Source organism: Pelosinus baikalensis (assembly GCF_020819555.1).
GTDB lineage: Bacteria > Bacillota > Negativicutes > DSM-13327 > DSM-13327 > Pelosinus > Pelosinus baikalensis.
Map to the genome: position 1 here is coordinate 1 of NZ_JAJHJB010000013.1, position 57671 is coordinate 57671.

General features: G+C 39.4%; 53 protein-coding genes, 1 pseudogene, 1 riboswitch and 1 other annotated feature. Of the genes and pseudogenes, 28 read left to right on the plus strand and 26 right to left on the minus strand.

Annotated elements, in window-relative coordinates:
* Positions 1 to 141: 141 nt before the first annotated feature.
* On the minus strand, positions 142 to 996 hold the full coding sequence (locus LMF89_RS10835) for an SDR family oxidoreductase (RefSeq protein WP_229535085.1): 855 nt from the start codon (positions 994 to 996) through the stop codon (positions 142 to 144).
* 359 nt (positions 997 to 1355) lie between these two features.
* Between LMF89_RS10835 and LMF89_RS10840 the strand changes: the two genes are divergently transcribed.
* Entirely contained in the window at positions 1356 to 1748 is a 393-nt protein-coding gene (locus tag LMF89_RS10840) for a hypothetical protein (protein WP_229535086.1), read from the plus strand.
* A gap of 144 nt (positions 1749 to 1892) precedes the next feature.
* Here the strand turns inward: LMF89_RS10840 and LMF89_RS10845 are convergent, their stop codons facing one another.
* The 3 genes from LMF89_RS10845 to LMF89_RS10855 form a co-directional block, all read right to left on the minus strand.
* Positions 1893 to 2309 (minus strand): EVE domain-containing protein, encoded by a 417-nt coding sequence (locus tag LMF89_RS10845; protein ID WP_007960691.1) that lies wholly within the window; start codon positions 2307 to 2309, stop codon positions 1893 to 1895.
* A 260-nt stretch (positions 2310 to 2569) separates the two neighbouring features.
* Entirely contained in the window at positions 2570 to 2935 is a 366-nt protein-coding gene (locus LMF89_RS10850) for a GIY-YIG nuclease family protein (RefSeq protein ID WP_007960693.1), read from the minus strand.
* A gap of 40 nt (positions 2936 to 2975) precedes the next feature.
* Positions 2976 to 3740 (minus strand): DUF2087 domain-containing protein, encoded by a 765-nt coding sequence (locus LMF89_RS10855; RefSeq protein ID WP_229535087.1) that lies wholly within the window; start codon positions 3738 to 3740, stop codon positions 2976 to 2978.
* Positions 3741 to 4012: 272 nt separating this feature from the next.
* On the opposite strand from LMF89_RS10855, the gene LMF89_RS10860 reads away from it, so the two are divergent.
* Positions 4013 to 4480, plus strand: a complete 468-nt coding sequence (locus LMF89_RS10860) for a DoxX family protein (RefSeq protein ID WP_007960697.1) — start codon at positions 4013 to 4015, stop codon at positions 4478 to 4480.
* 123 nt (positions 4481 to 4603) lie between these two features.
* Positions 4604 to 5749, plus strand: a complete 1146-nt coding sequence (locus LMF89_RS10865; RefSeq protein ID WP_229535088.1) for a metallophosphoesterase — start codon at positions 4604 to 4606, stop codon at positions 5747 to 5749.
* Between the two features lie 109 nt (positions 5750 to 5858).
* Here the strand turns inward: LMF89_RS10865 and LMF89_RS10870 are convergent, their stop codons facing one another.
* The 3 genes from LMF89_RS10870 to LMF89_RS10880 form a co-directional block, all read right to left on the minus strand.
* Positions 5859 to 6494: a flavodoxin family protein gene (locus tag LMF89_RS10870; RefSeq protein WP_229535089.1), complete on the minus strand. Its 636-nt coding sequence runs from the start codon at positions 6492 to 6494 to the stop codon at positions 5859 to 5861.
* Between the two features lie 419 nt (positions 6495 to 6913).
* A complete protein-coding gene (locus tag LMF89_RS10875) occupies positions 6914 to 7537 on the minus strand; it encodes a 3D domain-containing protein (protein WP_229535168.1) in 624 nt (207 codons plus the stop codon).
* A 127-nt stretch (positions 7538 to 7664) separates the two neighbouring features.
* Positions 7665 to 8120, minus strand: coding sequence for an Lrp/AsnC family transcriptional regulator (locus LMF89_RS10880; RefSeq protein WP_007937273.1), 456 nt, complete (start codon positions 8118 to 8120; stop codon positions 7665 to 7667).
* 165 nt (positions 8121 to 8285) lie between these two features.
* Here LMF89_RS10880 and LMF89_RS10885 point away from each other — a divergent pair, with 165 nt between their 5' ends.
* The 3 genes from LMF89_RS10885 to LMF89_RS10895 are packed head-to-tail and all read left to right on the plus strand — an operon-like array spanning position 8286 to position 10008.
* Positions 8286 to 9125: a sulfite exporter TauE/SafE family protein gene (locus tag LMF89_RS10885; RefSeq protein WP_229535090.1), complete on the plus strand. Its 840-nt coding sequence runs from the start codon at positions 8286 to 8288 to the stop codon at positions 9123 to 9125.
* Positions 9126 to 9130: 5 nt separating this feature from the next.
* A complete protein-coding gene (locus LMF89_RS10890) occupies positions 9131 to 9505 on the plus strand; it encodes a DUF1634 domain-containing protein (protein WP_229535169.1) in 375 nt (124 codons plus the stop codon).
* 29 nt (positions 9506 to 9534) lie between these two features.
* On the plus strand, positions 9535 to 10008 hold the full coding sequence (locus LMF89_RS10895; RefSeq protein ID WP_229535091.1) for an HD domain-containing protein: 474 nt from the start codon (positions 9535 to 9537) through the stop codon (positions 10006 to 10008).
* A gap of 223 nt (positions 10009 to 10231) precedes the next feature.
* Here the strand turns inward: LMF89_RS10895 and LMF89_RS10900 are convergent, their stop codons facing one another.
* The 5 genes from LMF89_RS10900 to LMF89_RS10920 all read right to left on the minus strand — a co-directional run bounded on the left by LMF89_RS10900 (position 10232) and on the right by LMF89_RS10920 (position 15217).
* Positions 10232 to 10906, minus strand: a complete 675-nt coding sequence (locus LMF89_RS10900; protein ID WP_007937265.1) for an energy-coupling factor transporter transmembrane component T family protein — start codon at positions 10904 to 10906, stop codon at positions 10232 to 10234.
* A complete protein-coding gene (locus tag LMF89_RS10905) occupies positions 10881 to 11726 on the minus strand; it encodes an energy-coupling factor ABC transporter ATP-binding protein (RefSeq protein ID WP_229535092.1) in 846 nt (281 codons plus the stop codon). Before LMF89_RS10905 ends, LMF89_RS10900 begins: the two co-directional genes overlap by 26 nt.
* On the minus strand, positions 11719 to 12582 hold the full coding sequence (locus LMF89_RS10910; protein WP_229535093.1) for an energy-coupling factor ABC transporter ATP-binding protein: 864 nt from the start codon (positions 12580 to 12582) through the stop codon (positions 11719 to 11721). Before LMF89_RS10910 ends, LMF89_RS10905 begins: the two co-directional genes overlap by 8 nt.
* Positions 12582 to 13151: a tryptophan transporter gene (locus LMF89_RS10915; protein ID WP_090940721.1), complete on the minus strand. Its 570-nt coding sequence runs from the start codon at positions 13149 to 13151 to the stop codon at positions 12582 to 12584. The genes LMF89_RS10910 and LMF89_RS10915 overlap by 1 nt, the downstream gene beginning before the upstream one ends.
* Before the next feature lie 61 nt (positions 13152 to 13212).
* Positions 13213 to 13476: a binding site (T-box leader), on the minus strand.
* 58 nt (positions 13477 to 13534) lie between these two features.
* Positions 13535 to 15217 carry a methyl-accepting chemotaxis protein gene (locus LMF89_RS10920; RefSeq protein ID WP_229535094.1) on the minus strand — a complete coding sequence of 561 codons (1683 nt, stop codon included), beginning with the start codon at positions 15215 to 15217 and terminating at the stop codon, positions 13535 to 13537.
* A gap of 358 nt (positions 15218 to 15575) precedes the next feature.
* On the opposite strand from LMF89_RS10920, the pseudogene uvsE reads away from it, so the two are divergent.
* Positions 15576 to 16528, plus strand: a pseudogene (gene uvsE, locus LMF89_RS10925) (UV DNA damage repair endonuclease UvsE).
* Positions 16529 to 16771: 243 nt separating this feature from the next.
* On the opposite strand, the gene LMF89_RS10930 reads toward uvsE, so the two are convergent.
* Entirely contained in the window at positions 16772 to 17155 is a 384-nt protein-coding gene (locus LMF89_RS10930; RefSeq protein WP_229535095.1) for a winged helix-turn-helix transcriptional regulator, read from the minus strand.
* 160 nt (positions 17156 to 17315) lie between these two features.
* Here LMF89_RS10930 and LMF89_RS10935 point away from each other — a divergent pair, with 160 nt between their 5' ends.
* The gene (locus LMF89_RS10935; RefSeq protein ID WP_229535096.1) at positions 17316 to 17900 is read left to right on the plus strand and encodes a flavin reductase family protein; all 585 of its coding nucleotides are present in this window, start codon (positions 17316 to 17318) and stop codon (positions 17898 to 17900) included.
* An 88-nt stretch (positions 17901 to 17988) separates the two neighbouring features.
* Here LMF89_RS10935 and LMF89_RS10940 read toward each other — a convergent pair whose 3' ends face one another.
* The 6 genes from LMF89_RS10940 to LMF89_RS10965 form a co-directional block, all read right to left on the minus strand.
* Positions 17989 to 18933, minus strand: a complete 945-nt coding sequence (locus tag LMF89_RS10940; RefSeq protein WP_229535097.1) for a Bug family tripartite tricarboxylate transporter substrate binding protein — start codon at positions 18931 to 18933, stop codon at positions 17989 to 17991.
* Between the two features lie 126 nt (positions 18934 to 19059).
* Positions 19060 to 20004: a tripartite tricarboxylate transporter substrate binding protein gene (locus tag LMF89_RS10945; RefSeq protein WP_229535098.1), complete on the minus strand. Its 945-nt coding sequence runs from the start codon at positions 20002 to 20004 to the stop codon at positions 19060 to 19062.
* A gap of 100 nt (positions 20005 to 20104) precedes the next feature.
* The gene (locus LMF89_RS10950) at positions 20105 to 21622 is read right to left on the minus strand and encodes a tripartite tricarboxylate transporter permease (RefSeq protein WP_229535099.1); all 1518 of its coding nucleotides are present in this window, start codon (positions 21620 to 21622) and stop codon (positions 20105 to 20107) included.
* A gap of 16 nt (positions 21623 to 21638) precedes the next feature.
* Positions 21639 to 22058, minus strand: a complete 420-nt coding sequence (locus LMF89_RS10955) for a tripartite tricarboxylate transporter TctB family protein (RefSeq protein ID WP_229535100.1) — start codon at positions 22056 to 22058, stop codon at positions 21639 to 21641.
* Positions 22059 to 22069: 11 nt separating this feature from the next.
* Complete coding sequence (locus tag LMF89_RS10960) at positions 22070 to 23548, minus strand: ATP-binding protein (protein WP_229535101.1); 1479 nt, start codon at positions 23546 to 23548, stop codon at positions 22070 to 22072.
* A gap of 524 nt (positions 23549 to 24072) precedes the next feature.
* Complete coding sequence (locus tag LMF89_RS10965) at positions 24073 to 25416, minus strand: amino acid permease (RefSeq protein ID WP_229535102.1); 1344 nt, start codon at positions 25414 to 25416, stop codon at positions 24073 to 24075.
* Between the two features lie 314 nt (positions 25417 to 25730).
* On the opposite strand from LMF89_RS10965, the gene LMF89_RS10970 reads away from it, so the two are divergent.
* Positions 25731 to 26324: a DNA-3-methyladenine glycosylase gene (locus LMF89_RS10970; RefSeq protein ID WP_229535103.1), complete on the plus strand. Its 594-nt coding sequence runs from the start codon at positions 25731 to 25733 to the stop codon at positions 26322 to 26324.
* A gap of 66 nt (positions 26325 to 26390) precedes the next feature.
* Here LMF89_RS10970 and LMF89_RS10975 read toward each other — a convergent pair whose 3' ends face one another.
* The gene (locus tag LMF89_RS10975) at positions 26391 to 27179 is read right to left on the minus strand and encodes a TIGR03943 family putative permease subunit (RefSeq protein ID WP_229535104.1); all 789 of its coding nucleotides are present in this window, start codon (positions 27177 to 27179) and stop codon (positions 26391 to 26393) included.
* A gap of 16 nt (positions 27180 to 27195) precedes the next feature.
* Positions 27196 to 28155, minus strand: a complete 960-nt coding sequence (locus LMF89_RS10980; protein WP_229535105.1) for a permease — start codon at positions 28153 to 28155, stop codon at positions 27196 to 27198.
* Between the two features lie 335 nt (positions 28156 to 28490).
* Between LMF89_RS10980 and LMF89_RS10985 the strand changes: the two genes are divergently transcribed.
* The 5 genes from LMF89_RS10985 (at position 28491) to LMF89_RS11005 (ending at position 35018) form a co-directional block, all read left to right on the plus strand.
* Positions 28491 to 29156 carry an amino acid ABC transporter permease gene (locus LMF89_RS10985; protein ID WP_229535106.1) on the plus strand — a complete coding sequence of 222 codons (666 nt, stop codon included), beginning with the start codon at positions 28491 to 28493 and terminating at the stop codon, positions 29154 to 29156.
* A complete protein-coding gene (locus tag LMF89_RS10990; protein WP_229535107.1) occupies positions 29137 to 29814 on the plus strand; it encodes an amino acid ABC transporter permease in 678 nt (225 codons plus the stop codon). Before LMF89_RS10985 ends, LMF89_RS10990 begins: the two co-directional genes overlap by 20 nt.
* Positions 29815 to 29827: 13 nt before the next feature.
* Positions 29828 to 30577, plus strand: a complete 750-nt coding sequence (locus LMF89_RS10995; RefSeq protein ID WP_229535108.1) for an amino acid ABC transporter ATP-binding protein — start codon at positions 29828 to 29830, stop codon at positions 30575 to 30577.
* A 25-nt stretch (positions 30578 to 30602) separates the two neighbouring features.
* Positions 30603 to 31475, plus strand: coding sequence for a cysteine ABC transporter substrate-binding protein (locus LMF89_RS11000; RefSeq protein ID WP_229535109.1), 873 nt, complete (start codon positions 30603 to 30605; stop codon positions 31473 to 31475).
* 291 nt (positions 31476 to 31766) lie between these two features.
* Entirely contained in the window at positions 31767 to 35018 is a 3252-nt protein-coding gene (locus LMF89_RS11005) for an SNF2 helicase associated domain-containing protein (protein ID WP_229535110.1), read from the plus strand.
* A gap of 63 nt (positions 35019 to 35081) precedes the next feature.
* On the opposite strand, the gene LMF89_RS11010 is transcribed toward LMF89_RS11005, so the two are convergent.
* Together LMF89_RS11010 and rpsD are read right to left on the minus strand one after the other, a co-directional pair.
* A complete protein-coding gene (locus LMF89_RS11010) occupies positions 35082 to 35732 on the minus strand; it encodes a hypothetical protein (protein WP_229535111.1) in 651 nt (216 codons plus the stop codon).
* A 65-nt stretch (positions 35733 to 35797) separates the two neighbouring features.
* Positions 35798 to 36391 carry a 30S ribosomal protein S4 gene (gene rpsD / locus LMF89_RS11015; RefSeq protein ID WP_229535112.1) on the minus strand — a complete coding sequence of 198 codons (594 nt, stop codon included), beginning with the start codon at positions 36389 to 36391 and terminating at the stop codon, positions 35798 to 35800.
* A gap of 311 nt (positions 36392 to 36702) precedes the next feature.
* Here rpsD and LMF89_RS11020 point away from each other — a divergent pair, with 311 nt between their 5' ends.
* The 8 genes from LMF89_RS11020 to LMF89_RS11055 all read left to right on the plus strand — a co-directional run bounded on the left by LMF89_RS11020 (position 36703) and on the right by LMF89_RS11055 (position 46904).
* On the plus strand, positions 36703 to 36972 hold the full coding sequence (locus tag LMF89_RS11020; protein WP_229535113.1) for a metal-sensitive transcriptional regulator: 270 nt from the start codon (positions 36703 to 36705) through the stop codon (positions 36970 to 36972).
* Positions 36973 to 37093: 121 nt separating this feature from the next.
* Entirely contained in the window at positions 37094 to 37234 is a 141-nt protein-coding gene (locus LMF89_RS11025; protein ID WP_007960758.1) for a hypothetical protein, read from the plus strand.
* A 112-nt stretch (positions 37235 to 37346) separates the two neighbouring features.
* The gene (locus LMF89_RS11030; protein ID WP_229535114.1) at positions 37347 to 38042 is read left to right on the plus strand and encodes a response regulator transcription factor; all 696 of its coding nucleotides are present in this window, start codon (positions 37347 to 37349) and stop codon (positions 38040 to 38042) included.
* Positions 38035 to 39180 (plus strand): sensor histidine kinase, encoded by a 1146-nt coding sequence (locus LMF89_RS11035; protein WP_229535170.1) that lies wholly within the window; start codon positions 38035 to 38037, stop codon positions 39178 to 39180. Before LMF89_RS11030 ends, LMF89_RS11035 begins: the two co-directional genes overlap by 8 nt.
* Positions 39181 to 39521: 341 nt before the next feature.
* The gene (locus tag LMF89_RS11040; RefSeq protein WP_229535115.1) at positions 39522 to 41951 is read left to right on the plus strand and encodes a heavy metal translocating P-type ATPase; all 2430 of its coding nucleotides are present in this window, start codon (positions 39522 to 39524) and stop codon (positions 41949 to 41951) included.
* 262 nt (positions 41952 to 42213) lie between these two features.
* Entirely contained in the window at positions 42214 to 43485 is a 1272-nt protein-coding gene (locus LMF89_RS11045; protein ID WP_229535116.1) for an amidohydrolase family protein, read from the plus strand.
* 560 nt (positions 43486 to 44045) lie between these two features.
* On the plus strand, positions 44046 to 45446 hold the full coding sequence (locus LMF89_RS11050; RefSeq protein WP_229535117.1) for a DASS family sodium-coupled anion symporter: 1401 nt from the start codon (positions 44046 to 44048) through the stop codon (positions 45444 to 45446).
* Between the two features lie 51 nt (positions 45447 to 45497).
* Positions 45498 to 46904 carry an aspartate ammonia-lyase gene (locus LMF89_RS11055; RefSeq protein WP_229535118.1) on the plus strand — a complete coding sequence of 469 codons (1407 nt, stop codon included), beginning with the start codon at positions 45498 to 45500 and terminating at the stop codon, positions 46902 to 46904.
* A 192-nt stretch (positions 46905 to 47096) separates the two neighbouring features.
* On the opposite strand, the gene LMF89_RS11060 is transcribed toward LMF89_RS11055, so the two are convergent.
* The 3 genes from LMF89_RS11060 to LMF89_RS11070 form a co-directional block, all read right to left on the minus strand.
* Complete coding sequence (locus LMF89_RS11060; RefSeq protein ID WP_007956126.1) at positions 47097 to 47351, minus strand: spore coat protein; 255 nt, start codon at positions 47349 to 47351, stop codon at positions 47097 to 47099.
* A 12-nt stretch (positions 47352 to 47363) separates the two neighbouring features.
* Positions 47364 to 47549, minus strand: coding sequence for a hypothetical protein (locus LMF89_RS11065; RefSeq protein ID WP_229535119.1), 186 nt, complete (start codon positions 47547 to 47549; stop codon positions 47364 to 47366).
* Positions 47550 to 47757: 208 nt separating this feature from the next.
* Entirely contained in the window at positions 47758 to 48966 is a 1209-nt protein-coding gene (locus LMF89_RS11070; RefSeq protein WP_229535120.1) for an esterase/lipase family protein, read from the minus strand.
* A gap of 454 nt (positions 48967 to 49420) precedes the next feature.
* Between LMF89_RS11070 and LMF89_RS11075 the strand changes: the two genes are divergently transcribed.
* The 6 genes from LMF89_RS11075 (at position 49421) to LMF89_RS11100 (ending at position 57563) form a co-directional block, all read left to right on the plus strand.
* Positions 49421 to 50269 (plus strand): PRD domain-containing protein, encoded by an 849-nt coding sequence (locus LMF89_RS11075; protein ID WP_229535121.1) that lies wholly within the window; start codon positions 49421 to 49423, stop codon positions 50267 to 50269.
* A 263-nt stretch (positions 50270 to 50532) separates the two neighbouring features.
* A complete protein-coding gene (ptsG, locus tag LMF89_RS11080) occupies positions 50533 to 52566 on the plus strand; it encodes a glucose-specific PTS transporter subunit IIBC (protein WP_229535122.1) in 2034 nt (677 codons plus the stop codon).
* Positions 52567 to 52704: 138 nt separating this feature from the next.
* Positions 52705 to 54534: a PTS transporter subunit EIIC gene (locus tag LMF89_RS11085; protein WP_229535123.1), complete on the plus strand. Its 1830-nt coding sequence runs from the start codon at positions 52705 to 52707 to the stop codon at positions 54532 to 54534.
* A gap of 63 nt (positions 54535 to 54597) precedes the next feature.
* A complete protein-coding gene (locus LMF89_RS11090; protein ID WP_229535124.1) occupies positions 54598 to 55674 on the plus strand; it encodes an FUSC family protein in 1077 nt (358 codons plus the stop codon).
* Between the two features lie 130 nt (positions 55675 to 55804).
* Positions 55805 to 55986, plus strand: a riboswitch (cobalamin riboswitch).
* Positions 55945 to 56409: a hypothetical protein gene (locus tag LMF89_RS11095; protein WP_229535125.1), complete on the plus strand. Its 465-nt coding sequence runs from the start codon at positions 55945 to 55947 to the stop codon at positions 56407 to 56409. It overlaps the preceding riboswitch by 42 nt.
* Before the next feature lie 167 nt (positions 56410 to 56576).
* On the plus strand, positions 56577 to 57563 hold the full coding sequence (locus LMF89_RS11100; RefSeq protein ID WP_229535126.1) for a S8 family peptidase: 987 nt from the start codon (positions 56577 to 56579) through the stop codon (positions 57561 to 57563).
* Positions 57564 to 57671: the final 108 nt, after the last annotated feature.

Here is a 57671-nt window from a genome sequence, read left to right on the forward strand (position 1 = left end):
TGCGATTGAATGAGGTTCGTTAAGGCTCATGTCTAAAAATAGGGGGTTAGACCGGTTCGATTCGTTTTATATGGTTTTAAAGGACGAGCTTCTTATAATTTTGTGAGTAAGATGTAGCAAGTTGTAGGTATGATTAGCGGATTACCCATTTACAATGGTACCGCCATTGACGTGAAGGATTTGTCCTGACATATAGCTTGAGTCAGCGGAAGCGAGAAATACATAGCAGGGGGCTACTTCCGCGGGCTGACCTGCACGTTTCATTGGAGTATTTTGCCCGAACTGTGCTACATGCTGGTCGTTAAAGGAAGCAGGAATCAGAGGTGTCCAAATGGGACCGGGGGCTACACCATTGACACGGATGCCTTGCCCTATTAAAGATTGAGATAAGGAACGAGTAAAAGAAACGATAGCACCTTTGGTTGCAGAGTAGTCAATTAATTGTTCATTTCCCTCATAGGCAGTGACCGAAGCAGTATTAATAATTGAACTACCATATTTTAAATGTGGCAGTGCTGCTTTACTAAGGTAGAAATAAGAAAAAATATTGGTGCGAAAGGTCCTTTCCAGCTGTAAGGCAGAAATATTTTGAAGGCTTGTCTGTACATGTTGTTCAGCTGCATTATTGACGAGTATGTCTAATTGACCGAATTCTTTTATTGTTTCTGCGACGACTTGTTGGCAGAAGGTTTCATTGCCAATGTCGCCGGCAATTATTAAACAGCGTTTTCCTGTTTCCTCCACCAATTTTTTTGTCTCACCTGCGTCAGCATGCTCATTAAGATAGGCGATAGCCACATTGGCGCCCTCTCTGGCAAAGGCTAATGCTACAGCACGACCTATGCCGCTGTCCCCGCCGCTGATTAAAGCTACCTTATTTTCCAGCTTACTACTGGAGCGATAGTTATCACTGATGGAAATGGGGCGGGGATTCATTTGTGATTCAACTCCCGGCTGTTGGTTCTGATGTTGTGGTGGGAAGCTTTGTTGGTTCATGTTTACACCTCTTCAAAGATAATGATGCTATAGTTTCCCCAAATCGATACTTTGTAATACTGCATAATTATCATTGTGTGTTTTTAACTACAAAGAGTCTACAACTAAGTTCCAGTTGTAGACTCTTAAAATTCTTATAATAATTCTTTTAGTTTTTCTAAATCATTGTTACATAGAACGGAGAGATTTTCGGTATTGTTTATGTCCTTCTATAGGAAAGGAAGATTTCGATTAGGTCCATGTAATTGTGATTTCATAGTATGCTCCTTTAAAGGGCGAATTTGGCATTGCAGAAACCAAAAACTTCCAGGTATTAGTTCTTTTTTTATAGCCATAATATGTAGTGTAAAGGGTTCGTAATGGTTGAGCCAAGACTGGTGTCGGATCTTAATCGGTTCGGCATTGGTCGGCCAAAGAGTATTGTCGGGTCGAGAGGTTCGGCAGTAGTCGGCGGGCAGATCGTTATATGTCTTGTAAGGCTGTACGGCAGCCCAACTGTTGTCGTGTGGTCAAAAGGGATGTGTAACGGTCGAGCTAAGACTGCCATGGGTTCTGAAGTGATAGGGGTCGGCCGTTGTCGGGAGATTGCGACCGGTTCGGTAGGGATCTGTGGCAGTCGAGCAAAGGTCAGTATCGGTTGTGTAATGCTTGTGGGTAGTCGAAAGATTGCGTATAGGTATGTAATGATCGGTATTGGCTGTAGCGTAGATCATTACGGGCTCTTTTTAAGGCTAGCGGATTTATTCCGTTAGCTTTTGCTTTTTTTATGTTTTTAAAGTTGGGAATATCAGCTTTACGAACCGCAAAGGCACAGAGTGCGCAGAGGAGGATTTTTTTACACTATCTATTTTTGCTCAGCGTTCTCTGCGCCTCTGCGGTGTACTTTTTTAATATTGCTATGGTGCAGCTTGCTTGGCGCTAGTATGTATGTATTTCCAGTGTTCTTCGCTTACAGGCATAACGGAAAGACGTGATTGACGTACGAGTTCCCATTCTTGAAAGAGAGCATTACTTTTGATTTCTTTTAATGTTACAGGCCTGTCTAAGGGATAACGTGGCTTAACATCGACTACGATGAAACGCTCATCAGTCTCATTTGGGTCAGGATAAAAAGTTGAAATGACTTCAGCCACTCCGATAATCGCTTTTTCTTTTCCAGTATGATAAATAAAGACAAGGTCACCTAATTCCATTTGCTTCATATGTTTTAATGCTGCAAAGTTTTTTACACCATTCCAGCGGTCCTGCCCCAACTTCTCAAGATCACTATAACTGAAACTTTCAGGTTCTGTTTTTGCAAGCCAATAAGCCATAGTATCACTCCTTATCGATTGATCTAGTGCGTGTCTTTTATTATATAGTATTTACCATTTTAGCAGAAATATAAATTACGAGAGTAGAAAGAAAGTATTGTGTAAAAAAGATAAACCGCGAAGAACTACGAAGAGCACGAAAAGTAATATAGTTACGTTTTATTCTTCGTGATCTTCCCAGCTTCGCGGTTCAAGAATTTTAAAATGGATATCCTAAAATATTGAATTACTTATCAGGTGGGGAAATACTCCAGCTCCAATCAAGTCTTTTTTATTTTTAGTTTATTGTATCCTTTTTCACCATAGGGTTGTAGATTGGTTAGCCATTTGTCTTCTAGGGTTAAAATCGTCTTTTGATAATCTTCTTTTATAACTTCTTCTGGTTTTAGGACCTCAAGGACCTCACAAGTAAAAGCAGCAGAACCATATTGGTGCCAGTCCTCTTGCATGTCCTTAATAGGATGGGAAGCTGCATTTAATTGAAAACGGTGTCTATTGAAGATTCCAGGTAAATTCATACTGCTGCCGACAAAGATTTTACCATTAATAGTATTTTTGATTTGGTACACTCCCATAGGAAGGGACGTTTGCTTGTATGTCAGTTTAAGTTCTTTTTTTCTGTCCAAGAGAATCAACTCCTTTTTTTATTTCAAAATGATGCTTTAATTACAATGTAAGCCAGTAGGAACTGCCATCCTGAGTTCGTGTCATAAATCCATAATCGATAAGAAGACGGCGCAAAAGTACATAATCTTCATACAAAGGTTTTAGTATGGCGTTTACTTCTTTTTCAGTATAGTGTTGATTGGCAGTAAATTTCTTAAGAATATGCTGTAAGATAGCTACTCGTTTCTTCTCTTTGAGAGGAAACGAATCTAACGGACCGTTAAGCCCTTGTTTAAAATAACTGTTTAAAATACTTTCGTTCTCCTGCTCTGTAATCGCAAAGCGTTCATCTACTTGCTTTGCATTACGTGGAATATCAATAAAACTTTGTTTCTTTGGTATTTGTTCTCCTAGTAGCTCCATTATGGCTAAAAATACTTTGGCTTGTTTCTGCTTTTCTCGTAAGGAAAAGCGATGATTGCGGATGGTTGATGTGCTGCCTGTACCCAGTACTTTTGCGACATCATTATCACTATTGCCTTCATAGAAAAGCTCAAGAATTAGCTTTTGATGATCAGTCAGTCCGGTTAATTTTTTATCTAAATTAAGCAAAAAATGAAAAGATGAATGATGGCATTTTGCAATATGAATTTCAATATATTTTTTTGCTTCATATAAGATATTATTTTCAGGATAGATGATGCCATTTCGAATACTTTCGCCGCAGATGAGGCATGTAAATTCATCGGTATCTTCATTGTAAAAATAGCCTTGTTTGATTTCATTTTGCGTTGCATGCCAAAAAAATTCTGGAATGTTGTTCATTTTATAGACACCTCTTAATATTATCTAGTGAATCTATAGACATTATAAATCTTTATCTAAACAATAGTCAAGACATAATTGCGATTTGTTTGGATTTTCCATAGACCTAGTAAAATAATGTCTATAAAAGTAGCGTGTCCTTATAGTGAGAAAAACAATCATTAGGGATAGACCTCCAGCAGGATTTGCATTATAATGTAAAATACAAATAAAGTAGAGTCTTTATATTTAATGACTTAGATGAGAATACATAGAAAAAGGGGATAGTGGATATGAAGAAACTTTTGATTTGGCTTAATCAATGGAGCGTTTCTTATATTGATCTTGGATTGTTAGTATTTCGTTTGGTGCTAGGTGGTATGTTTATGTGGCATGGATATCCTAAGATTGCTGGCGGAGTTGAAAAATGGGCTGCTCTGGGGAAATCGATGGAGGTATTCGGTATTGCATTTGCTCCAGCTTTTTGGGGCTTTATGTCCGCATTTGCAGAATTTTTTGGAGGATTATTTTTTGCCATCGGATTCTTATATCGTCCCATGTCTTTATTGTTAGCTATCAATATGCTTGTTGCTTTTTCTACTCAGATGTTAAGTGACAAAGGGTTAATGAAGGCTTCCCAATCCTTCGAAAATGGAGGAAGTTTCTTTGCAGCATTCTTTGTTGGACCAGGCAAATATAGTGTGGATAAGTTAATGGGATTGAATGAAGTAAAGAAATCTCGATTTGCTAAATTTGAATAAAAAATCAAAAAGGTTGTTATTCTAAGAATTCTAATCCTAGTCATACTGATTTTGAAGTTGGTCACTTGCGAGTTTCCATTTGTAAACTTATTTTCCATGGATAGAAAGGAATAGGAGTCGTAGATGAATTCTTTTATTCTGATAATGAGTGTTTTGCTTTTGATTTACGCTGCAGGTAATTATTATATCGGTTTACGTTTTTTTCAAGCTTTTCGCAGCATGATAGAACCTTATACGGTGTTATATTGGAGTGGATATACCTTTTTAGCAATTTCTAAATTGGTGGGGCGAATCGGGAGAATAAAATTTCCGGGCTTTGCGAATGATATCATTATTATTATTGGGGATTACTGGCTTGCGGCAGCGTATTATTTTTTCCTATTCTGGATCATTATCGATGTTGGGAGTTTTCTAAGTGATGTATTGTTTCATAGACAGATCATCCAAGGACCAGCTTTGGGCTTGACTGTTATTACTTTAGTAGGATTGCTTTTGGTTTATGGGAGATGGAATGCTTGCAATCCTCGTGTTCGACAGTATGATGTGGTGATTCCCAAAGGCGTGAGTAATTTACCAAAGATACATGCAGTTATGGTAGCGGATGTACATCTTGGTACCATTGTTGATAATACCCGTCTTGAAGAAATGGTCAATAAAATCAACGAACTGAATCCTGATATTATATTTCTGGTAGGAGATACCATTGATGAAGATGTACAGCGTTTCATCAAGAAAAAAATGTCGGAAGGCTTAAAAAAATTAAATTCCCAATATGGTGTATTTGCAGTCCTTGGAAATCATGAATATCTCGGAAGTGATAGCCAGAGTGCAATAGAGCAATTAAGACAGTCTGGTATTAGCGTGCTACGTGATGAATACCAGTTGGTGAATAATCAGTTTTATATCGTTGGACGGGACGATCCTACATCAGTTAGAGTAACAGGGCAGCAGCGACTGGATCTGTCTGCAGTAATGCAAGGTATTGATACAAAGCTGCCCATTATTCTGCTCGATCATCAGCCTTTCAAGTTGACTGAAGGACAGCTAAATGGTGTCGATCTGCAGTTATCTGGGCATACCCATCACGGACAGTTTTTTCCTAATCAGTATATAACTAAGCGCATTTTTGAAATTGACTGGGGTTATCTGAAAAAAGATCGTTATCAGGTAATTGTCTCTTGCGGTTTTGGTACATGGGGACCACCTATACGAATTGGTAATTGTCCAGAAATTATTGATTTGATGATTCATTTTGAGAAAGAAGTATAAAGAGCAACAATCATAGACTGCTGGTGGAGCAGTCTATGATTGTTGCTCTTTATACTTTTATTTATACAAGCGGGAGTTATATAAGTTCTTTACTGCACTTACACCAGCTTTATCGTATGAAATTTGTGAATACCTTTTCTTCTTGAGGAAGAGGTGGTACTTGCGCTTTTCCAGCAGCTAATGTTTTCATAAGCCAAGCCATGTTTTTGCCTAGAACTCGAAGAATTTGCTGACCTTCATGATCATCTTTTACTTCTGCCGGTGCTGTACCGTGGATTACATTCCAGTAGTTAGAGGTTGGCATAATCATTTCGGCATAGTTGATATAATGATTTAGAGCATCGAAGGTTGCTACACCGCCGGAACGGCGGACTGCTACGAGGGTTGCTCCGACTTTGTGGCGGAGTAATCCTCCATTTACGCTTGTTACATAAAAAACACGATCTAAAAAGGATTTCATAGTGCCGGCAATGCCTGAGAAATGTACAGGAGATCCCAGCAAAATACCGTCTGCTTTTTTGATTTTCTGGATAGAGTCATTGACTTCATCATTTGGAATGACACAGCGTTCATTCAGGTTGTTAGCACAGCCTCCACAGGCTAAGCATCCTCTGATGATTTTATTGCCAATATGGATGATTTCAAACTCAATTCCCTCGGCTAGTAATGCTTCTCCTACTTGTTCTAGTGAATGATACGTATTACCCTTACTGTTTGGACTTCCATTAATGGCGATGACTTTCATTATTTCCTCCTCTTGTATCGCCTTTGTACTTACTTGAAGCTAGGCGACAGCATTTATTTGGTTCAGTCTATAGTAAATCAACGGAAATGACAAGAACGCACTTTTTGGTAGGGTGCTTACTAAAAAGTAAGCTCACCATAAAATAGATGATTATAAATTGAATCGTCTTCTATTGTTTAAGGAGAAAAGTTTGTACAAGAGTATCGCAATTCTCCTAAAGTAGCTGATGTAAAGCAGTTACGGCAGAGTATGCAGTATTTGTGAAAAATAATAACTATAATTTAACTCAAAGAAGTCGACGAATATAGAAAAAAGTAATTAAGGAATTTCAATAGCATTGGATCATTAAAAAACTTTATCACAAAATGATATAAAACACCCCTATTCTTCAAAAATCGGAAGATAGGGGTGTTAGAATTCTATTTGTCACCTTTCTCGACGACAAATACTTTTACGTCTTTCATGCCAAAATCCTGGGCTTTGTCTACGGATGTTTTGGCAATATCAATACGATTACCCTTAATCGCTCCACCAGTATCTTCTGCTACGGCATATTCGCCATGTCCATCGGGATACTGAATGTAGAGGCGCGATCCTAAAGGAATAACATTTGGGTCTACAGCAACTACACCAGGACGTATCTGTGTGCCCAAATAGGTTTTATCGCCCCATTGATCATTGTCATGAGCTCCTGGTGCATAAGCAGTGGCAGTGATATTCAAGACGTCTTCATACTTACTGGGTGTTTTGGCAGAGGAGGAGGTATCTTTGGATTTGCTGTCTTTGGATTTTTGATGATCACCTTGATTTGATGGATTTGATTTCTCCGTCGGCTTGGAAGTGTTAGTATCTTTGACTTGTTCGGTAACAGCTGGCGGATCTGCATTGGATGGATCGGCTGAAGCATGTGCTACAGGAGCGGCAAGTCCAGGCAGCATGGCTCCAGACAATATAGCGGCGCCAGCCACTGCGGCTGCAGCTATATTCTTGAATTTTTTCTGAAACCGTGAAATTGTGCGATGACGTTTGTTTTTATGATTCATCATAGTATCCTCCTTTAATGAGGTTATTATGATATAGTGTTTGCGAAAAAAATTGTAATACACCTGTGATTTTTTTGTATTTTTCATCGTCTAAAGGGTATACTTGCTACCAGATGAATGTCGAAATTTAGAGAAGTAAAGCACCTCTTTCTTTATAACGAGTGATTAAAAATTCAGAATCTACGCTTTGAATTCCATCAATGGATTGCAGCTTGCGCATATAGTGATTCCCTTGTTCTTGGTTATCAAAGAGGGCATGTACATGTAAGTGGGGGTGACCACTCATCTGATATACATTTGTTATTTCCTGGTCAGCAAAGAGTTTTTCGGCAATGGAGTCGATCTTAGACCATTCTACGTTGATGTTAAAGTACATGGAGACCATTTTCCCAGCTTTAAGAGGGTTGACTACAATGGTAAAACGATCAATAATTCCATGATCTATTAATTGGTTAATACGTTCTCTAACAGCCGCACGCGTTAAATTCAAAAGACGACCGAGCTCTGCGTTACTCAGACGTCCATTTTCTGATAAAAATTTAAGGATTTTTCTATCCACTTCATCTAAATTTTTGAATTGCATAGTGTATCTTCCTTTCAAAAACTAATTTTATTACAACGTAAAAAAAAACATATAAATATTGATCGAATGTATATATTATATTATACTTGTGTTAGAGGTTAAAAGAAAATAAATTTTATTTCTACTTATAGTCTAGGTATTATTTTAATTATTGGGGTGAGAAATGTGACGATTGTAGCTATTAAGATACTGCTTGTTTCTATTTCGGCAGGTGTACTTGGCTCTATCTTAGGTCTTGGCGGCGGGATTATTGTGACACCTGCTTTGACATTATTATTTGGAGTGGATATTCAACATGCCATTGGAGCAAGTCTGATCTCTGTTATTGCTACCTCCAGCGGTGCAGCAGTTGCATATATCAAGGATGGAATAACAAACATTCGAGTGGGCATGTTTTTAGAAATAGCGACAACAGTAGGTGCTATTACAGGAGCTTTAATTGCAGGTTTAGTTTCGCCAAATCTTTTGTATATCATTTTTGGTCTGTTATTGTTGTATTCTGCTCTGGCTATGCTTAAGAAAACTAAAGAAGAATTGCCTGAAGAAGTACCTCTACATAATGTAGCAAAGACGTTAAAGCTGCAAGGGGAGTATTATGATAAAGCGCTAAAGAAAAATGTTTCCTATAATGTGGATAATGTTTATAGCGGTTTCGGCGTGATGTATGGAGCTGGCATCATATCTGGACTGCTGGGTATCGGAAGCGGGAGCTTTAAAGTAATGGCAATGGATGTTTTTATGAAGCTTCCTTTAAAAGTCTCTAGTGCAACGAGTAATTTCATGATGGGCGTTACTGGAGCTGCCAGTGCGGGAATTTATTTGTATAGAGGCGATATAAGTCCCATTATATCGGCACCAGTGGCGATTGGCGTATTGATAGGAGCTACCATTGGAGCAAAGATTATGCAGCGTTTGAAAAGTAAAACCATTCGTAAACTATTTATTCCGGTTCTCATGTATGTAGCCATACAAATGATGGCACAGGGATTGGGGGTTAAATTGTGAGTGAAATGATGAATAAAGATACACAGGAATCTTCAAAAGAGATTAATGAAGTTGAAATTTTTGTTAGCAAGTCTTTGCGCTTTGGTGTGCTAGTAAGTGGTGCGGTTATTTTGATAGGTCTAGTCCTCTTTTTAAGCAGTGGGGAAGGTGGCTATCCGGGAGACTCTTATCCGACACGGCTTAGAGATATTTTTGCAGGGGCTTTTGATATGAAACCTTTCGGAATTATCTTAGCAGGTTTAGTTTTATTGATTTGCACGCCCATTATGCGTGTGGGAATTTCCGCATTAGTATTTCTGAAGGAAAAAGATTGGCTGTACGTTGGTATATCAGCAGTAGTTTTTATAATCCTAGTTAGTGGATTTTTCTTTGGCAAATAGAAAAGTGAAGTAGATTTGGAGGTCTTTTTATGAATCGAGTATTTGAGATTCAAGAAAAAATTCTGGATAAAATTGCGGAATTTGAAAGTGCAGATGTGGAAAGAGATATAACGTTAAGCTGGGAAAGAATACATTTGGCAAGCTGTGCAGCAGTGGGACGAATTCTTGCGTTGAAGCGCGGCGCTGATCCTGAATTGAGTGCCATAGCCTGTTCGGTACATGATTATGGTCGTATCATCACAGGAAAGCAGCGAGATCATGCTATGGTAGGGTATGAACCTCTCAAACTATTTCTTAAAGAGAGTGGCTGCTTTACCGCAGAAGAGGTTGAATTACTAGCAACAGCTGCAAAAAATCATAGCAGCAAAAAAGAAGTAGGGAGCCCTATTGAGGAAATCGTCAAAGACGCAGATGTATTTGACTGCTATCAGTATGGTATGCCCCTGGATCGAGAAGAACAAAGAGCTCGGCTAAAGACTATCTTAGAGGAAATAGGTCATTAAGAAAATAGCCAGTGTGAAACCTTGTAAACTAGGTTTCACACTGGCTATTTTATAAGTAAAGAAATGCCGCCACCCGCGGCACACAAAGTAGAACACAAAAATAAGTTATAAATAATTCCTTTGTGTCCTTTGCGTTTTTATGGTTCGATCTGTTTTATATGTTTTAAGGCCGCCCAGACTTTTATAAAAGCAGCATAGTACATTACATCAGTGACACTGCTTTTTAGTAGATTTGTATCACAAGGTATGAGGTGAATAGGATCATTGAAAGCAGCATTGCGTAGTCTTGCAAGGCGAGTGTGACATTATTTTTAAAACTTCGTGTTTTTCGGCTGCCAAAACCGCGCAATTCTAAGCTGAGTGCCATTGTTTCTGATTTAGTAACCGCCTTAAGAACAAGAGGTTTGATAACCGCCATATAGGAGAAGAAACGCTGTAAGACATTGCCTTGGGGGGAATAACCCCGGCAAGCTTGTGCTTCTTGGATGGCTTTGCTCTCTGCTAAAAAATCCGGGATGAACCGCAGTGCTGCTGTTAGCATAAATGCATATTCATAAGGAATGTGGCATTGCAGAACTAAAGCTGCCGACAAGTCCTGCATTCTTGTGGTTGCCAATAAAATGAAGAAGACGAGAGTCATGGCAATCATCTTGCTGGCAGTAATGGCGGCAAGCAGTATATCATTATTTATGGCGTACTGCATGCCAGCTAAGATGGCAGCAAAGACAAATAAGCTGGCAATCCCCTTATAAACACTTGATCCAACTTTCGCGATAGCCAGAAGAATTAATTGGCAAACAATAAGTGCTGTTAAGGCAGGAAGGGATTGTAATACAATTGACCATATGGTGACAAAGATTGTCAACGCTAATTTAGTAATGGGGGCTATTTTCTGCATGGTCATCATTCCTCCTTAGAAGATTTGCAATTTGATTGCCTAGTTGTGTGATGGAAGTCGTCTGTGATATTTGGAAAGAAACAAGCTGGCGGGAAATCTTTAGGGCAGCTGGCTCGATTAGACCCCAGTCTGTTAGTTGGTTCGTATCATGGAACAATTCAGCTACAGTACCATCGAATACTTTTTGCCCTTTTTTCATGACGATAGCCCTTTGGGCACAGCAAGACAAGAATTCCATATCATGAGTGACTAACAATATAGTAGTACCTTGTTGATGCAGTTTTAATAACAATTGCAACAATTGCTCACGTTCCCTAGCATCCTGGCCGCTCGTAGGTTCATCCAGAATCAATATTTTAGGCTGCATAGCCAAAGCAGAGGCAATGGTAAGGCGTTGCTTTTGTCCTTTGGATAGGGAGAGAGGATAAGTAGCAGCTAAATGAGAGAGTCCGGTGACTTCTAGTGCTTGAGTAACGAAAGTCTGAATTTGTTCTGGAGTACAGCCTATTTGCTTGGGACCATAGGCTACTTCTTCCGCTACTGTATCATGAAAGATTTGACGGTCGGGATTTTGAAAAACATAACCAATGTGATGTGCCATTTTGGCGGGAGTCGCGCTTGCTAAACTATTTCCTTGAAAAAAGAGCTCACCTTTCGTTGGTTTTTTTAATGTCATCATCAGACGAGTCAGAGTGGTTTTACCGCTGCCGTTGCGTCCAACGATGGCCAAGAATTCTCCTGGATTTACCCTTAAAGAAACATCATGGATATCGTGAGATTGTGCTTTATAGGAGAAGTAAACATTTTTTAGTTCAAGCATTTTTGCGGGCCTCCTCGTCCAGGGCTTTGCCCAACTGTGTGATGGCTTCTTCCTCTGTATGCCAAGAGGCAAATTGCCTTGTTGCAAGCTCTTCTATCATGAGCTTTAACTGCCATAGGGGCGGTATCGCTTCTGCAAAAATCTGTTTTTTTGCCATGAAGCTGAGCACACTTTCAGGAGTGCCATTAAAAATCAATTGACCGTTTTCCAGCAGAACAAATTGATCTGCATAGGGAAGAACGGTGGCAATATCATGCTCGACTACCAGTATTGTGATACCATGCTCTTGATTTAAGTCACTGAGGAGTTTATATAATGAGTAAGTTCCTTCAGGGTCTAGGGCGGAAGTTGGTTCGTCCAGAACAAGTATTTTTGGATTGGTTGCCAGAACGCTGGCAAGGACCAAGCGTTGTTTCTGCCCTCCGGATAAATCCGTAACGGCTTGTTTTTCATAACCTGTCAAACCAACTTTGGCGAGTACCTCTTCGACTCTTTGTGTAATTTCTTCGGGAACAATCCCCATATTTTCAAGACTGAAAGCAACTTCTTCTTCTACAGTCATGGTCACTAATTGAGTTTCATAATCTTGTAAAACAGTACCGACTGTGAGTGCCAATTGCTGCATAGAAGATTCTTGTGTATGAATTCCAGCTACATAGACCTTCCCAGCAGAGCTGCCGCCAAAGTAGTGGGGAACGGCTCCTGCTACTGCTAGACAAAGTGTTGTTTTTCCTGCCCCGCTTGGACCTAATATAACAGAAAAGGATCCTTTCTCAATGGATATCGTTATGTTGTCAAGAACCTTTTTGGGATGATTGTAGGCGTAACTGAAGTTTTGCAGGGCTATGGCTGGCATTATTGATCACCTTTCAAATCAAATAATTTTTTTGCTGGGAAATAGAGGATTTGTGTGATGGCGGCATTAGCAGCAGCTACTGTAAATACGACAGGTATCATAGCGTATAGATACACAGACAAAGGTAGGGAAAGTACGACCTTAAGTATGGTTATGAATGTCATACCGCTAGCCACGGTGCTGATAAATCCTGTTACGGCAGGCTTAATGTTGAGCTTGCCTAATGTCATATTAAAAGTGTGGCAGACGAGCAATGTACATATAATAGCACCAATGGGCTCACTTAATAGGTTGCCATAAGGAAAAGCGGACTTAGAAGTTGGTATATTAATGGCCGCAGCAACTAGACCGATACCAAAAGATTGTTTAAGGGTAGGTTTAGTTAAATTAATAGCAATACAATACATGGCAATGGTCCAGTTAGGAGTTACGCCGCCAATATTTGGACTGACTAAATGCAAAATAGCACCAATAGCCAAAAGTAAGGTTGTAATCGTAACCCAGCGATAGCGACCGCCTTTATTTTTATCATGGATGGTTAATTCTGATTCATTTTTTTCTAATTCCATCGTAATCGCGCTCCTTCATTTTTAAAATAAAAAACCTCGTCTCTATACATGCATGTGCATATATAGGGACGAGGAGTTAACTCGCGGTGCCACCCTGATTAGCTTTTGAAAAAAGCTCAGCTTTACAAGATACAGGATAAAATACAATCCGATACCTGCTTCCTGATAACGGCGGAAGAATCCCGACAGCGCCTACCCCGTACATTACGGATCAGACTGTATCTCCCAGGCCCATTCCACATACCGAGTAGTGCCAAACTTCCACTGCCATTGGCTCGCTGTAACCCTTAGTGTATTGTGTACTCTTCCTGTTCATCGATAATGAATATGTATTTTAACGTATTGTAACAGATAGTACACGTATCTGTCAATGAAAAAAACTGTTAAAAATGAAATTTATTTACGACTTCCTGCAGGTTCTGCGCCATTTCTCCCAGAATCTGGCTGGAAGAGGAAATTTGCTCCATTGATGCCGATTGCTCCTGGGTGGCTGCTGATACCGTTTGTGTTTCTTCAGAAGTCTTTTTACTTAAAGCATCAATTTCTTTTACCGATAATACGATGACTTGGCTGCCATCAGCGATCTGCTGTATGGCTGATGAAATATCTTTGATTTGTGTTGATACTTCGAGTATGAGCTGGGCAATTTCCTGGAATGACTTTCCTGCCACATCTACAACATCGGCTCCTATTTTTACCTCGTTAGTACCCTTAGTCATAGCAATCACAGCTTCTGTAGTATCACCTTGAATTTCTCCAATTAGCTGCGCTATTTTTTTAGCGGCTTCTTGAGACTGTTCAGCTAGTTTTCTTACTTCTTCGGCAACTACAGCAAAGCCTCTGCCTTGTTCACCGGCTCTGGCCGCCTCTATGGCAGCATTTAGTGCCAGTAGGTTTGTCTGTCCTGCAATACCAGATATAGTACTAACGATTTGTCCAATTTCTTTAGATTGTTCTCCCAATTTCGTGATGACTTGGGCTGAGGTATTTACGGTTTTTTCGATTTGTGCCATTTGATTAATGGCCTTTTCTATAGATTCGCCACCTTTGATCGCGGTTTCGGAGGCTTGAGAGGATTTTCCGGCTACAATCGTAGCGTTGTTGGCGATTTGTTGAATGCCAATAGACATTTGTTGTACCGCAACCGTTGTTTCAGTAAAAGTCGTTAGCTGCATCTGGGCACCCTGGGCCATATCGGAAATGGAAGCCGCTATTTGACCAGCAGCTTGTGTGGAATGAGAGGCACTTGCTGTGAGCTGCTGGGAAGAGGTCATGACTTGATCGGCTGCATGGGCAACCCTTTCAATTACAAGACGCAGATTACTTTTCATTTGATTAAAGGAATCCGCTAACTGACCCAGTTCGTCGGAAGATTGTATTCTAATATCATCTACTGCGAGGTTGCCGAGAGTAATTTCTGAGGCAGCCTGTGCAACCAGTTTTGCAGGCATGGAGATTCCCCGGCTGATATAGATGCTAATGCCAATGGCAATCGCTGCAACGAAAAGGCTAACGAGAACTAGCAGCAGTTGTACTTCACTAGCTTTTTGCGTACTATGTTCTTCTTGCTCTCTTACATATCCTTTTACTAATAATATAAGCTCTTTGGTTGCCGCTATGGAATTCTCAGAAGGTTTGCCTGCCTGCTGCATGTAAATACCAACCTGTTCAATATTGTTGGCACGTTTTGCTTCAATGGATTTTGCTGCAATGGTATCAAAGGCCAACTTTTCTTTCTTTAATGTTTCTAAGACAGCCTGTGAGTTTTGAAAGGATAATGCATCTTGGAGTTTGCTGATTTTATCGTCGCCATATTTGCGATAGTTATCAAAGATGGCTGCGTCAGCCAAATCACCTGTGAAATTAAAACGACGCATAGCCACAGCCTCATTTGATACATCTATGGCAAGTTCCTCAACCAGCTCAAGCTGATAGAGACTATCTCTCATAATTTCTTTTGAAGCTGAATTTAATTCACCCACTTGAAAATAAGTAAATGCACTCATAATAAAGACTAAAGCGATGACCACCATAAATCCACTTAAAATTTTTCTTCTGATTGTCATAATGAGAGCGCCTCCTTTTTAAAAAGATAAAAAGTTACATATTAATTTTAGAAAAAGATATTTATATATAAAAAAAGCTGGCAGTTGAGCCAGCTTTAATAAGCGTGTACTTTGCTGTCGCAGCATTGCGACAAAATGCTTTGTATTAAATTGTATTATAACTATTATAATAACATAAATAGGAAATAGTCAATCTTATTCGTAGTAAATCTTGTTAAATTATGCTAAGAATATAATATTGTTGCAGAAATATCTTAAAATTTTAGGATTGAGGCATAATATTAGGAATAGGAACTGTAAAGTTAGGTACTTTTGGACAGACTAAATTCGATGATTTTTCTGTGAAAGGGGTTAGTTTATGCGCATCCGCTTGGGGTATGTAGCCATAGCTTTAGGTATTTCTCAGGGGTCTCCCAATAAAACAACCACTGTACTTAACTTAAACAAAATTAAGGATAAAGAAGATCAGATTAGTAAGCTCAGGCGTTTGGCAGAAGAAAATTTAGCTACGCAGCTGCGTGTGATGCGTTATAATGTAGCCCATCATATTCAAGTGTTTCGGATTACTTCGCAACTAATCCCTCTAGCGACCCATCCCATTGCTTTTGGGTGGGATTATTGTGAGGATTTTCGCTCAGAATTGCTTGCCATTGGTGATATTGTAAAAAAATACGGAATGCGGGTTAGTGCTCATCCCGATCATTTTACGATTTTGAATAGTCCACTCGAACATGTAGTAGATGCGGCCCTTGCAGATTTGCGATATCATGTGAATCTTTTTGAGGCTATGGAATTGGGAGCTGAAGCTAAATTAGTGCTGCATGTAGGGGGATTATATAAAGATAAAGCGCAGTCAATCGAACGTTTTAAGGTGATCTTTCAGCAGCTTCCTGATAACATTCGAAAACGGATTATTATTGAAAATGATGATAAATCCTATACTGCAAGGATGTACTCACTCTTTGCCAGGAGATAAGAGCACCTATGGTATTAGATGTACATCATGATCATTGCTGCAATGAGGGAATACATCTTGATGATATTCTGCCAGAAATATTTGCAACTTGGGGAAGCAGGATACCTAAAATCCATTTTTCGAGTGCAAGAGAAAGCTCAAATAGAAGAGCACATGCGGATCATATTGATGTGGATGAATTTTTGAGATTTTTAAACATAGCAAAGAAGTGTAATCGTGATTTTGATGTTATGATAGAAGCAAAAGAAAAGGATTCGGCACTATTTTCCTTAATGGAAAAGTTGAAGGAAACTTCCGGAGTAAAGGTTATCAATGAAGCTGAGATAGAATATTAGCTTCATTGAACCTAATATCTAAAATCACAGGAGCATATCAAGGTTTTTTTCTTTGAATTAACTTGAAAAACCTTATAATTGTAAAGACCTGGACTTCATTAGCGAAATCCAGGTCTTTACAATTTCTATTTGCTTGTTAGTGATCAATGGTAAAAAGGCTTATTAGGATGCCAAAGGACGAGTGTAACTAGCACTCCGCCATTCTATGTTTACGGCGATATGTGGTTCTTTGCCGAGATTACCCTATTGTGATAGGGAGGAAGATTCAGACTGGTGGCAGAGCAAGTCTTTTGTAGATGTTTCAACATCGTTTGCATAGTTAAGTCCCCATTGGCATAAAGTAGCTAATATGGGCAAAAGACTTTTTCCAGCTTCTGTAAGTGAGTATTCTACTTTGGGGGGGATCTGTGTATAGATGTATCGATGTACAAGTCCATCCGCTTCTAAGTCTCTTAATTGCTGGGTCAACATTTTCTGGGTGATTTGCGGTAAGGTTCTTTTCAGCTCACTAAAGCGCAGTGTATTTTCACCTAAATGCCAAAGAATCAAGGATTTCCATTTCCCACCAATGAGATCTAAGGTTAATTCCATAGAACATTGGTATTGAATATTTTTGAATTGAATCATATTTTTTCACCCCTAAACAGTATAAAAAAGACACTACCCTACTAATAAGTGCGTACTTGTTTTAGATGCTTTTATTGTCTAATATTATATCATGAAAAATATTTTCGGTATAGGAAAATAAATATTGCTATTTTGGGTCTAAAAAGAAGGAGGTAACAATATGAAAAAATCATTAGGTGCAAATACGTTTGCTATGCCATCTCCCGTGTGGGTAGTGGGTTCTTATGGCGAAGGTGGTGAGCCTAATATCATGACAGCTGCTTGGGGCGGCATTTGCTGCTCCGCTCCGCCGTGTGTGACAGTATCCTTGCAGAAACCTCGTGCTACATATCAAAATATTTTAAAACACCAAGCATTTACCATTAGTATACCCTCTAGCATTCATTTAGTTGAAACGGACTATGTAGGGATAGCCAGCGGAAAGAATACAGATAAATTTTCAATTGCCAAGTTAACAGCTGTTAGAAGTGATCTTGTTGATGCCCCTTATGTGCAGGAATTTCCTTTAATATTAGAATGTAAGTTATTACAAGCAGTCGAACTTGGCATGCATACACAGTTTATCGGAGAAATTGTAGATGCAAAGGCAGAAGAACATGTGCTTGATGAAAAGGGAATGCCAACGTTAGAGAAAGTAAATCCTGTTGTCTTTAGCGCGCCGGAAAGAATGTACTATCGCATTGGTTATCCTTTGGAAAAATCACATTCGGTTGGTTTAAAACTGAGAAAAATTCCAGAAAAATAGGAGAATAGAGCTATAGAAGAAAGGTGATGGTAAAAGAACCATCACCTTTCTTAAGTAAAGGCAATATTGGTTTACAAACGGGTTCATACTATTTTTTTTGTGTTTTAATCTTTTCTAAGATGCCGGTTTCTTGAACTATCTTAGTTAATCCTTGGGTTCCATTTATCCATTTTTCCTCTGATTCTTTAGGACCTAAATAATGAACTTTAAGCCCTAATTTATCCATATTTTGCTTGAATTCAGGGTCGTTAATAATCGCCTTGAATCCAGTAGCTAATTTATTCTTTATTTCAATTGGTAACTCTTTTGGTGCAGCGATTCCATACCAATTGTCACTTATAACATTCAAACCATATTCTTTAAAAGTCGGAACATCTGTAAAGACAGGATCAGTCAAACGTTCTTCACCTGCTACAGCCAAGACTCTAACGTTTCCATTTTTTATATGTTGCTTAACAGACGCTGGGGTAACTACAATCACTTGAACATGCCCACCTAATAAGCTTGCAGTAGATTCTGCTGCACTTTGAAAAGGAACCTGTTCTAGCTGAATATCTGCAGATTTAGCAAATGTTTCGCCAGCAATATGAGAAATGCCACCTATACCTGCGTGACCAAATTTAATTGTAGACGGATGCTGCCTTGCATATTCAATCAAATCATTCAAGTTTTTCCATGGTTGATCAGCCTTAATAGCCATTACCATTGATAATTCTGAAATTTGTACAAGAGGATCTAAAGCTGTTGGATAATTATATTTGGTTGGACCATACAAAGGTTGTAGTATTACTTCTATCGAAGTCATGCCAAGCGTATAACCATCTGGAGTGGATCCAGCCAATTCATTCCAGCCGATAGTGCCAGTTCCTCCTGGCTTATTAACGATAACTAAAGGCTGACCTAATTGGGTAGGGGCTTCTTTTTCCAATAATCGGGCTACTAAATCAGTACCACCGCCAACGCCGAAAGGAACAATAAGAGTAATAGGCTTATCAGGATATTTTTTCGTCATAGTTGCCGCCTTATTTTCCATATTCGTACAACCTCCCAATATCAAAATACTTAATAGGCAAGATACAAATAAGATGAAAGATCTTTTTGGCACTTCATGACCTCCTATTGTTGTTATCGTATTATACAAACTTAAAGAAGTATCACATTATTTCCTTTGTGCTTTAATTAAGTCTAAAATGCCAGTATCTTGTACTGTTCTAGATAGCTTTTGGTTTTCATTTATCCACTTTTCCTGGGAATCTTTAGCGTCTAAATAGTTAACTTCCAATCCTAAATTGTTCATATTCGATTTAAATTCGGGGTCATTGATTATTCTATTAAATCCGTCAGTTAATTTGTTTTTTACCTCAAGGGGGATTTCTTTCGGTGCAGCAAGTATATGCCAATCACTAAAAGCTACATCCACGCCTTGTTCTTTAAATGTAGGTATATTTGCGAACAGTGGGTCAGTTAAGCGTTGGTTGCCTGCTACAGCTAAAGCTCTAACCTTGCCATTTTTAATATTTTCTTTTACTAATGCTGGAGAGAGAAAAGCGATTTGAACATGTCCACCGAGCAAATTTGCCATTGATTCTGCACCGCCCTGAAAAGGAACTTGCATAAGGTCAATATTAGCTGCTTTTGCAAAAGTTTCTCCAGTAATATGGCTTAATGAGCCTAGGCTAGAGTTAGCAAACTTAAGTTGTCCAGGGTGCTGGCTAGCATATTTAATTAAATCGTCAACACTCCTCCAAGGTTGATCAGATTGGACGACCATTACCATTGATATGTCAGAAACCTGCGCAAGAGGTTCTAACGCAGTTGGATAGTTATATTTAGTTGAATCATATAGGGGATGTAAGACCATTTCTGTTGATGTCATTCCAATGGTATAGCCATCTGGAGCTGCACCAGCTACTTCATTCCAGGCAACCGTTCCAGCCCCTCCCGGTTTGTTAATAATAATTAAAGGCTGACCTAATTGTTTTATGGCTGTTTTTTCCAATGCTCTAGCTACTAAATCCAAACTGCTTCCGACACTAAAGGGGACAATCAGGGTAATCGGCTTGTCCGGGTATTTACTGGTTGCAGTAATCGCTTTATTTTCCATGCTCGTACAACCTCCTACTATGATTGATAAAACCAATAGACATGTAACCAAAGAAATCAATATTTTCCTTTTCACGACATCCTCTCCTTTTTTTATAAATTTAATAACGGTTAACATCTAACTCCTTTCTTTTGTTATTGAATTTGGTAAACCATGTGAAGAAGTTATACAAAATAACAATAAACCCTAGGGATAGGATGGTGGCTGCAAGTGGGCGGGTAATAAATGTCCATATATTGCCGTTGCAAATGATTAACCCCTGTATCAATCCTCGTTCTAATTCTGGTCCTAACACTAAGCCAATGATCAAAGGACTTGGTTCAAAGCCTACCCGTTGCAGTAAGAATCCTAAAATGCCGAAAAAAATGACCCATATCAAATCAAACATGCTGTTATTAATGGAGTAGGCGCCGGTGAGGGTGACTACTGCCACTAAAGGCATGAGGATATTGAGCGGGGTTTTAAGCAGTTGAACGAAAACACCGATAAGAGGTAAATTAATAATCAATAGAAGGACATTACCGATATACATACTGGCAATAAGCCCCCAAAAAAGCTCAGGTCGTTCGGTTATTAATGATGGACCGGGAGTAATACCATGAATCATAAAGCCACTGAGTAAAATTGCTGTTGCTCCGCAAAAGGGCAGCCCTAAAGAAAGTAAAGGTATCATTGTAGCTGAAATGGCTGAATTATTGGCCGCTTCTGGACCTGCGACTCCTTCAATAGCACCGTGACCAAACTCCTCCGGATGTTTACTATAGCGTTTTTCCAGCCCATAGGATATGAAACTTGATATAGTTGCTGCAGGGCCCGGTAATAAACCTACCAAAAAACCGACAATCCCTCCGCGAAACATAGGAGTTATAGAGCGCTGCCATTCTTCTTTCGTAGGGTATAAATCGCGAAATTTTACGGAGGGTATATCTGGTTTCGCATCAGCGTGAGTCATAGCCGTCAGAATTTCCCCGATGCCGAAGAGTCCCATGGCTATAATGGATAAGTCAAAACCTCTGTCTAATTCATCAATGCCAAAGGTAAAGCGACTGATGCCAGACAAGCTGTCTAGTCCGATGGTACTTAGCATGATACCGATAACAGCCATGAGGACAGACTTAAGTGTGGAAGTGCCAGTTAGTTTGGATAAGAGGATTAAACCGACTAGGGCAAGAGAAAAATATTCAGGCGGTCCAAAAGCCAGAGCAGCCTGAGCTAACGGCGGGGCTAGCAAGGTCAGCCCGATCAGACCAATGGTGCCAGCAATAAAAGACCCAATGGCAGAAATGGCTAACGCTGCCCCGGCTCGTCCCTTTTGTCCCATGGGATATCCATCTAAACAGGTAACTACAGAGGCTGCTTCTCCAGGCACGTTGATTAAGATAGAAGTGGTAGAACCTCCGTATTTTGAGCCATAATAAATCCCTGCGAACATGATAAGTGCAGCAGTACTGTCCATACCGTAGCTAAAAGGGAGTAGTAAGGCAATGGCACTAACGGTATCAATTCCTGGCAATACGCCTACCAATGTGCCAATTAAGACTCCAATGATACAAGATAATAAATTAGCTGGGATAATACTTACGGAAATTCCTTGGAGCAGCAGGTTCAAAATATCCAAATCCTTACCTCCAATTCTATGGTAATGCGACTTTTAAATAATAGGTGAATAATAGATGAAATGCAGCAGAGCCACAAAAGGAAATCGCTAAGGGAACTCTCCAGCCTGATGTGTCAGCTACCTTAAATAAGTAAAATAGGAATATAAAAGTTGCAACGAAATAGCCAACAATAGTTAAAATCATCAGATAAAATGCCAAGCCAATAAGAATAAATAAAAATTTTGTCCAGTCGACAGCTTCTTTATTGTTAGTCTTTTTTAATCGAAATTGGCGAAACATGAGAAGCAAAGATAATAACAAAGCAGTGACTCCCGCTAGATTTGGTAAGAATCCAGATTTAGGCGAGCCAAGAGTCCCGAAAGTGAATTCTTGTGCCCAGTACAAATACGTTAAACTGCCAATCAAAAATAGCAGAGAAATTATTTTCTCAATCATTTTTACCACCTCTATTTTGGAATGCTTAGACTGGTATCTTTAATAGAAGATAAAGTATCCGATGAAATCGGTTCAAATTCTATTGTGAAAACAGTACCTTCTCCTAGTTCGCTGTTGATGGAAAGGGTTGCTGCATGGCGGTGTACAATTCGATAGCAAACGGCTAGTCCTAAGCCAGTACCATTATCTTTTGTAGTAAAAAAGGGCGTTCCCAGTTTCTCTATATCTTCTTTTGGTATACCAAGACCATGATCTTTTATGGATAATACTACTTTTTGCTCATTCTGAGCTGTAATGATGTGGAGTAAACCACCCGTAGGCATGGCATCAAGTCCATTTCTAACCATGTTAAGAATCAACTGGTGAATGCTATCCTGATCTAAAAATAGAGGCGGAATTTCGCCTAGAAAAATTTTAATATTACTATTGTTGCGTAAAGCATCAGCCTGCATTAAAGGATAAATATTGCGAATGATATCGTTTAAGTTATTTTCGGAGAAATTCATGGCCCTATTTTTTGCAAGGGATAGAAATTCTGTAATAATCTTATTTGCGCGGTCAATTTCATCAATCATTAGACTAAACTTTTCCTTCTGGTTAGCGAACTCTTGCTTGTTTCCCATAAACTGTAGTAAACCTCTTACTGTCGTCATAGGGTTTCGTACTTCATGAGCAATGCCTGCCGCCATTTCGCCAATAATATTCAAGCGATCGAGACGAGTCATTTTTTCTGTTTGTTCACTGATATATTGCAAAATAGGAGTAAATTCAGCTAATTCACTATTAAAATTACCGGTGCAACCATTTAGAATTCTTTCAGCGAATAGTTGCATATCTTTTTTTAACTTATTGAAGAGTTCACGAAAGATTACAATGCATACTAATAACATAAAAATGGCTGCCATCAGGGTGTTTATCGTTCGTTTCCACATGGTTGCATTTACAGCATCTTGATTGATTGCAGCAAAAGCATGACCGATAATGACACCATTATGATCTGTGACTGGCCTAATATGAATGATCGCATTGGCACCATGCCATACTAGTGAACTTTTTCGTTCTATGAACTTTTCGGTATCAGAGTAAAAAACCTTTTTAAACGGTTTCCCATCGATTCCTAATAATATGGAAACATCAGAATGGGGACCAATGGCCACAATACTTTCGTGTTCCAGAGAATAAAAACCAAATTTTATGATGTTGGATGGTACGAGTACAGCTTGTAAGACCGGTTGAAGTTCATGATTAATGGTCATAATTTCTTGCTGAGTTGATTGAAAGGGTCCATGGTTAGCGGCAATATCACTAAAAGAACCTTCAGGTTTTTTTTTAATAAGAAAATCAGTAATAGACACAAGCCATAGGGCATTTTTCTCATTTTCTTCTTGCAAAGACAGCCAAAGATTATGAACAGTAACAGTGATCATGAGCAACAAAACAACACCAATTATCTTTAAATTAAGCTTTGTTGTTAGGTTTATTTTTTTCACTGTTTTGGCACCTCTAATGCACATTTTGAATACATAAAAAATTCTACAAATTTCTACAAATATTTCCACGTTTTTCAAGAAATGTACAAATTTTCTTTAATAGTAATTTTACTTCGCCAATAAATGGAAAAATCCTTTTTAGTTATGTGTAATCGTGTAAAGCAAAATAAAGGGACAGTTTCGCTAGGGTTCCAAAAGAATCCTAGCGAAACTGTCCCTTTATTTTGGCATCATCCTTATTGCGAGCGTAGCGAAGAAATGCAAAGAAAGCAAAGGAATAGTAAGAGGTTCAAAAATTTTTATAAGAATTTTGTTTTAACTTTATCAAGATTTGTCTTTTCAAGTTCTTCGACTACTTCGATAATATTAGTTGTTGTCGATCTTTGTAGACACCAAAGGTACCAAGTGATGGAGAATAATTAAGAACATAAGGGAGATACCCAGTAGCGGCTTTATAGGATTTGCTGCATATAGAAGTTATATTATAGTGAGTTTATCTTTTTATTATAGAGAATATGCAATAATTAACTATCTTTTTTATTGATCCATAGATTGCGGATCAAATAGGCAATACTAATGAGTAGCATGAGCAGTAAACCTGAGTATAGACCTGGCAGCTGATCTGGATACAAAGGAGTGGAAAGGATCGAAACGAAGATAATAAAAAAACAAATCCAAGAGAGATAGGGATAAAAGGGAGCTTTATATTTTAATTTCTCTGGACTTTTGGTAAGGATTCTCTTGCGATAATAATAATGGGTAGCGGATACGCTCATCCAATTGATAAGTGCCAAGAATCCGCTGGCACTGACGGTATAAATAAATATTTTATCAGGCAGATAATAAGAAAGTATGGCTCCGCATAACAGCACAACGCCACTAATCGTAACCGCTGCTATGGGAACACCCTTACTATTTTGATACTTGGCAATTTGGGGTGCTTGGTTATTTTTGGCTAAAGAGAATAGCATGCGGGATGAGGAATATACTTGAGAATTAAGAGCAGAAACCCCAGCGGTTAAAAGAATGAAGTTTACAAGATCCCTGGCATAGGGAATTTTAAAAATCGTAAATAGTTGTACAAAGGGACTGATGGTTTCATCCAGTAAATCTAAGGGCAGCAAAGTAATAATAAGAAAAGCTGATAGAGCGTATAGCATTGTTACTGAAATCGTGATAAATTTAGCCGCTGGAGGCACTGTTTTTTCCGGCTTTTCCGTTTCTACCGCAGCGATTCCAATAATACCTGTTCCTGTATAAGCAAATAAAATAAGGAGCATGGCGCCCAGCATACCTGAGAATCCTTCTAAGGGAGCTTGAAGGAGAGATTGGAATGGTATAAATTCTGTTGTGGCATCTCCTATGGAAACACCTGCTATAACTGTAAAGCCCATAATAACAAATACCACGAGGGTAGCTACTTTTGTAATAGCAAGCCCTAATTCAATTTTACTTAAGCCTTTCACGTCATTGAAATTTAACAGCGTAATTCCTAAGGCAAATAGTAGGCTGCAGACCCATAACGGAACCGTAGGCAGCCATAAGCGAAGAAAGATAGCGCAAGCAGTAACCTCACCAGCCATTCCTAATACTCCGCTGACCCAAAACATCCAACCAATCATAAAACCCCACCACTCGCCAAAAACTTCTTGGGCATGTGCCTTAAAAGAACCTGAAACAGGGTTCGCGATTGTCATCTCAATAATAAAAGATACTTCCATCATCATAACGAGTCCGCCAAAGAGGTATGCAAAAGGTGCCCAGATACCAGCAACGCTGATTACAAGGCTGCTGGCCAAAAAGATGCCTGACCCGATAATATTGCCTAAAGCCATAACGATAAAGTCTTTTTTATTAAATGCTGTCAAAGGATCAACCTCCTGGGATATAAATCGTTACCTTGTATTTTTACTGATTGTTAGTCTTGTTATACTTAAATTAGTAAAAAAATAAAACAATCGAACCACAAAGGCGCAAAGGGGTATAATTTATTTCTGCGGTCCACTTTGTGTGCCGTATCAGCGGCATTGTGCCTTTGTGGTTCCTTAATAGTAAAAAAGACACGTTGCCAACGTGTCATATCAAAAGAGTAAGAGTATTCGCGTCAAATACAATGAAGGTATTCTTCCAAATAACCAGAAGAATGATACTTAAAATCTATTTCCTACAAGAAGGTGTTATTTTGAAAAAGTTAGAGAGAAGTTTCTATGAGCGGGCTACTTTAGAAGTTGCAAAAGACTTATTAGGGAAATACATGGTTCATGAGACCAATGATGGCAGGACAGTTGGTAAGATTGTAGAGGTTGAGGCGTATGTGGGTTCCATTGACGCTGCATGTCATGCTTATAATAATAAATACACAAATCGAACCAAAGTTATGTTTGGCAAAGGTGGACATGCGTATGTATACTTAATTTATGGTATGCACTACTGTATGAATATCGTAACCAATCAAGAAACATATCCAGAAGCTGTTTTAATTAGAGCATTAGAACCTGTTGAAGGATTGGAGATCATGGAAAAGCGCCGGAGAGCCGAATCCATTTTTAATTTATGCAGCGGTCCAGGAAAGTTGTGTCAGGCAATGGGAATTACAAAACTGCAAAATGAGATGGATTTATGTGGGGAAAGCATGTTTTTATTACATGGTGAAACGATTATGCCTGAGGATATAGCAACTACTCCTCGTATTAATATTGATTATGCTAAAGAGGCAAGAGATTATCCTTGGAGATTTATTATAAAAGACAATCCCTTTGTGTCAAAAGGAAAATAGGCATATTAGTACCTCATCTGTGATGAGGTACTAATATGCCTAATAAAAGGAAAGGGAATTGACAAGTTAATTATAAGGATATACGTAAGGGTCTTTTGGTGCTTCAATTTTTTGCAGAGAGGTAATTTTAATTGATGCAGCATCTTTGCCGTCGTATGTAACCATTTGAATGATACCTTCAATAGACAGCCAGGTTCCATCAGGATACTTTTGGATTTCGATCCCTTCACACATGACTCCATAAGGTAAAGAATCGGCAGTACAGCACATAACGACATAGCGTACCAGGGAAATTTGGTCATTTGCCAGTCCTGGAATTTGGAATACAAATCCCGTCATGGTAATCTTTTTTCCTGCATATTCATTAGGAAAATTATTTATTTCGCACATCGCTTCCGTATAATTGAGATTTGTAACCTTAATGGTATCCATTTGGCCGAATACTGGTGCTAAAGGACGTGGCAAATCTTTTATAGAATGAGTAATAGCGCTGGATTGGCTATTGAGTCCCTTACTGCTGACAAGATTTGCATTTAGTGTATTTTCGGGCACTGCAAAGGCTAAGAGGAGGATCATAAAGAAGGGGGTATATTTTCCGATGCTGGAATGTTTATGGCAATACTGCTCATAAACACTAGAAGTGGGCAGCAACGTATCTATGATTTGTATGACAAGCATAGGTACTAATAAAAGATAGGATATCTGAGTGAGTACTATAAATTTTGGATTGATATATAGGGGTAATTGTTTAGTAATATCAAGCCATAGGAGTAAAATGATAAAACCAAGAAGAATGATGGATTGTATACAAGCTCCGTTGTTGAAAGACCGCAGATTTCTTTTTCTAGGTTGCAATAAACTCTACCTCCTTTTACAAGTGATTGATCAGATAGGCTGCACTGGAGCACAGCATGATAATGATCAATGTGAGGCAACATACAAATTTGGTGCGGAACGTATGTAACAGCATGAGAATATTTTTAAGATCAATCATAGGACCAAAAACCATAAAGGCTACAAGGGAGCCTAATGTAAAACTACTAGAAAAGGAGGCAGCGATAAATGCATCAGCAGCTGAGCATACCGAAATGAAAAAGGCGAATACCATCATAACTCCAATGGATAAGGATGAATCTTGCCCCAGAGCTAACAACATTTCCCGAGGAATTGCGATCTGTGATAATGATCCCAGCATAGCGCCTATTACTAAATATTTCCCCATTTCAAAAAACTCATGGCAGGCATCTCGAAGAGTATTGATCCATCTATGAAGGGGAGAATACCCAGGATGGTGGCTATTTAGTGTATGTTGACAGCATCCATGGGAATGACCGTGGATTTGACTTGGTGATTTTAGCTGCCTGCCCTTAGTAAATCCATTGAGTAATAATCCAGTACATAGGGCTACCCCAAATGCTGTTCCGAGACGCAATAAAACTACATGTATATTGTTTTGAAAGGCAAATGCTGTTGCTGCGCTTACAACGGGATTTACAATTGGAGCAGCCAGCATGAAAGCAATAGCCGCAGGCAAGGGGACTCCTTTCAAAATCAAACGTCGCACAATCGGTACCATACCGCAGTCGCACACGGGAAATAGAATACCCAGAAAGCAGGCCATGAAGATGCTGCGGATATTACTTTGGGGTATCATATTGCGTATGGTATTTTCCGAAACAAAATTATTGAGTAATGCTGATACAATTACACTCATCAGTAAAAAAGGAAAGGATTCGATAACAATACTGAGTAAGATAACTTTAAAATTAATTACATGATTCCAATTATCAGTCCATACAGCAGCAGCGATCGTTGCTAATGCATCTTCCACAAAGACTCCTCCCTAAATTAGCAAGATGAAGAATAAACAAGTTCAATTATAAATATGAGAAGCTTGTTCATATTATGTTAGTATTTTTTGGAATCGTTTTTTGCTTATTATTCTCATTCATGTATTGACAAATGGAAAGGAGAATACTATAATTTTTCTTACAGAGAATTGTATTATTTTTTTAACATACTACATAGGATTGTCTCTTGTGAAAATATGAATAACGGCTGATTAGAAAACTAAAGGCCAAAAGATTGTGGTTTATAAACTACTTTCTTTTGGTTTTTTTTATTTTTCTTATTTTTCCCGAAAAGAATTTAAATGGTGGTGAATGTATGGATATTAATTGGCAGTTTATAATAAGCACGCTGCCTTTGTATCAAAAGGCAGCGTGGATTACGATAAAGCTTGGTTTCTGGGGTACGTTGCTGTCCTTAATCATTGGTTTGGTGTGCAGTATTATATTATATTTTAGGATAAGGGTTTTAAAAGAGCTTGTTGAAATATATGTTGAACTTTCTCGTAATACTCCTTTATTAATACAGCTATTCTTCTTATATTTTGGGCTGACAAAACTAGGCATAACGATGAGTGAGACCACTTGTGCCATTACCGGTTTGGCGTTTTTGGGCGGAAGTTACATGTCAGAGGCCTTTCGCAGTGGAATTGAAGCGGTGAGTAAGACACAAATTGAATCCGGTCTGAGTATTGGTCTTTCTCAAATGCAGTTGATTCGCTACGTAATTCTTCCTCAGGCATTTGCGGTAACCATGCCATCTTTAGCAGCCAATTGCATTTTTTTATTTAAGGAGACTTCTATAGTAGGAGCCATTGCTATTGCAGAACTTATGCACGTTACACAAGATGTCATTGGTATGTATTATCAAACATTTGAATCACTATTCATGCTGGTGGTTGCCTATCTGATTATTATTCTACCCTTATCATTCCTGCTAACCTGGTTAGAAAGGAAGGTGCGTTATGCAGAATTTGGGAATTAATGTTCTATTTGAAGGAACGACACTGCAGCGTTTATTCGAAGGATTGATGATGACAGCGGGAATTGCGTTTCTCTCCATTATCATCGGATCTTTCTTAGGTATAGGAATGGGGCTGCTGAGAACATCCAAGTCAAAAATAGTACAGTTTATCTGTCGTTTTTATCTTGAAGTCTTTAGAATCATACCAATTCTTGTGTGGTTGTTTATTGTTTATTTCGGTGTAACAAATGCGTTGGATATTCATCTAGATGGTGAAATTGTTGCCGTGATTGTATTTAGCCTGTGGGGCGCGGCAGAAATGGGGGACATTGTCAGAGGGGCATTAGAATCTTTGCCTAAACATCAAATTGAATCTGGAAAGGCTATTGGGCTTAGCTTTTGGGGACTGTACAGATATGTGCTGATACCCCAGGCTGTAAGACGTATGCTGCCTGGAGCGATTAACCTATCAACAAGAATGGTGAAAACAATATCTCTGGTTGTTATGATTGGGGTTATTGATGTGGTAAAGGTAGGTCAGCAGATTATAGAAAGATCCGTCATAAAAGTGCCGACTGCATCTTTTTGGGTTTATGGACTGATTTTTATCCTGTACTTCATCATCTGTTATCCTTTATCCAAGCTATCAAAGAAACTAGAAGCAAAATGGGAAAATTAAAGAAGGGGTTGCAATGAATAAAGAAAATCATCAAGTCTTGCTTGAAATTAAAGATTTGCATAAAGAATATGACACAAGGACCGTATTAGACGGCATTCATCTGCGTGTACATAAGGGTGAAGTGATCGTGGTACTAGGTCCGTCAGGCTGTGGGAAAAGTACATTATTGCGATGCTTGAATGGGCTGGAAAGCATTCAAGGCGGCGATATCCAGTTTAATGGTGAAAGTCTTGTCGGTTCCAATGTGAATTGGCAAAAAACTCGTCAAAAAATTGGTATGGTTTTTCAAAATTATGATCTTTTTCCGCATATGACAGTCATTGAAAATATTCTTTTAGGTCCAATCAAGGTACAAAAGAGAGAGAAGAAAGAGGTGATGGAGCAGGCAACCCAGCTACTAGAAAAAGTAGGATTATCTGATCGCAAAGATTCCTATCCCCGTCAGTTGTCAGGGGGACAAAAACAAAGAATTGCCATCGTAAGAGCCTTGTGTATGAATCCGGAAATTATGCTTTTTGATGAGGTTACAGCAGCACTTGATCCTGAAATGGTAAGAGAAGTGTTAGATGTTATACTGGGGCTGGCAAAACAGGGCATGACCATGATGATTGTAACTCATGAAATGGGATTTGCTCAGGCCGTAGCCGACCGAATTCTATTTATTGATGAAGGAAAAGTATGTGAAATGTCTGAACCTAAAGAATTCTTTACGAATCCCAAAACAGAGCGTGCTCAGCAATTTTTAAATATATTTCAATTTTAAAACAAAAAAGAAGGGAAGTTGTATCATGAAGAATATCAAAAAAATCCTAGCCGTTTTCTTTAGTGCCGTTATATTAGTAGGAATCTTAGCAGGCTGCGGTTCAAAAGCAACAACAGAAACCAAAAAAGATCAAGCAGCAAAAAGCAGCATCGAGGAAATAAAACAACGTGGAAAAATCAAAATTGGTGTATTTAGTGACAAACCCCCATTTGGCTTTGTAGATGCCAATGGCAAAAATCAAGGTTTTGATGTGTTCATTGCCAAACGATTTGCTAAGGATCTGTTGGGTGATGAATCAAAAGTAGAGTTTGTTTTAGTGGAAGCAGCAAGCAGAGTTGAATTCCTGCAAGCAAATAAAGTTGACCTGATTTTGGCTAACTTTACTGTTACAGATGAACGCAAGCAAAAAGTTGATTTTGCGAATCCATACATGAAGGTTGCTCTTGGCGTAGTGTCTCCAAGTGGCGCACCGATTACTTCTGTGGATCAATTAAAAGGTAAAAAATTAATTGTAAACAAAGGTACGACGGCTGAAACCTTTTTCACCAAGAACTATCCAGATATTGAATTGTTAAAATATGATCAAAATACAGAAGCTTTTGAAGCATTAAAAGATAAACGCGGTGTTGCTTTGGCTCATGATAATACATTGTTATTTGCTTGGGCAAGAGAAAACACAGGTTATACCGTTGGTGTTGCTTCATTGGGCAATCTTGATACCATTGCTCCTGCAGTTAAAAAAGGTGATAAAGAACTTCTTACCTGGGTGAATACAGAATTAGAAACGTTGGGTAAAGAGAACTTCATTCACAAAGCATATGATGCAACTCTAAAACCTGCTTATGGTGAATCCATTGATCCAGAAACTGTTGTAGTAGAAGGCGGAAAAGTGAAGTAAGACTTGTTCATCCTTACAATATAAAGATCAAGCGGCTGATTTTCGAAAGAAAAAAGCCGCTTGATCTTTATTTCTAGCTAGAGAAATGCATAGCGTTATGCAAAAAAGTAGTAAACCGCGAAACGTTTTTCTTAATTCCCCATATAAAAAAATTTAATAAGAAAAAGGTAAATTTGTAAGGATGAAAGAATAAAAATTAATGGATGTTTTACATTGTTTTGTTGAAGAATTTCTGATAATGGAAGATATTTTTTATAGTATAGGCCCCATAAAGAAAGGAGGGGCAGTTTGGTGCTAACAGATGCAAAAATTCAAGAAAGAGCCGCAACCAGCAGTTCCTATGTAAAGGGCTGCCAATATTATCGAAACGGGAATGTGAAGGATATAAAATATTCGCAGCATGAACAGGCGTATAGAGCGCAGGTAGTAGGAAGCGAAGTATATACAGTAAGGGTTAATTTCAATAATTATCAAGAAGTGGACGGATATGAATGTGATTGCCTGGCATTTTCTAGTTATTATCATGGAATGTGTAAACATATTGTCGCTGTTTTAAAGGTAATGCAAGCTCATTGGGAAATCTATTTTGGTGAAGGAAAAACAAACATTCTGACTCATGCAACCCAGGAACTATTAGATTTTTTTAATCATGATATGTTAGAAACTAGCCAATATCAGCAGTCAATACCCATTAGAATTATACCTACCTATGGTTTTTCTTTGGAATCAAGAGGGAAACGGAGTTGGCTGGAGTTTTCCCTTGGAAACGAGAAACTGTATGTTATGAAGAATATTCCTCAACTTCTGGATGCTCTAGATATCCAGGAGGAGATTGTTTATGGTAAAAACTTTATATTAAAGCCACGGGAAGCCATGTTTGATGAGCAAGCCAAGTCGCTACTCCATTTATTACAGTCTGCTTATGCTGATGACAAACAACTTGCAGACTGGAATCCCTATACTTCTTCTGTATCCGCTTTTGGCGATGCGCGGCGCTTGAAACTGACTAATTCGAATATGCTGAAGTTTTTTACGATCATGGAAGAGGTTCCATTTTCCGTGGAGATCAATCATGAGAAAGTTTTTGGTGTCCGGATTGTTAAGGAACGACCAGTTGTCAATTTATCTGTGAAGGTAGTTGTAGGGGGCCTGAAGCTTAGGATGGAGACTGGGAATGATGTATTCTATGGATTGGATACAGATTTTCAATATATTTATCATCAGAAGACAATCTATAAAGTTGATTCCTTATTTGCCAGTTGTATCAAGCCGTTGATGAAGTGTTTTTATGAAAATAAGAAATCGGAAGTATACATTCCAGAGGCGGAAGCAGCCAATTTCTTTTCCTCTGTAGTACCTGCTTTAGAGAATATTGGAACCGTTCATATTAGCAGCACACTTCTTAAGAAATTTCATAAGGAGCCACTGGAAATAGAAATATATTTTGATCGGTTTACAGATGGCATTCGTGCAAGGGTTGGTTTTAAGTATGGTGATCTAACTATTGATCCCTTAGCTCCATCTGAAGGAACTTTGAATACGATCTCTGGGAAAATGCTGTTGCGTTCGAAAAAAGAAGAAAACCGAATACTTACCCTTTTTCAACGCTATGGCTTTGCAATAAGGGAAGGACAACTTGTGCAGGCAGATGAAGAGAAAACCTACGATTTCTTACAAGAGGGACTGCATCAGCTGCAAAATGTTGCAGAGGTCTTTTATTCTGATGATTTTAAGAATAGTAGAATTACCTATACGGGTAGGGTTTCGGCGGGAGTGAAGCTGAATACCAAAACGGATATGCTGGAGTTTTCGCTGTATTACGAAGATATGCAGCCCAGTGAATTATTTGCCTTATTGGCTTCCTATAAATTGAAGAAACGCTATCATCGATTGGAAAATGGCGCATTTATTCCTCTTGATTCGACTGATTTACAGATCGTGAATACGTTGCTGGAACAGCTTGAACTAAACCCTGCCGATATTGAAAATAAAGGTATTGAATTGCCTAAATATCGTGCTATGTACATTAACAGCCTGGCTAGAGAATCCAGTGATTTTCACTTGGGACGGGATCATTCTTTCAAGAAAATGGTGCAGGACATTTTGGAGCCCCAGGATGTAGAATATGCGATTCCAGAGGGGATTCAAGGGAAGCTCAGAGACTATCAAAAAGTCGGTTTCAAATGGCTAAAGTCTCTTGCCAGTTATGGTTTTGGCGGTATATTGGCTGACGATATGGGTTTGGGAAAAACCCTGCAAGTCATTACCTTTCTTATGTCTGAGAAAGAAAGTGAAAATATCCCTTCTTTAGTCATTGCTCCTACTTCTCTTGTCTATAATTGGCAGCAGGAAGTAGAGCGGTTCGCGCCTGCATTAAAGGTGATGATCATTTCCGGGAATCAAGAGGAACGGCAGGAACAATTGAATCATATTGACGAAGTGGACTTGGCTGTGACCTCCTATGCGTTGATGAAGCGTGATATTGAGTTCTATGAGAGCCGAATCTTCAAGTATTGCTTTATTGATGAAGCCCAGCATATTAAAAATCCAAATACACTAAATGCAAAGTCGGTAAAAAAAATTAGAGCAAAGGGATATTTTGCTCTGACGGGAACACCGATTGAAAATACATTAACAGAATTATGGTCAATTTTTGATTTTATAATGCCTGGCTATCTAAAAACCCATAAATCCTTTTCGAATCAATTTGAAATACCCATTAGCAAGAATCGAGAAGAAGAGGCTCTCACGGAGCTCGGACGCTACATTAAACCTTTTATTCTTAGAAGAATGAAAAAAGCAGTTTTAAAAGAACTTCCCGAAAAGATTGAAAGTAGAATGGTTAATGAAATGACTGAGGAGCAGGCCAAATTATATGCTGCCTGGATCTTGCAAGTGAAAACAGAATTTGAAAATGAGGTGCAGAATCATGGTTTTGCCAAAAGCCAGATAAAGATACTGTCCCTATTGACCAGACTGCGGCAATTATGCTGTCACCCGTCTCTATTTATCGAAGATTATCATGGCGGCAGTGGTAAATTGGAGATGCTGACAGAGTTACTGGAGGATGCAGTAAGTGGTGGACATCGGATTTTGTTGTTCTCCCAATTTACGGGAATGTTAGCCATTATAAAAAATGAGCTGGAATCCAGAAATATCGGATATTATTATCTGGACGGGTCCACGAAAGCAGAGGAACGTATCAAACTTGTCAACTCTTTCAATGGGGGTGAGAAGGATGTCTTTCTTATATCACTAAAAGCCGGCGGTACAGGATTGAATCTGACTGGTGCGGATATGGTCATCCATTATGATCCTTGGTGGAACCCTGCAGTGGAAGAGCAAGCTACTGATCGAGCGTATCGCATTGGGCAGAAAAATTCGGTACAGGTATGTAAATTAATCACAAAGAATACGATTGAAGAAAAAATTTATGCATTGCAGCAGAAGAAACGTGAGATGATTGATGCGTTAATTCAGCCAGGAGAAAACTTCTTGGCTAAAATGAGTGAAGAGGAGATTCGTAAATTATTTGAGGCGTAAAGATCGCGAAGATCAAAAGGACTGTTTAGCATTTGGCTTCTTGCAAGCGCTAAACAGTCCTTGTTATACGATACATCCTATTTTATTGTTCAAGATTTTTACAAAGGTTTTTTGAATAAACGTATCTGTATAAAAAATCGCACACATATTATAAAGCTGCTTAATCGTCAAGCCGATATCTTCCTCTAACACTTCGGTAAATTCTCTTGTACTTACTAAGTACTCTGCAATTTCAAATGTGCTTTCAAAGACTCCGATATGTAAAATATAGCTGTCTTTATTCCAGAAAGCATTAAATTTAGCACAAAATTCTTTGATCTTTTTCATACATAATGAATTTTCTAAATCCCAGTACGTATTTAATTCTTCAATGGCATTTTTCATGATATCCACATAAGGGGAATCCGATTCTGTAATGGACCTAATCAATGCGTGGCTGGAACATATGGGGATGAATAAATCTTGATTATCCTTATGGATCGTATAGAAAAAAGCTACTGGAAGATAGATATATTGGATAAATCCTAATAATGACTTTGCATCGGGGTAACATGCCCAATTATTATCTATAGTATCTCTAGAGTAATCAATCACCGCTGTATTGATAAAAATAGCATCTTGTGCACAAGCCAAATCAGTAAAGTAGTTCGTCCAAAGATCTTTCTTCTTTAATAAAGCACCTTCCCAATAATTATGATTATTGTATTTGCACATTTATTTTGACCCCTTATATAAGAAATAATCACTGTCAAGCACACAATTTAGTGTTGATCTTTTTCTTATTTGGAATAGAATTCAATTGCGTAAATTTCATTTACTTCGATAGGAATTTCTTCTCTATTAGGCAGCCGTATCAATTTTCCGCTAAAATCTTCCAGGTTCTTCTCAATATAAGGTGATGCAAAACTTTGAAGTTCCAAGAAGTTAGAAACGATCATTTCATTTGTCCGCTGTTTGACACTTAAAGAGATAACACTGTCAACTGGTACTCCATAGGATGGGATATTCACCTTCTGTCCATTAACGAGGATATGACCATGACTGACTAGTTGCCGGGCCTGCCGAATGGAACTGGCAAAACCAATTCGATATACGAGATTGTCTAATCTGCACTCCAATGCTTTTAATAAGGCAGTACCTGTGATTTCCTTGCTTTTCATCGCTTTATCAACATAACGTACAAACTGTTTTTCAAAAAGTCCATAATAGGCTTTGATTTTTTGTTTTTCCAAAAGCTGAATCCCGTAATTTGATAATTTTCTGCCGGATCGGCTATTGTCTCTTGTTGCTTTATTCATTGCTTTAGGGTGACCAAAAATATTAACACCTAATCTTCTGCATAATTTAAACCTTGGTTCTCTTCTTGTTGCCATTTACCATGCTCCTATTCTATCGAATTTTAGTCTTTCCTGAATACGTTCTTAAAACTTGACCTTTATAGTATAACATTAATGATAATGATATTCAATATCGTTATCATGTGAAATTTATTGCTCTTTGTGTTTCAAAACGTCTATTTTCTAGGACAAGGCTAGTGCCTTTCTTACTCTCATATTTTTTACTTTTAAAGGTACACTAGTAAAATAGTTGTTACTGTAATGAGTCCATAATATTGACGAGATTAAGCATACCGTTCTATAATTAAGTGCGGTAGGGGGGTATAGTAGTAGAGGGAGTGAATTTTGTGTTAACGGATAAAGAAAAAAGTGAATTAAAATTACGGTTAAAAAAAATTGCAGGGCAGATCAATGGTATCGATAAAATGTTGGATGATGGACGGTACTGTGTAGATGTGGTTCAGCAAATATTGGCGGCTCGAGCTGCTTTAAATAAGGTATCACTCATTATTATGGAAAGTCATGCAAAAAGCTGTATGGTTACAGCAATCAAAGATAATCGTGCAGAGCAAAGTATTGAAGAATTAATGCAGCTGTTGAAACAATTTACTAAATAACAATAATGGAATAAGAATATCGAGAAAAGGAGTGTTTTCAAGGGATCTTCATAAGTTATTCACAAAGATATGATACAATAATATAAATTCGGAATTTATGAACGGGTTGGAGGGAAAATATATGCAAGAGAAACGATCTCCAGAAGATATAGAAAATGAATCATCTGAATATACGCCTTGGCAAAAAAGTATATTAACCTTTCTAAGGTGGGGAGCATGGGCAACCTCCTTTATGGCTATTGCTCATATGATGGAATTTTGATAGGAATGAATAATGGACACAGTCTTCTGCAATGGGAGGTCTGTGTCCATTATTCGCAAAAACCATTTCGTACAGAGGCAAGATACTAAGAGTGTATGAAAGGAGAGATATTGTGATCCAATATGCAGTATTAATTGTAGATGATGACGTAAAACTAGTAAAGCTGCTGCAAACCTATTTTGAAAAAGAGGGCTGTCTTGTTTACTCTGCAACGAACGGGTTGGATGCTTTGCAGGTAGTACGAGAGCAAAAGCCGGACATTATGATATTAGATTTGATGTTGCCCGGTCTTGATGGTTTGGACGTTTGTCGGAGAATTCGTAAGGATAATGATATTCCGATTCTCATGCTTACTGCTCGTGATGAAGAACGGGATCGCTTAGTGGGACTTGAAATTGGTGCTGATGATTATGTGACGAAGCCATTTAGTCCCAAAGAGGTGGTAGCGCGAGCAAAAGCCATTTTACGCCGTACCAATAAAGAAGTTGTGCGCAGCGGGCTCATTATAGCGGGAAAACTGATGATTGATTTGGAGCGCCATCAGGTTACGAAGGCTGGTTTAGTCTTGGAACTGACGCCAACAGAGTTTAAAATTTTAGAATTACTAGCTGCTAATGCTGGCAGAGTTTATAGTCGATTGCAAATTGTTGAACAAACCCAGGGGCATACTTTTGAAGGGTATGAGCGCACGATTGATGCCCATATTAAGAATTTGCGGCGGAAAGTTGAAATCAATCCGAAGGAACCTCAGTATATACAGACAATATACGGGATTGGCTATAAATTTGCCAGTGAAACCAATGAATAGCATTACCTATCGCATTACAGGACTCATGTTTCTGGCAGTGGCGCTAACCGTATTTTTGCTGATCTATCTGATGAATTTGCAAATGACTGAGCAATTTACAGAATATCTAATTGTTCAACAGATGGAAGCCAGTCAGCACGGTATGACGGGGCATACGACAAATCCAATGATGATGGTCATGGGGTCTTTGGAAGAGACGTTTTTGGCCTCTGTTCACCAGTCTCTTATTTGGGTTGGGATGGCCGTTTTAGTGGCGGGCCTGGTGGCGAGTTATGCTCTGGCTCGCAGTATTACTATACCCTTGCGAAATTTGAGTAGTGCTGCTGAGCAAATTGAACAAGGTAATTTTAATCAGAAAGTACCGATTGAAACCAAAGATGAAGTCGGACATTTGGCCGCTATTTTTAATCGGATGGCTGAGACGTTGACAATCAATACGAATCTTCGGAGGCAGTTTTTGGCTAATATTGCCCATGAGCTTCGTACTCCACTGTCTATTATTCAGGGACACTTGGAGGGGATGGTGGATGGAGTGATCGATCCCAGCAAAGAACAGCTTGCTTCTTTGCATGAAGAAGCGATTCGCTTAAATCGCCTGATTACAGATCTGCGGGATTTGTCCCTGGCAGAAGTTCGCCAATTAGCGATGGAAAAAAGCAGAATTGATATTAATCAAATTATTAGTCGCTCAGTGTATATGCTAAAACCTTTATCTGACGAAAAGGATATCTCTGTTTCCTGTTCACTTGCACAAGACCTTCCCGAAATCGAAGCAGATGCAGATCGGATTAGTCAAGTTTTTTATAATATTTTTGTGAATGCCATTCGCTATTCTCCCATTAAGGGCTCTGTAAAAATCATTACCGAGAAGAGTGAAGAAGCGGGGCGATCATGGATTAAAATATCTGTAGCAGACAAAGGTCCGGGGATTGATCAGGAAGATATACCATACCTCTTTGACCATTTTTACCGGGGGGACAAATCCCGGGATCGAAAAAGTGGTGGATCAGGTCTAGGGCTGGCCGTTGTTAAGCAGCTGGTAGAGATTCATGGTGGCAAGGTAGCAGTAAGCAGTGAATTAGGAGAAGGAAGTGTATTTGAAATACTACTGCCGGTAGAGCTAGAAGAGGCACAATGAACATTAGTGATACAAACAGGATATTCTTAGATATACTAGAAAGTATAAGTTTCTATAAGAAGAACGTTAAACGCAGAGGACACAAAGATGCACAAAGCACGCAGAGACGTGTTTATTCTACGCCTTTGTGTCCTTTGTGTCCGCGTAAGCGGCTCTTTGTGTTTCAAAACGTCTATTTTGCTATACATAAAAGCATCATACATGAAAGAAATGAAATTGGCTAATAATATTGACCAGAACAAAATATAGTTCTATAATGTATATATACCCTAGAGGGGTATAGTATGTGATGGGTATGCATGAGATAAAAGCGAGTTGCTTTAAAAGGATGTGGATAAATCATGACGGTTTTGAAAGAAAATCAGGCAAGTGCTGATTTACAATCAGGTACCTTTAAGATTGGCGGTATGACTTGTGCTGTCTGCGCAAGCCGGATCGAGAAAGGGTTAACAAAGCTAGCTGGTGTAAATAAAGCAGTGGTGAATTTCGCTGCTGAGAAAGCTACTGTGTCTTATGATCCGGCACAGGTTAGTGTGAAAGAGATTGGAGAAAAGATCGAAAAACTTGGTTACCAAGTGATTAAAGATAAAGCGAATTTTAAAATTACAGGTATGAGTTGTGCTACTTGTGCCAATCGCATTGAAAAAGGGCTAAATAAATTGCCAGGTATCTACGGTGCTGTTGTTAACCTGGCTGCTGAAAAAGCGACGGTAGAGTATGATCCTAGGGAAATAACCATCGAACAGATGAAAGCCAAAGTAGATGCATTAGGTTTTAAAGCTCATGATTTAACGGATCGTAATCCCAATCAGGAGGATACAGCAAAAGAGACCGAATTTAATCATCAAAAAAAACGACTGATTATATCCGCAGTGCTTTCGTTTCCTTTATTACTAGGCATGACTCTACATGTTCTAGGCATTATGGGAGGTCTTACAGATTTCTTGCACAATCCATATTTGCAATTGGCTTTAGCCACACCCGTACAGTTTGTGGCTGGGCTTCAGTTCTATCGCGGTGCTTATTCTGCTTTGCGCAATGGCAGTTCGAATATGGATGTATTGGTAGCTCTAGGAACGTCCGCTGCATATTTTTATAGTATCGCTAATATAGTGCGCGGTATATCCGAATTGTATTTTGAAACCTCTGCTATTTTGATTACCCTCATCATCTTAGGAAAGCTGCTGGAAGCAAGAGCTAAGGGACACACTTCGGAAGCCATAAAAGCACTTATGGGCCTGCAAGCGAAAACGGCTCGTGTCATCCGAAATGGCGAAGAGATGGATGTTATGATCGAAGCCGTAGTAGTCGGCGACCTTGTCGTCGTGCGACCTGGTGAAAAAATTCCTGTAGATGGCATTATTATGGAGGGAAATTCCGCAGTTGATGAATCCATGCTGACTGGTGAAAGCCTTCCTGTTGATAAAAAAGTCGATGATACAGTCGTTGGTGCAACCATTAATAAATTTGGTACCTTTACCTTTAAGGCCACTAAGGTGGGAAAAGATACAGCCCTTGCCCAAATTGTACGTATTGTAGAAGAGGCACAAGGATCGAAAGCGCCGATTCAACGTTTTGCCGATGTGGTTTCAGGCTTTTTTGTACCTACGATCATCGGTATTGCCATACTGACCTTCTTAGGATGGTATTTTGTCATGGACCCAGGTAATTTTTCTCGTGCTTTGATTAATTGTACTGCTGTATTGGTCATTGCTTGTCCATGTGCATTGGGATTGGCTACGCCTACCTCGATTATGGTAGGAACGGGTAAAGGCGCTGAGAATGGCATTCTGATTAAAGGCGCTGAGCACTTGGAAAATGCCCATAAGCTGACTTCCATTGTGTTAGATAAAACCGGCACGATTACAAAGGGAGAGCCCGATGTAACGGATATTATTCCCTTGACAGATCTAGGAAAAAAAGAACTGTTAGCCTTGGCGGTGCGAGCAGAAAAAAAATCAGAACATCCCTTGGCCCAAGCCATTGTTAAATTTGGTCAGGCTCAGGGAAGCGCTGCTACTGATCCGGATTCTTTCACTGCCATTCCTGGATATGGGGTAGAAGCAGTGATTGAAGGAAAAAGAATCTTGGTGGGTACGCGAAAATTAATGCGGGAAAATGGTATTGCTATCGATGCTCTCATCTCCCAGATTGAGGGACTGGAAGAGCAGGGAAAAACAGTTATGCTGATGTCTTCAGACAAAGAAATGTTAGGACTGCTAGCTGTAGCTGATACTGTAAAGGAACATTCTGCAAAAGCAGTGTCTGAGCTTAAGGCATTAGGGCTGGAAGTGTGGATGATCACTGGTGATAATGAACGTACGGCTCGCACCATTGCTGCGCAAGTCGGCATTGAACATGTGATGTTTGAAGTTCTGCCGGAACATAAAGCGCAAAAAGTAGAATCCTTAAGAAAAGAAGGCAAGGTAGTAGCCATGGTAGGTGACGGCATTAATGATGCTCCGGCTTTAGTGATTGCTGATGTTGGATTTGCCATTGGAACAGGTACTGACGTAGCAATCGAGGCAGCGGACATTACACTGATGCGGGGAGATTTGAGTGGAATTGTTGCTGCTATTAAGCTAAGTAAGGCGACAATGACCAATATTAAACAAAATCTCTTCTGGGCACTCATCTATAACTCATTAGGCATTCCAGTGGCGGTTGCAGGCTATTTATCACCTGTAGTAGCTGGCGCAGCTATGGCATTTAGCTCTGTATCCGTAGTCATGAATGCACTCAGGCTAAAACGGTTTAAGCCATATAATTAAGGAAAAACAATAGCGAATATTGAATTCTTCTTTCCTCACGGTGCAATAAGGTTGCAAATTTTAATTTGTAACCTTATTGCTATTTCTATATAATCAAGATATTCTAAGATTAGAGCATACTCGTTATACGTTGAAACAGATCCACATGAGAGGCGGTTGAAGAACTATTTTTGACATAGTGATTACAAATGGGATTTTAATTGACCCAGAAACCCTTACTCGGTTCCGGGGGAATATCGGAATCGTAAATGGAAAAATAGAGATGATTACAAAAGATGACATCCAAGGACTTCAAGAGTTTGATGTGGAGGGCAAAATGGTATGCCCTGGCTTCATTGACATACATGGACATGTAGATTGGGATGATTATTGCGGAGAGCTTTCCTTAAGACAGGGAATCACCACCACTGTCGGCGGGAATTGCGGTTTAAGCCCATTAGACATGAACTCTTTTTTTGCCGCTCAAGAAAAGCAAGGCTTTATCGTCAATCAAGCAGAATTAATTGGTCATTCAATTAGCCTGCGGGAAGAAGTTGGGGCCACAGATCCGTTGAAACCTGCTACACCTGAACAATTAAGGCAAATGGAATATTTGGTAGAGAAGGCTTTTGAAGAAGGGGCATGTGGTCTATCTTTGGGACTGGCTTATGCACCCGGCAGCTCGAATGATGAGATTATGAATCTGAGCAAGATTGCTGCCAGGTACGGCAGGATTGTAGCCGTAGATACGCGGATGATTACCGGCATCGATATGTATTCCTTAGTGGAAGTCATCGCCATTGCCCGCCAAACCGGTGCTCGTATCCAAGTATCTCATTTTGTATACCAATATGGAACGGGAGTTATGGAAGAGGCCCTTTCCGTAATCAACAGAGCAAGATTCGAAGGATTAGATATACGGTTTGACAGCGGTATGTATACCCAGTGGGCAACCCATATTGGCGCAGTTCTCTTTAATGAAGAATATATGGAAACCAATGGATGGAAGCTCGATGATATCCTAGTCATAACAGGTAAATATAATGGTCAGCGCTTAACTATGGATATATATCATGAGCTTCGGACTCATCATCCCCATACAGCAGTTGTTGTTTTTACCGGAATTGAAGAAGAAATCTATATGGCGCTAAACCATCCTTATGCCATGCCTTCTACCGATACGGGTACCTATCTGCCTGGAGAGGGGCATCCACAAATTGCTGGCAGTTTTCCTCGCTATTTTAAAAAGATGGTTACAGAGCGGTATGAATTAAATATTATGGAAGCAGTTCGTAAAGCTACCTTGCTGCCAGCAGAAACTCTCGGCTTCACTTCAAAAGGCCGTTTAAGAAAAGGCATGGACGCAGACATCGTAGTATTTGATATCAAGAACATTACCGATAAAGCGGTCTTTGGACAGCCTAATGCCCATCCTGAAGGAATTGATTACGTCTTTCTCAATGGCAAATTAGCTCTTGCTAAAGGAGAACTGATGGATACAAAAGCAGGAAAAGCGGTAAGATGCAATAAGCCTGTATATGATTATCAGATATAATGAGAATGAAATGCCTGAGCTTGAAAGTAGTTTTTTGATTAGATTAATAATTTAGCTGATATATCTTCATAGCCTTGCCTCCACCAAATAAATCGGAATATTTTTGAAGCCACGAATTTCGTGGCTTTTTTGTTTTTAAGTATCTATTGAGTTACTGAATGCTTGAGGAGATGAAAACATCATAAATAAGATGTCTTTTTACGGTACACTCATTTATCTGATAATCCTACAAAAAAACAAAAAATTCTAATGATTTTGCATTTGCATATTGATTGTATAATGTATACATGATACAATATACACGAAATATATTATTGATAAAAAATAATGAAGGTTAAAACGGAAGTCCAATATAGTGTGGCGAAAGGCTTTCGCTGGAAAGGAGAAGAGAGATAGTAGGAGCGATAAAGGACTTTACATGTATACAGAATATTAACTAAATATTCTATTATATATGATTACTTATTTTTACATTGTGTCGATTAAGGTCGTTAGAATGAAGTTGTTTAGCAACTATATGTTTTGTTTTATGAAAATCTGATAAAGAGAGGTGTATATGGGTGAATAAAATCGTTAGAGGAATAATTTGTATTCTAATTGGTTTAGTAATTTGGTTTGCGCCAATTCCGGAAGGAGTAAAGCCGGATGCGTGGCATTTGTTGGCAGTATTTACAGCTACTATTGCAGCGTTCATTTTGCAGCCGGTAGCTATTGGTACAGCATCCATAATTGGATTGACTACTGTGGTAATTACTGGTGTCCTTAAACCGGGGCAAGCATTAGAAGGATTTAGCAACACCGTAATCTGGCTTATCGTAGCAGCATTTATGTTTGCCAAAGGATTTATTAAAACTGGTCTTGGGCGTCGGATTGCTTATCTCCTTATGAGCAAGTTTGGTGATAGTACTCTTAAGCTGGCTTATACTATGGCTGCCACCGACTTCATCGTGGCCCCCTTTACTCCGTCTAATACTGCACGCGGGGGCGGAATTATTTATCCTATTGCCCGTAGTTTATGTACGGCTTTTGGGTCAGAGCCAGGCCCTACAGCTGGAAAAGTTGGGAAATTTTTGATTTTTAGTTCTTACAATAGCGTTATTATTTCGGCCTCTGTATTTTTAACAGGAGCATCAAATAATGTAGTCGTTATGAAGTTAACCCAAGAACTTTTTGGGCAAACCATAACTTGGACCCAGTGGTTTATGGCTTGTATCGTACCGGGGATCGTTTGTTCTATTTTGATACCCTATATCTTATATAAGATCTACCCGCCGGAACTTAAAAATACACCGGAAGCCAAGGAAATGGCGTACCAGGAATTAATCTCTATGGGCTCTATGAGCCGTAATGAAAAAATATTATTACTGATTTTTACCGGTGCTCTGATTCTTTGGGCTACCAGCAGTATCACCGGCGTTGATTCGGCCTTTGTTGCCCTGTTAGGGTTGTCTTTCATGCTAGTTACAGGAGTTCTTACTTGGGATGATGTGTTAGGGGAAAAAGGGGCCTGGGATGTACTCATCTGGATGGGTGTTTTAGTGAATATGGCAGCGTACTTAGCAAAACTTGGATTGATCACTTGGTTTGCCAAACTTGTAGCGGCGCAATTAGTCGGAATTTCCTGGGTTATGGTACTTGTGCTAGTATGCATTGTTTATACTTTTGTTCACTATGGATTTGCCAGTAATACGGCACATGTTATGGCTCTATTTAGTGCCTTTGCCATTGTTGCTGTGGCGGCTGGTGCGCCAGTACTGTTAACAGCAATTTTATTAGGCGTATTTGCTAATACCTGTTCAACCCTCACCCATTACGCTTGTGGAGTGTCGCCGATTTTCTTTGGGTCAGGGTACATTACGCAAAGTGAGTGGTGGCGGCATGGCTTTGTTCTTTCCATAGTGCACTTAGTGATATGGCTGGGAATAGGTATCCCGTGGATGAAGGTTATTGGCATCTGGTAATTATTAAGTAGGCAGTAATAAAAATTTAAATAAATTTTGGGGGAGAAAATTATGCGTTTAGAACATGACTTTTTAGGAGAAATAGAAGTTCCGGATAATGTCTATTATGGAGTGCAAACTCTGAGGGCGATGGAAAATTTTCAAATTACAGGTCAGAAACTGGATTCAGATTTTATAGATTCTATGGCCATGGTAAAGAAAGCGGCGGCAAAAGCCAATATGGCTACAGGTCGTTTAGATACAATTATTGGAGACGCTATAGTAACGGCGGCTGATGAAATTATCAGCGGTAAGTTACATGACCAATTCTGTGTTGATCCTATTCAGGGCGGCGCTGGTACTTCAGTAAATATGAATATGAATGAAGTGCTTTCTAATCGGGCATTGGAGATAATTGGTGAGAAAAAAGGAAATTATGATCGCATTTCACCAAATAATCATACCAATATGGCACAATCTACAAATGATGCATTTCCGACAGCTATTAAGGTTTGTACTATTCGTAAAGGACGCACTCTTGTAGATGCTCTTAATAATTTAGCTGCCGCTCTGGAGAAAAAGGGGGCAGAATTTAAGGATGTTCTAAAAATGGGGCGAACTCATTTGCAGGATGCAGTGCCTATTACAGTAGGACAAGAATTTGCCGCTTATGCCGCATCGGTTCGCAGGGGCTCACAACGGGTAGAAGAGGTTTTGCGCCGTTTGTTAACGGTGAATATGGGTGCTACAGCGGTCGGTACAGGGCTTAATGCTGAGCCTGAATATATTAGTGAAGTAGCCAGACAGTTGGCTGAAATTACGCATGAGCCTTTTATTACCGCTGAAAATTTAGTTGATGCTACGAATAATACGGATGTGTTCTCTGACGTTTCAGGAGCTTTAAGAACTACCGCTCTTGCCTTGATTAAAATTGCCAATGATTTCCGCCTGATGGCTTCAGGACCACGCTGCGGTCTTAACGAGCTTGATTTACCTGCGCGTCAGCCAGGATCGTCCATTATGCCTGGGAAAGTAAATCCTGTAATTCCCGAGGTGCTTAACCAAACTTGCTATCAGGTTATTGGTAATGATCTAGCTGTAACCATGGGTGTTGAGAACGGTCAATTTGAATTAAATGTCATGGAACCAGTTATGGCGTTCAACATTTTTAATTCTATTACTTATTTAACCAATGCAGTTAATACCTTCAATAAGCTGTGTGTACAAGGTGTTAATGTTAAGAAAGAACAATGTGAGAAATGGTTGGAGGGCAGTGTGGGTATTATTACCGCCCTATTGCCGCACATTGGTTATGAAAATTCATCCATGCTGGCTAAAGAAGCCTATAAAACAGGACGGCCGGTAAGGGAACTTATTTTAGCGAAAAAATTGCTAAGCAAAGATGCCATGGATATAATTTTATCTCCGGAGGAAATGACGCAGCCTGGTATTGCTGGCAAAAAGCTGGTAAATATGTAGTTACTAAAGAAAATTTCGACAAAGGTTACTTAGCTGACCACCAAATCTAATATCAGCATAAAAGCACAGTGCTGGAAGCAAACAAACTGTTTGTTGTTCAGACCGCAATCAAAAAGGTACTTTACGACAAGAGTAAAGTACCTTTTTTGTCTACGGTCTGAAATCACAACCCATCGTTGTGATTTATTTTCCTTACATTGTTGGATTCGTCAATTCAGCTTTTACTTGCTGTATTTCGTTTTGCGGAGCAGGGGCAGCTGGTTTGTAATATCCTTTTTGCGTAGCAGTTTGCGCAATTTGATATTGCCTCTGCTCGTCTTGGTTTCTCATTTGCTGAAAAGTTGAGCGTAGTTGAGAGTCACTTGTTTCAGCGATGACATTAGCGTATGTAGCTAAACTGCCTTTTATCATTGCTAGATAATCATTTAACATATCTTTATCATTCATATTCGCTTCCTCCTATTGTAAAAATGATATGAGTTTCTGTTTGGAGCTTCTAGCTGCCGATGCATCTTGTATAAACATTTGCTTTAGCTGTGCATCATTGCACTGCTGACCATACGCTTCAAGTTTGTTGGCCACAGTTTCATGACCACCAATCATGTGACGTAAATGTTGTAGTTCCACTTGATTTAATTGTGTCAAAAATAACACTCCCTTCTATGATATTACATATTTAGTATTGAGCAAAAGATACTACGTTATTCAGGTAAAAATAGGTAATTTTAAGAGTCGGGGTAAGAGTCGGGGGACGGTTCATTGACTCATTGAAATACAAGTGATATAGTGGCCCTAAAACCAAAGCGGGAGAGATTTGCATGCCATGACAAGGTAGGCAATTAAGAGCTTTACATTAATTACTTATTATTAGCTGACCTAGTTTTTCAGCAAGACCCTTATACCAGGATAAAGTTAATGCATTTGTTCCAATACCACACGCATCCATATGATCAATCGTATCTAACAAGGGCATGGAATTCCACTTGCCTATTTGTGGCACTCCGTTATAGTTGACTATTCTATCAGAAGACCAGATTTTTGGACCATTTTGCGAAATGGTATTGACTACGCCATCATTGGGCTTCCAGCTATCATCAATAATAACCCGCTCTTGATCATTACGCCTATAACTTCCTATGAATCTTCCAAATGGATATAGCAGCGGGGTCATATAAATTACATGGGGAAGTTCATTGTTCGTTAGAATACTAGGGACAGTTGCGCAGGTAGAATAAGAAAAATAGTATACATCAGATTGTGCCTTAACCCATTGATTAAGCACGCGAGCCCCATCAGTACTTAAATCCCAATTTGCAAGGTCATCCGTACTATTCCAGATAGTGCTGTTAAACACCCTGTTTGTATAGTCTGTAAGGCTTTCCCCTGACTTTTTATTCAAACCCCACTGATCAAGTTTGAAATCATAGATAAGCTTTTCACCTGCACCGGTAAAAGATGCTAGAGAAGCTACTAAATTCTTAGCAAAATCTCCAAAAATATTGATTCCGTCTGCAAGTGTGGTACCATCATGAGTAGAAGCAATAGTAGTAACACTGTGAACCCACGATTTACCGCCTGCGAAGAGAGAACTTAATTGGGATGACGTTGCATTTCTTTCCTCGTCACTGCCTTCCTTTAGTAGTTGAACAAGGGTGCGTACTGTCTGACCACCCATGCTGTGAGCCACAAGATGAATTTTATTTACTTTACCTTCCGTCGTGAGATTGCCCCATTCAGGATAAAGACCGGGATATGTCCTTCCATACCTGCTATGCCCCTTTTGTGTAGAATGTGCGTGACCGTAGTCTACCGTTCCTCCCTTGATATAGGCATACAACTCACAAGCTCTGTCCCAATTGCTGGATACAGGACCTACCGTTGCAGTATAAGCCGTGTAACCATATGAGGAAAGCTCTTGTTCATAGTCAGTTATCCCTCCCCAATATTTTAGTCCCAGTACCTCGTTTCTGCCCCAACCCATAAATCCATGTACTAGCACTATAGGGTAAGAGTTGACGTTTGATTTCATTACCATTTCATTCCTTTGCATTACAGTATCCATTTTAAATTCCTCCTTTAATTATGATATACTTATTACATTCTTACGTAGGTTTAGAATTCAACTGCCAATGTAAAATTTTTCTCTCATTCTTTATCTGAAAAAAGCTAAGAAACGGTTCTTTTGAGTCAAATAAACAAATGTGATAGAAAAAGGAGGCGATTGAGATGCCCCGACAGATCACCAATAAAGTAAAACAAAAGCATTAGATGGTAGATCAACGCAGAAAATAACATGGCTGGCAGGAATAAATCAAAGTGTAATTGCTAAAGCTTAACTCAATTAAGCAGTTCCTTTGATTATTTCTACTTGTCATGACCAGATATGGTGTGATATAATTTCTATAAAGAGTGGCGTGTTACGGTAACGGCATTAGCCAGTAAGAATAATGAAATTGGGATGCCAATATCATTTTCTTGCTGGCTATTCCCTTTTAAAAAGACAGGGGGAGTTGCAATTGGCAACGATAGAGGGCCCATTTACTGTTCAACGAATTTTAAGCAATAATGCAGTTATAGCAAATACCGTGATTGGGCAAGATGTTATTTTACTCGGTAAGGGAATGGGGTTTGGACGTAAAGCAGGCGATCTGTTAAAAAGTCCGAAATATGAAAAAATTTATGTCGTTCCCGAAGGTGTGGCAGAGCAGCAGGCCTTAAGTTTAATCGAGCAGGTGGAACCAGCAGTGATACAAGTTGCAGAAGATATTATTGAGTTAGCCAAGACACAGCTTGGCCAGGCACTGCATCCTCGCGTCTATGTGGCACTGACAGATCATATTAATTTTACATTAATTCGCCTGTCGCAAGGCATGGAGATCAAAAATCCCTTTATCTCTGAAATTGAAGTCATGTATCCAGACGAGTTTTATGTGGCGACACAAGGCGCTAAGTTGATTGCTGAAAAATTAAGTATAACGATTCCCCGGGAGGAAATTGGTTTTATTGCCTTGCATCTGCATGCGGCTAGGCACAATAGGTCAGTTGGTGAGAGTTTAAAGCACTCCCAAGTTATTAGTAAGGTCATTCAGCATATTGAAATTCAAATAGGGCCTTTGCAGGAAAATAGCGGTCTTAATTATACAAGGTTACTTACACATTTACAGAGTAGTATTCACCGAGTGGTAACTAATACTGCGATTGAGAACCCATTTATGGAGCATTTAAAAAAAGATTTTACCAGATCCTATGAGCTTGCTAGGCAAGTAGGTGATATTATAGAAATGGAATTGCAAGTAAAAGTTCCAGATGCTGAAATCGGATATTTAACAATTCATTTGGAGCGTATTCGCGGTAAGCATCATTGATAATTAAATAAGTATATACGTGTTACTGGTAAAGCAGGCATGAGTTGTTAATGAGGAGATCTATCCTCATAATGACTCATGCTTTTTTATTATAGAAGAAAGGATATGTCTTCAGGTGGGAAAATACAAAATTCGAATATGTTTTGTATGTTTTAAATAATCCATAGATTTTTTTCTTATTATCCATTTAAGGAGGTGATCCGAAAGGAAATCGGGGCAGACTAGATTTTATAATAAATTGATAAAATGAGAGGGGAATTATAATGATAAAAAAATCCTTTGGTATATTACAACAGGTAGGGAAAGCCTTAATGCTGCCAGTAGCCTTATTACCAGCAGCAGGTCTCTTATTAGCTTTTGGTAATGCTTTTCAAAATCCAGCGGCGATTAGTATTATGCCTTTTCTTGATAATCACGTCATTCATGCTATGGCGCAAATTATGGAACAGGCCGGTGGTATTATTTTCGGTAATCTTTCATTGCTGTTTGCAGTAGGTGTGGCAGTTGGATTATCTGGTGGTGAAGGTGTTGCCGGGCTTGCGGCAATTGTTGGTTTTTTAATCATGAATGTTACTATGGGGATAGTAACAGGGATTACTCCGGACATGATTGCTGGCAATCCTGCCTATAGCAGTGTACTCGGAATTCCTACGTTGCAAACCGGTGTATTTGGCGGTATCATTGTGGGTATATTAGCAGCACAAGTATACAAACGATTTTATAATATTGAATTGCCGTCTTATCTTGGTTTCTTTGCAGGTAAACGTTTTGTACCGATTGTAACAGCGGTTGCGGCCCTTGTTTTAGGTGTGGTTATGACTTTTGTTTGGCCGCCGATTCAGTTAGGATTGACCATGTTTTCACGTAATATGATTGATTCTAATAAGGTACTTGCTGCCTTTGTTTTCGGTATTATTGAACGTGCCTTGATTCCTTTTGGTCTTCATCATATTTTCTATAATCCTTTTTGGTATCAGTTTGGTGAGTATGTAAGTAAAAGCGGACAAATTGTTAACGGTGATCAAAGTATATTCTTTGCTCAGCTCAAAGACGGTGTTGCCTTTACCGCTGGTACATTTATGACTGGGAAGTTCCCATTTATGATGTTTGGTCTGCCAGCTGCAGCCCTTGCCATTTATCATGAGGCAAAACCAGAAAAGAAAGCGGCAATTGGCGGTATTATGCTTTCGGCGGCCCTCACATCCTTTTTAACAGGTATCACTGAACCCATTGAATTTTCCTTCTTGTTCGTTGCGCCAGTACTATTTGGTATTCATACGATTTTTGCTGGTTTATCCTTTATGCTGATGCAGATTCTGAATGTAAAAATCGGTATGACCTTTTCTGGCGGTGTAATTGATTATTTATTGTTTGGCGTTATTCCCAATCGTACGGATTGGTGGTTAGTAATTCCTGTAGGTTTGGCATTTTCAGTCATCTATTATTTCGGATTCCGCTTTGCTATCCGCACTTGGAATTTAAAAACTCCAGGGCGGGAAGACGATACAGGAACAGAAGAAGTATACAATGCTCCAGCTTCTAGTTTAGCAGCAGATGTTTTACAGGCGTTAGGTGGTAAAAATAATCTTACTCATCTAGATGCTTGCATTACTCGCTTACGTGTCAGTGTGAAAAACAGTAGTGAGGTTAATAAAGATAGACTCAAAACACTTGGTGCGTCAGGTGTTATGGTAATAGGTGATAATCTGCAAATTATTTTTGGACCTAAATCGGATATACTAAAAACACAAATGCAGGATATTATAGCAGGAAAAGGGGTAATTAATGCTACTATTATTCCTGAGGAGATAAAGCAACAGGCAGCAACTAGTGCAATAAGCGATTCCATCAATTCTTTTCTTGCTCCATTAGATGGAAAGATTATTGCTATCACACAAGTGCCAGATCAAGTGTTTTCACAGAAAATAGTAGGTGATGGCTTTGCTATTGAGCCTAGTAATGGTGAGATTGTATCACCTGTTAACGGGGTCGTAACGAGTGTGCTGGAAAGTAAACATGCTGTTGGGATTACCGCAGACAGCGGCTTAGAAATGATTGTGCATTTTGGCATTGATACGGTACATCTAAAAGGAGAAGGATTTACTTTGTTTGTCAACCAAGGAGATCGTATCAAAGCAGGCCAAAGCCTCTTTAAAGCAGATTTGAAAGCAATAAAAGATAAGGTACCTTCTATGATTACCCCTATTGTTTTTACTAATTTAGCCGGTAAGTTGATTGTGGTAGAAGAAGGGAAAACTGTAAAACGTGGAGAACGTATGAATATTAAAGTACAATAAAGTAACGTAGGTATTTGTTTAACGAAAAGGCACCAGAAGTTTCTGGTGCCTTTATGTTAGATAGTAGATGAATGAATTTTGTAAAACAGTGGTAGCGTTTTTCATGCTATGGTACTGTTGTAAAAAGGGGTGGATCAGGTGAAAGATATATTCCGATACCTTCAGCAAATCGGACAATCTTTAATGCTGCCTGTATCTGTTTTGCCGGCAGCCGGACTTTTATTCCGGTTTGGAGAAAAGGATTTACTTAATATGCCTGCAGTACGGGATGCTGGTATGGCAGTATTCGCTAATTTACCATTATTATTTGCAGTAGGAGTGGCGATTGGTTTCTCCCATGGGCAAGCGGTTGCCGCTTTGGCGGCTGTGATTGGTCATTTGATTTTTCTGGCAGTATTAAAGTCTGTAAATCCGAGTATTGATATGGGCGTTTTTTCTGGTATTGCTATGGGGCTGATTGCAGCTGTCTTATATAGGCAGTTTCATCAGATGAGGTTGCCCCATGTGTTAGGATTTTTTGCGGGAAAGCGTTTTGTGCCGATTATTACTGCTGTAGCAGGAGTGGTGATGGCTTTACTAATACAGGTTGTCTGGCCTGTAATCCAATTAGGAATTGATGGAATTGGTCATTTTGCAGTAAACTCTAGTATAGGTCCAGCATTGTTTGCTGCGGGAAAACGTTTGTTAATACCGATCGGTCTGCATCATGTATACTATCCTGCTTTTTTATATGAATTTGGGCACTTTATTACCCCTGATGGTACTTTGATTCGCGGAGATTTTAATCGTTATTTTGCAGGTGATCCAGCGGCAGGTATATTTATGGCCAGTGAGTTTCCGATTATGATGTTCGGTCTGCCAGCAGCAGCTTTTGCGATATACTATAATGCTAAACCGGAACGGCGAAAGGCTATTGCGGGATTGATGATTAGTGGCGCTTTAACTTCTTTTTTGACAGGGATTACAGAACCCATAGAATTTGCATTTATTTTTGTTGCGCCATCTTTATTTGTGTTTCATGTGCTAATGGCTGGTGTTTCCGGGCTTATGACCAGTTGGCTGGATATTCATTTGGGATTTACCTTTTCAGCATCTTTTATTGATTATTTACTATCTTATAAATATGGGCACAACCAGTTATGGATATGGCCGGTTGGAATCAGTATTGGTGCGCTCTATTTTATTGTATTTCATCTGGCGATAAATCATTTTCAATTAAAAACACCGGGACGGGAAGATGTACCTCTTGCTGATCATGAGTTAGATACTTCTCGTAGGGCATATAACATAGTGAAAGCATTGGGTGGAGCAGATAATATTAAGGCTTTGGATGCATGTATTTCCAGACTGCGAGTTTCTGTAAAACAACGAGAGTCAGTGAAAAAACAGGATTTTCCAGCTTTAGGTGCAGTCGGAATCATGGAAATGGGTACTAATTTTCAATTTATCTTTGGAACTCAGTCCGACGGTTTAAAAGAAGAAATTTCCAAGATGATTGGGAAAAAATCAGTTGATGAGCAACTGACAGAAGCAGATGTTCCGACTCCTAAGCAGGATGTACGAATTAATGCGCCGGTAAGTGGCAGACTGATCCAAGAGGAAGTAGAATCCCAGAATCGTTATACTGTAGCAATTGCTACAGGGGATGATATTTGTCTTGCCCCTGCTGCCGGCAGAGTGACACAAGTATGTTCAAATCCAGTATCACTACTGATGATGATTGAGCCACATTATCAATTGATGATTCAGGTAGAATTAGAAACCCCGGCTTTAAACGCTGCATTACAGTTTCTGGTCAGTGAGGGACAAGAGATTACTGTTGGACAGAAGATTCTATCCCTAGGTTATCCTAGCGATCATGCAGAGAGTATTGTAAGGATTAACATTACTGGAGGAAAAGAGATCCACATAACTCCTGCAGAGGAAGTAACTGCAGGGGAAGATATTATTATGCAATGTGTGGATTGATCGGTAAAAATGCATTACTAATAATAAAACAAGATTAGGATTTTATGACTGGGAGATGAAAAGATGAGAATTGGAGCACGAGTAATTAAAACGGGTATAGCCGTTGCCATAACAATGTATATCTGTAAGTTGCTTGGTTTGGAACCCGCCTTCTTTGGCGCTGTTTCTGCTGTGATAAATATACAGCCATCTATTTTCTTAACATTAAGGGCAGCGCGGGATCAAATCTTTGTCCATATTATTGGTGTTGTAGCTGGCTTTCTTTTTGGCTATTTTCTTGGTGTCAATCCGTTTTCAGCAGGTTTTATCGTTATTTTGCTCATACCAATATACATAAAATTAAAATTGCATAGCGGCATAACCATGGGGATTGTTGCTGCACTCTTTGTTTTAAGTTCCAGTACGGAAGAGTTTATGATACATGCTCTTGCTAGATCAGGAGTTATATTCATTGGTTTGGGCTCGGCCATGCTTGTAAACGTATTGTTATGGCCGCCGAGGTACACCAAACTACTGAAAGAGAAGCTTAGCCAGAGCAATGAAGCTGCAGTTCTCTATTTCTGCCGTGCAGTGCAGGATTATGTCGGTCTCGATGACAGCAGAGAGCTTCATGTCCATACGGAACAAAAAAAGAGAGTTTACAAACTGAATAAGGAAGCAAGACAGCTGTTAGACTTGCTAAGAAGTGAGCGAAAAGTGGTCACGGAATCATCAGAGCCAAGAGAGTGGATTTCTTTGGCAGAGAAACTAATCGATTACAATGAGTCTATCATAAAAAAGGGGAATCGCATTTTTGATCTTTTGCCTATCCGATTGGAGCGAAGGATGAAGTCAGAGGCTCCGCCTGTTAGCGATGAATTCAAAGCTATTTTGAATATATTAGAAAGTGGCTGCACAATAGTGGTTCGAGTGAATGGAAAGGTTCGGTCTGTCATTGTTGATGGAGGCATTACCACTCCAGAAGAAATCAGTGAAGAGTACTGGGAAAACCTTACTAAGGCAATTGAACAATGGCAGCCAAGGCTTACAGGCAGTTACTATCTGCATGGGTTACTTGAAGTCGCTGTAACGGCTAACGAAATCAAGTGGGCGACGCGGCAAGCTAAGATATTGCTATCTGAAAGTGTAGAAAATAGGTGAAACTTTCTTCGCAAAAAAATGTCTGATTAAGTTTTTTTATCTCATAAAGATAGTGTTGTATATTTTTTAAAATAGGATTATAATGGAATAAATGGAATTATTTGAAATTCCTTTAAAAAAACAATTAGAAAAACTAAATATAGGTACAGGTGCCCGTAAGGGCTTCATAGAAAAGCCGGTTAAAGACCGGCGCGGTCCCGCCACTGTAATGGGGAGCAAATCCAAGAAATGCCACTGGAACGAATGGTTCTGGGAAGGTTTGGAGGCGCAATGATCCTAAGCCAGGAGAACCGCCTGTATAACGATCACCGTTTTACCTGCGAGAGATGGGGAGGGGATTTCGATGCATTTTTTGCATTCTTTTGTGCAGACAAATTGTCTGCATGGAATAAGAAGCCTCTTGGGACGGTGTCACAGGTGGCTTCTTTTATTTTCGTTAACGAAATGCTTACATACGGAGTGCCGGAGACCAGGTTTACATCCAGGACTAATTATTCCGGAAGTCTTCAAGGTCAAAGCTTGATGTTCGAAGCACCCTTACTAGTTGCCCTTACTCCTTCGCCTGCTAAAGACTTTAGTGCAAGTCAGATGGGCAACTTTGGTGCGGATGCCAACTTAAATTCGGCGACAATCGTTGCCCCAAATCCAATGGTGGGCGCGGGTGTAGAGCTCCAAGCTGCCGTTGCCAAGTCGTTTGCTGGGCTGGGTATGCTACTTGGCTCAGCGAGCGCGTAAGGCTGCTTCGGAAGCTGTTGCTGGTGAAGAAAAGAAATAACCTTGGACTACTGCGCAGGCGTTTTTCTTCCTATCCTTCTTTATGGACAAATATGAATCTAATCTGAACGTAGTGCATAGGAATATTATCAATAATAAATTAGGCAAAGATGCGGGGAGGAATCAACATGCATGAAATGAAGCTTCTACCCTTTGAGGTGAAAGAAATCTTAGACAATGCGGAAAAAATACCCGATGGTATTCAATTAATGAAAGCACCAGAAGTTTGGGAGCCAAGTAAGCGGGGCAAAGGGGTGGTAGTTGCAATTTTGGATACGGGCTGCCAAGTGGATCATCCCGATTTGAAAGACCGTATTATTGGCGGGCGCAACTTTACAACTGACGATAATGGGGACCCAGATCAGTTTGGCGATAGTAATGGGCATGGTACCCATGTGGCGGGAACTATTGCTGCTGCCGAGAACAGCCAGGGTGTTGTCGGTATGGCTCCCCAGGTAGATTTGCTGATTCTTAAGGTGCTTGACAGCAGCGGAAACGGAGGTTATCAAAATCTGATCAGTGCTATTGACTATGCTCTCCAGTGGCAGGGGTCTGAAGGGGAGAAAGTACGTATCCTCTCTATGTCATTGGGGGGGGAAACAGATGATTCAGCCTTACATGACGCCATTGTCCGGGCGACGGATAGCGGGGTGCTGGTGGTCTGCGCCGCTGGCAATACGGGACAGGTTGAAAGACAGTTTCCCGGCGGGTATAACGAGGTAGTCGGTGTGGGAGCTGTGGATCTGAGCAAAAAGCTGGCAGCCTTTAGTACGATGAATAAAGAGATTGATGTGGTTGCTCCGGGAGTGGAGATTGTTTCAACCTATCCTGACAACCGTTATGCCGTTCTTTCCGGAACCTCTATGGCCACACCCCATGTTGCTGGGGCCGCGGCCCTGATCATCAATCAATGCGAAAAGGATTTTGAACGCACCCTTACGGAAGCGGAGATTTATGCCCAGCTTTGCAAACGGACCAGTACGTTAGGCTATAAAAAAATAAAAGAAGGCAACGGTTTCCTGGATCTGACTGTCGGCTACCAGAATGTCTTGCATCCCGTGGAGGTGGAAACGGCAGTTAAGGAAGGCGAAGTTGCTATGGGTCAAACACGATGAAAGAGCTAAGGTTAAAAAAGTTAAGTGTATGGATTGATCAATATTACAAATGGTCAAATTGGGATGATATTGGCATAATCGCTAAGACAAATACACCATAGAGATACG

Excerpts from the sequence above, each read along its gene's own strand:
- LMF89_RS10835 (WP_229535085.1), bottom strand. The coding sequence starts at position 996 with ATGAACCAACAAAGCTTCCCACCACAACATCAGAACCAACAGCCGGGA.
- LMF89_RS10840 (WP_229535086.1), top strand. The coding sequence starts at position 1,356 with ATGGTTGAGCCAAGACTGGTGTCGGATCTTAATCGGTTCGGCATTGGT.
- LMF89_RS10845 (WP_007960691.1), bottom strand. The coding sequence starts at position 2,309 with ATGGCTTATTGGCTTGCAAAAACAGAACCTGAAAGTTTCAGTTATAGT.
- LMF89_RS10855 (WP_229535087.1), bottom strand. The coding sequence starts at position 3,740 with ATGAACAACATTCCAGAATTTTTTTGGCATGCAACGCAAAATGAAATC.
- LMF89_RS10860 (WP_007960697.1), top strand. The coding sequence starts at position 4,013 with ATGAAGAAACTTTTGATTTGGCTTAATCAATGGAGCGTTTCTTATATT.
- LMF89_RS10865 (WP_229535088.1), top strand. The coding sequence starts at position 4,604 with ATGAATTCTTTTATTCTGATAATGAGTGTTTTGCTTTTGATTTACGCT.
- LMF89_RS10870 (WP_229535089.1), bottom strand. The coding sequence starts at position 6,494 with ATGAAAGTCATCGCCATTAATGGAAGTCCAAACAGTAAGGGTAATACG.
- LMF89_RS10875 (WP_229535168.1), bottom strand. The coding sequence starts at position 7,537 with ATGAATCATAAAAACAAACGTCATCGCACAATTTCACGGTTTCAGAAA.
- LMF89_RS10880 (WP_007937273.1), bottom strand. The coding sequence starts at position 8,120 with ATGCAATTCAAAAATTTAGATGAAGTGGATAGAAAAATCCTTAAATTT.
- LMF89_RS10890 (WP_229535169.1), top strand. The coding sequence starts at position 9,131 with ATGATGAATAAAGATACACAGGAATCTTCAAAAGAGATTAATGAAGTT.
- LMF89_RS10895 (WP_229535091.1), top strand. The coding sequence starts at position 9,535 with ATGAATCGAGTATTTGAGATTCAAGAAAAAATTCTGGATAAAATTGCG.
- LMF89_RS10900 (WP_007937265.1), bottom strand. The coding sequence starts at position 10,906 with ATGCAGAAAATAGCCCCCATTACTAAATTAGCGTTGACAATCTTTGTC.
- LMF89_RS10905 (WP_229535092.1), bottom strand. The coding sequence starts at position 11,726 with ATGCTTGAACTAAAAAATGTTTACTTCTCCTATAAAGCACAATCTCAC.
- LMF89_RS10910 (WP_229535093.1), bottom strand. The coding sequence starts at position 12,582 with ATGCCAGCCATAGCCCTGCAAAACTTCAGTTACGCCTACAATCATCCC.
- LMF89_RS10915 (WP_090940721.1), bottom strand. The coding sequence starts at position 13,151 with ATGGAATTAGAAAAAAATGAATCAGAATTAACCATCCATGATAAAAAT.
- LMF89_RS10920 (WP_229535094.1), bottom strand. The coding sequence starts at position 15,217 with ATGACAATCAGAAGAAAAATTTTAAGTGGATTTATGGTGGTCATCGCT.
- LMF89_RS10930 (WP_229535095.1), bottom strand. The coding sequence starts at position 17,155 with ATGATTCAATTCAAAAATATTCAATACCAATGTTCTATGGAATTAACC.
- LMF89_RS10935 (WP_229535096.1), top strand. The coding sequence starts at position 17,316 with ATGAAAAAATCATTAGGTGCAAATACGTTTGCTATGCCATCTCCCGTG.
- LMF89_RS10940 (WP_229535097.1), bottom strand. The coding sequence starts at position 18,933 with ATGGAAAATAAGGCGGCAACTATGACGAAAAAATATCCTGATAAGCCT.
- LMF89_RS10945 (WP_229535098.1), bottom strand. The coding sequence starts at position 20,004 with ATGGAAAATAAAGCGATTACTGCAACCAGTAAATACCCGGACAAGCCG.
- LMF89_RS10955 (WP_229535100.1), bottom strand. The coding sequence starts at position 22,058 with ATGATTGAGAAAATAATTTCTCTGCTATTTTTGATTGGCAGTTTAACG.
- LMF89_RS10985 (WP_229535106.1), top strand. The coding sequence starts at position 28,491 with ATGGATATTAATTGGCAGTTTATAATAAGCACGCTGCCTTTGTATCAA.
- LMF89_RS10990 (WP_229535107.1), top strand. The coding sequence starts at position 29,137 with ATGCAGAATTTGGGAATTAATGTTCTATTTGAAGGAACGACACTGCAG.
- LMF89_RS10995 (WP_229535108.1), top strand. The coding sequence starts at position 29,828 with ATGAATAAAGAAAATCATCAAGTCTTGCTTGAAATTAAAGATTTGCAT.
- LMF89_RS11000 (WP_229535109.1), top strand. The coding sequence starts at position 30,603 with ATGAAGAATATCAAAAAAATCCTAGCCGTTTTCTTTAGTGCCGTTATA.
- LMF89_RS11010 (WP_229535111.1), bottom strand. The coding sequence starts at position 35,732 with ATGTGCAAATACAATAATCATAATTATTGGGAAGGTGCTTTATTAAAG.
- rpsD (WP_229535112.1), bottom strand. The coding sequence starts at position 36,391 with ATGGCAACAAGAAGAGAACCAAGGTTTAAATTATGCAGAAGATTAGGT.
- LMF89_RS11025 (WP_007960758.1), top strand. The coding sequence starts at position 37,094 with ATGCAAGAGAAACGATCTCCAGAAGATATAGAAAATGAATCATCTGAA.
- LMF89_RS11035 (WP_229535170.1), top strand. The coding sequence starts at position 38,035 with ATGAATAGCATTACCTATCGCATTACAGGACTCATGTTTCTGGCAGTG.
- LMF89_RS11040 (WP_229535115.1), top strand. The coding sequence starts at position 39,522 with ATGACGGTTTTGAAAGAAAATCAGGCAAGTGCTGATTTACAATCAGGT.
- LMF89_RS11045 (WP_229535116.1), top strand. The coding sequence starts at position 42,214 with ATGATTACAAAAGATGACATCCAAGGACTTCAAGAGTTTGATGTGGAG.
- LMF89_RS11055 (WP_229535118.1), top strand. The coding sequence starts at position 45,498 with ATGCGTTTAGAACATGACTTTTTAGGAGAAATAGAAGTTCCGGATAAT.
- LMF89_RS11060 (WP_007956126.1), bottom strand. The coding sequence starts at position 47,351 with ATGAATGATAAAGATATGTTAAATGATTATCTAGCAATGATAAAAGGC.
- LMF89_RS11070 (WP_229535120.1), bottom strand. The coding sequence starts at position 48,966 with ATGGATACTGTAATGCAAAGGAATGAAATGGTAATGAAATCAAACGTC.
- ptsG (WP_229535122.1), top strand. The coding sequence starts at position 50,533 with ATGATAAAAAAATCCTTTGGTATATTACAACAGGTAGGGAAAGCCTTA.
- LMF89_RS11090 (WP_229535124.1), top strand. The coding sequence starts at position 54,598 with ATGAGAATTGGAGCACGAGTAATTAAAACGGGTATAGCCGTTGCCATA.
- LMF89_RS11095 (WP_229535125.1), top strand. The coding sequence starts at position 55,945 with ATGATCCTAAGCCAGGAGAACCGCCTGTATAACGATCACCGTTTTACC.
- LMF89_RS11100 (WP_229535126.1), top strand. The coding sequence starts at position 56,577 with ATGCATGAAATGAAGCTTCTACCCTTTGAGGTGAAAGAAATCTTAGAC.